Origin of the sequence: Fictibacillus sp. Mic-4, from assembly GCF_049843615.1 — a bacterium.
Classification (GTDB): Bacteria; Bacillota; Bacilli; order Bacillales; family Fictibacillaceae; genus Fictibacillus_A; species Fictibacillus_A gelatini.
In genome coordinates this window covers 1-57,671 of record NZ_JBBHZM010000019.1, presented here as the reverse complement: position 1 = coordinate 57,671, position 57,671 = coordinate 1, and the positions used below count along the sequence as shown (strand labels likewise).

The window sequence follows — 57,671 nt, the reverse complement described above, 5'->3', positions numbered from 1 at the left end:
GTTCCCTTTTTTTACACTTGTAATGTCCAATAAGCTGACAGAGCAGGAAGTGAATGAAGTCCTCACTCTGTGTGATGAACTGCAGAAAAAATATGAACAACAAAAAGAGGAGGGGCTGGTGAATTTCGTTCCTCTCCTCATTCATTTTGCAGGTATGCTAACCCCAAAATTAAAACCGAAGGAAACCATTCAAGCAATAAAAGGGCAAGGATTATATCCCAACTTAATGGAAAAGCTTTATGAAATCGCTTCTCGTTATGAATGAGCTTCTGCTAATTCTTTTTCAAATGGTTTAGCCGCTGGCCGCTGTTCAACGGTTTGTAATTCAATTTTTTCTTCTAATTTATTGAAAATCGTCATAAAGTCACTGCCATAAATTTGTTGAATCATGTACATTAATTTTGGGAAATCTGGAAATGTGCCAAATAACTCTTTAATAGGCAGCGATGCACTGTACACGCCAAATTGGGCAGGATTGAATGTTCCAAGTGTATGTAGAAGCAACTCTTCCCCTTTTTTTGTTAAACAAATATATGTATTCCGTTTGTCATTTTCTTTCTTAGAAAATGTAAGCAGCCCCCGTTCCTCTAATTTCTTTGAAAAATTAAATGCGGTCGAAACATGCATGACACCGAATTTTGCAATATCAGAAATCGATGCGCCTTCAAGATGATGGGCAATCCATAGTATATGATGCTCATTAATATTGAGCCCGTAGTCTTTAATCCAATTTTGCCAGTCCTTTTCCACGCTTTTCCACAACGCTTTACTAATTTGGGCCATCTTATGACTAAAAATCATAGCCTCTTTCATATGAAGCAACTGTTCTTTTTCCATTTCTACTACCCCCTATTTAAGAAACTTATACCGCTAAAGCATAAGCGCTGGTTGTATTGTGGTTATTTCTGATTCTGTCCGAGCCGGTTTAGCGGTTTTTTAACTTTTTCATACATGGATCCATTAAAAGAACGGTCATTTAAAAATTGTAAAAAAATATATACCTATACCTTATTATGCCAGTATTTTTTAAAAGAAGAAAGAAAAATTTCCTAAAAATTAATAAAAAAATAGGAAAAAAGTAATAACGTCATTGCCTGGTATGGGTCTTTTGGCATGTTTTTGAAAATAGAAAGAAATCCTCCCGTGTGAGAGGATTTCCCGGCTTCGATTGTTATTTTTTAGCTGTTTCAAGTACCGCTTTGCTTTCTTCTAATGTTTCCTGTATCTCTTTCACATTTTCCCGGATATTTTCCATGTTCGGTTCAATGTCATTTTTCCATTCTTCAATATCCTTTTTTAAATCGGCTGATACTTCTTTCAGTGCATCCTTTCCTTCTTTTGAAATGCGCACGATTTTTTCCTTTAACAGGATGCTTTCTTGTTTTACTTTTGAAAGGGAATTTTTAAATTTCAGTGCACTATCTTTAATATCGCCCCGCAATGCTTTTCCTGATTTAGGAGTGGATAGTAAAGTCGCCGCTCCAGTTACGATCGTTCCAAGCGCAAACCCATATAATAATGATTTCCCTTTTGACATTCTATTTACCTCCTCATTTTGTTGTACATTACTATTTCTTGGTGGTTCACTTTATATCCTACCGAGAATTTCCCCGAATCGCATTTTTTTTAGCGATGAAATTCGGCATGAATGGACAAGCTTGCGCATAAAATGGTACAGGGAGGGGATTTACATGTTATGGTTGATGATCATTTTATTAGCGGTAGGCATTTATTTGGTTTCTAGCATGATTTATTCGCTAATAGGGGTTAAAGATTACTCGTTTCGAAATTCCTCTATTTTACGTTTAAGGCAAAGAGCATTTATGTTGGGTATTATAGGATTGTTGAGTCTTGTCGGAGTATTGATTTTATTTGTCATATTTTGAGGAAGCGGATTCGTTGAGAATCGGCTTTTTTCGTGTTAAAAAGGGAATAGAAGAAGTATACTAATTTAGGAGAAGGTGAGTTAAAAACATGGACCAAAAGAAAATTAGTAATTACTTCAGTAAAATGAAATCAAAAGCATCAAATATTATTACAAATTATGAAAAATCGGGTGAGTTGATTACTGATGCCGAGAAGAAAACTGAAAAAACGGGGCAAGCTTCCGCGCTGAAAAATTTTACGGAGCAAATTAAAGCACTAATCCGCCTCGTTAAGCATTACCGGGAAGGAACGTATCGGGATGTATCGAAGAAATCGATGATTCTTGTTGTTGCCGCATTGCTCTATTTTATAAGTCCAATCGATGCGGTACCGGATTTTTTAATTGGGATTGGCCTGGTCGATGATGCAGCGGTTTTAGGTTATTTATTGAAAACGATCAATGATGAGGTTGAACAATTTACAAAGTGGGAAGAAGAGCAGGAAAAAACGATAAAGACTGAGCCGTGAAGCCAGGCTCAGTCTTTATCGTTTTCATACGTTTATTTTTGTTGTTGCACGGAATTTAATGGATGCGCCTTTGGCAATGTTTTTTGGAATCCTTTTGTTATAGGGAACAAAAGAACCGTAACGGCACTGTTAAGTACAGTTGCCGGGAGAACGACAGTTGCAAACAAAGCCAAAAATGAACTGGAGCCCGGCAAGCCGACCGTCAATAAAGCGGTAAGCAAGAAAACAGAGCCACTTACCATCGTCCCAATCGCTGCCAACAGCGACACCGAAAGGGCATTGATTTTGTATTTAGAAACGAGTAAAAACAAACTTAAAAAGATGATCGCCGTAACGGGCTTATCAACCATATTGGCAACCTGGCCTCCAGGAAAAGAAGTTGTTATGGCGGCAATAGCACCTGTTGCGATAGACGCGGTCAGTACGTTTGTGATGTTTGGAAACAGAATAATGGATAAAAACATCATCACTAGCAGCATATCCGGCCTCATTCCTAAAAAGAATGCGGGCATGACCGTATGCAGCACAAAGCCTAAAGCCAATAAAACGCCAGTTAAAGCCAAAAATTTTGTTTTCATTTCTCATCTCTCCTCATCTAGGCTAATCTAAGCTTCCTCCAACAGTGCTTCTTTATGCCTGCTGCGAAAAAGTTGTTTCCAGTATAACAGAAATTCCTCCATACGTCATTTGATTTTTTCCTCAATCAAATGGGCAATTTTGTTAAAGTCGTCGGGTTTGTATGTATGAGTTTTCCATACCGCCCCAAACCCGTCACCGCTTCCGTAGCGGGGGATAAGATGCATATGAAAATGAAAGACCGTTTGTCCGGCAGCTTCCCCATTATTATTTAAAAGGTTCATTCCAATAGGGTCAAAGGCTGCTTTAATGCCGTTTGCGATTTTTGGAACGACGGAAAAAATCTTTTCTGCCGTTTCAGATGGCAGCTCATAAAGATCTTTGCAATGGTTTTTTGGAATGACGAGAATATGGCCTTTTGTCACCTGTCCAATGTCCAAAAATGCAAAAACATTTTCATCTTCATACACTTTTGCTGACGGGATTTCCCCTTTAACAATTTTACAAAAAATGCAGTTTTCATCATGATTCATAACAATCACCCCGCTAGTTTTTTATATTTATTTTACCAAATAAAGAGGGAGGGTTCTATTAAATAGAACCCTCCCTCTCAATAGAGGTTAGAGAAGAAAGGAGAAATCATACAATCAATCGATTCGTAGAACGAATGAATCGGCCTCACTCGCACGAACCCGTTAGTTGTACGAATTCTCTTTGAAGAAGGGGGGATGCCTTCTTCATGTATTAGCATCTCCACGTTTATATGATTTTTATACAGAAGAAATTAGAAAACTCGCCACACAGCGAGTTTTCTAATACTTTTGTATCAGTGGATGATAATCTGATATGATTATGGAAAGATAATGGAATTAGAAGAAAGCATTCGTAAAGAAGGGATACAAAATGAAAAAAATTCTTGAAGTGAACGGATTGACGGGCGGCTATGTACCGAATAAGCCAGTGTTACATGATATCACTTTTAATGTTCACGAGAGGGAGATTGTCGGCTTAATCGGGTTAAATGGAGCGGGCAAAAGTACGACAATTAAACATATATTAGGGTTAATGGAACCTGCAAAAGGGACGACAAAAATAGAAGGGCTTAACTTTAAGGAAAATCCGGAAGATTATCGAAGTAAATTAACATACATACCGGAGACGCCTGTGCTCTATGATGAGTTGACGTTATGGGAGCACCTTGAGCTTGCGGCAATGGCTTACGGACTGGATGAAGAAACATTTAAAGCAAGAGTTCATCCGCTTTTAAAAGAATTCCATATGGAAAATAAAACAAAATGGTTCCCGGGTCATTTTTCAAAAGGGATGCGTCAAAAAGTCATGATTTTATGCGCGTTTTTAATAGAGCCTGAGCTGTATATCGTCGATGAACCGTTTGTCGGCCTTGATCCGCTCGGAATCCATTCCCTTTTGGAGTGGATGGTCCGCTTTAAAAACAACGGTGCGGGCATTCTCATGTCAACCCACATTTTATCAACAGCGGAGCGGTATTGCGACCGGTTTTTGATTTTGCATGACGGCCGGGTCGTTTTAGAAGGAACGCTGGGTGAACTACAGGAGAAGACGGGCCTCGCGCGGGCGACGCTTGATGATATTTACATTCATGCGACAAGGGGACCTGTAGCATGATGGATTTAACAAAACTTTGGACGGAACGAAGAAATGATTATTTTACGGTGGCTATTCGCTATTTTCGCCTGATTGCCAACAGCGGTTTCATGCTTTCCGTTTATATTTTGTTTGTTGCTGGAAGTTATTACTATGCCCGCATTTTACGGCAACTTCCGGATCAATTTCCGGCGCTCTGGCTTTTTGTCATCGTTTTTGCTTATATGTTGACGAGAAGCCCTGTCAGAACGCTTTTAAAACGCGGGGATCTTGTTTTCCTGCTTCCGGTGGAGTCCCAAATGAGGACGTATTTTAAACATGCATTTATGTACAGCTACTGGATGCAAGCCTTCTTCGTCACGCTCGTCTTTTTAGCATTGGGGCCATTATTTTCCCGATTTATTTCTAATGACTTTTTTTCCATGCTGGTTACTTTAATTTTGCTTTTGGTCGCAAAAGCGTGGAACTTAGTTTGCTCCTGGGAAGAGCAGAGGCTCCCATTTAGAGCGACGAGAAGAAGTTATGCGGGAATCCGGTTAGCCGTCAATCTTGTTTTTTTATTTTTATTGTTTGACATGGCGCCTTACATTTTCTTAGCGGCTCTTTTGGCAATCATGTATGTTTTGAAAAATTTCGTGTTCGGCTTTATCAAAAAAGAACATGCGTACAAGTGGGAACATCTTCTGGAAAAAGAGAATGAGATGATGATGCGCCTGTACAGGATAGCTAATTTGTTTACAGATGTACCGCAGTTAAGCCACCGGGTCAACCCACGGCGCTATTTATCGTGGATCGCAAACGTTCCATATGGACAACAACATGTTTATTCAACAATTTATCGAAAAACGTTCATTCGCTCTAACGACTATTTAGGCATTTTTATCCGTCTTATTTTTGTAGGATGGCTGTTTCTTTACATGATCCCAAATGGCTGGTGGCATATCGCGATTATTTTGCTCTTTTTACATGCAACGGGCGTACAGCTGCTTTCGTTATATCCTCACCATAAGGGAAATGTTCTATTTGAGCTATATCCGGTTAAAGAAGAGTGGAAGTTCTCCGCTTTCCGGAAATGGATGCAGCTATTATTGTCTATTCAGGCATTGCTTTACATTGTCTTCGTGCTCGTGAAAAGCGGGAATTGGATGATTGCCTTGCTATCGGCTGCCGCTTCCGTGCTTTTTGTCTGGATCTTCACTACAAACTATATGAAAAAACAGCTGGCTCGTGTTTTTTAACCCTTTCTTTTCGGAAAGGGTTCTGTTTAGACGAAACCTTTAACCTAAATGATCGTATGATATCATCAGGGGTGATGTTATGGAGAGCTATAGCGAAATCGTCCAGAAGGAATTAAGCGAGTGGCAGAAAGAAGTAACGAGAAAGCCTTCTCTTTGGAATAAATCGACGAAAACGATTCAAACGAAAGTGAACGATTTAATCCCGGATAAAGTCCATAACGTAATTACAAAAAGTATAAAAAATATGGTTCATGCGGTGCTTGTCGGTTCCGAATATACGAAGAAGCGGTTTCCGCTTAAAGAAGCGACTTTAGAAGAGCGGGATAAAAAGGTTGATGAAAAGATTCAATTTTATAAAAAAACAGCTTTGATTGAAGGAGCGGGGACAGGTGCCGGAGGAATACTTCTCGGGCTGGCTGATTTTCCACTCCTTCTTAGCATAAAACTAAAGTTTTTATTTGACGTAGCAAGCCTTTATGGTTTTGACGTAAAGGATTATCGGGAACGGTTGTTTATTTTGCACGTCTTCCAACTTGCCTATTCAAGCCCGTTTAAACGGAAAGAAGTCTATGAAAAAGTTGCTAATTGGAATGAAACGGTGAATGAATTTCCGACTCAAACAAAATATTTAGAAAAAATTGAGTGGAAAGAGCTACAACAAGATTACAGAGATCATATTGATTTAGCGAAAATGTTGCAATTAGTTCCGGGGATCGGCGCGGTTGTTGGAGCCTATGTCAATTATCAATTTCTTGAGGATTTAGGAAAGACGGCAAAAAACTGCTTTCGGTTAAGAGTCTTACAAAACGAAACACCGTGAGATGAAACTCACGGTGTCGTATTATCTATATGATGGGGAGAAGGGCCAGGCTTTATAGGTTAGGATCGCTCAATAGCCGGTCAAGCTCTTCCATATGATTCGTTTCATCAGCGATGATATCTTCAAGTTTTACGACAAGTTCTGTCATGTTTAATTTACCGGCAAGTGCTTTCCGTTCTTCGTAGCGGCGAATCGTTTCATATTCGGATTTGCGCGCTTCCTCTAACATTTCACGTACGGTTGATACTTGCTTTACTTCTGCAGGAGTTGTCGTCGGAATACCTCCTAATGTTTTAATTTTTTCAGCAAGATAAAGCGCATGGCCTTGCTCATCGCTAATTTCCGATTCGAAAAAGTCCTTTAACAGCGGTCGGTATAAGCCAGAAACGGTTGCCGCATTATTCGTATACATAATCGATGCCGCATACTCGTTAGCCAAATCTTCGTTAAGTCCTTCGATTAATAGTTGAACATCTTTTTCCATGATTAAATGACCTCCTAAATAATATCATCTGCTATTTATATACCCTCATATTGTGGGCATTAAACACGAAAATGGAAATGTTTATAAGTGGAGCGGTTAATCGCGTATAAACTTGCTATTCCATAAAAAATATAGTTCAATACATTAAAAAAGCTGCTTCATTCGGGCGGCTTATTTAATGCTAGAAAGTAAGAGGTGGACGAATGATTCGAAACGCAGTTAAAAAATCCTCCTTTCCGCTTCTCCCTTCTATTCTCGTACTGTCAGGCTTTTTGCTGGCGGCCATTTGTATTGTCGTGTTCGCCGGTTTATCAGAAGAACTATTAGAAAACGAAACATTTGCTTTTGACCATGCGATTATCAAGGAAGTCCGGTCTTTCCACTCTCCCGCATTGGACAAGTTGATGATCGCGGTGACGGAGCTCGGTTCAACGATAACGATCAGCATTCTTCTATTGATCGGAATGGCATGGCTCTGGTTTAAACGGAAAAACAGCTGGGGAATGCTCTTTTTTTTCATCGTCGTTGCCGGTGGAGGGTTGCTCAATCTTTTATTAAAAAATACGTTTCAGCGGGCACGCCCGACCGTGAATCAAATGGTAGAGGTTACCGGGTTTAGCTTTCCGAGCGGGCATGCGATGGGCAACTTCATTTTTTATGGCTATCTCGGGTATTTAATTGTCCGGAGCAAGCGAAAAGCGCTCTCTAAAATGGTCTGGACGGTTGTATTTGCCGCGATTGTCTTGTTAATTGGAGTAAGCCGAATTTATCTCGGCGTGCACTATCCTTCTGATATACTTGCGGGATTCACGGCAGGTGCGGTATGGCTTTTATTATGTATTGCGGCGCTTGAACTCGTTTATTTCTATCAAAGAAAAAGAAAAACAGGCTCACCAGCAAAATAAAGAGATTTCCCTTTTAAAATAGGGAAATCTCTTTATCTCTATTAATGAACAGGTTTAACGGAACGTTTAACAAGTTCCACATCGCTTTTTTTCACAAAGGCTATGCGATGGTTGAAGAAAATTTGATAGTATTCGTCATGGCCGGAAACGACCTTGTTGCCTTCAAGGTCATTATAACGTTTAGCGTAATAATAATCCGATTGAACGGGATTTGTGGCGACATATACTTGCCCCGCCTTCATCGTGTACTGCAATGGAACTACTTTTCCGCCAGCTTCAGCGGGAATTCCGGTTCCATCATAAGCGGTTGATTCCGGATAAGCGGCGCCATATACGGGGATAGCATCCAGACCTTTTTTCGGCGTTATCAGTATTCCTTCGCCCCGAACGGTATTTTTTTCTTTAGGGTTATAAAACCATACTTTTTTTCCGCCATAATAGATTGCGGTCCAGTCTCCTTTCTGGTCGGCTCGATAAAACCTTTGGCCGGTTGACGCCTTGTCCCCCCAGTCATTAATGGCCGTAGTCCCTGGTTCCCCATCTTTATGGAGAGCGGGGTCACTTACTAATGGAGCGTCAAAACTCGGGGCGCTATATAAATAGACAAAATTAGCGGATTGAGTTTCTAATTGCTTCTCGCCATATGTTAATGGCGGTTTGTTTTTGCGATAGTCGGGGGCGATCATAACAATTGGGCTATCTTTAAGGCCATCTTGGTGAATGGGAGCGCCGAGTTTTTTGAAGAAATGTTCCCAATTCCAGTAGGCAGCCGGATCCCAATGCATGCGAGTCTGGGAGGCCGGGGTTAATCCCGGAACATTGTCATGACCAAGGATGTGAGCCCGGTCTAAAGGAATATTGTATATTGCCGCTAAATATTTTACGAGTTTTGCCGATGCATGGTACATTGGTTCACTGTACCATGTGGCACCTTCCACCGCGTACCCTTCATGTTCGATCCCGATAGAATGTGAGTTTACGTACCAGTTGCCTGCTTGCCATGCAACATGCTCGGGCTTGACCATCTCAGTAACCTGTCCATCAGATGAACGGATCACATAGTGGGCGCTAACATATGATTTTGACTGAAATATATTGATGGCTGAAGCGTAGCTTCCTTCCACATCATGAATGATGATGTAGCGGATATCGAGCCCATCATTCGGGCGCCTGGCAAGGTCGTAATTGCCGTAATCTGCCGGGCTGCTTGAAAATCGTTCATAGGCCGCAGGAATGAATTGGCAATCAAGTCTTTTTGGACAGTCAATACCTGTTGGTTTAGTAGGTTTTAAATGAAGCGAGCGGGCTGTGTCTTTCTTTGCTTTAACTTTTTCTGGTTGAAGAACGATATGCTGCCCGTTTGAGAGAGTTTCATGAGCACCTTCCCGAATCGTGGCGAATACTTGATCAGCAAAATCTTCTGCTACTGTCTTTTCATGAGAACCGCTATATTTGGCGACCGCCCCATACCAATCAGCAGGGTTATTGGAAGTATGGCCGATTGTATCGCGCGCATACTTCGCAAGTAATGCAGCGCCGCCTCGAATGTTTTGTTCAATGTCATTTTTTAATGCTTCAGGTTTCGCACCGAGCAATTTCGCCGCCTCGTCCAATCGATCCATGCCCGGATCAGCTATAGGAGGGGATTTTGTTCCTTTCACTTCATCACCCTTCGCATTTATTTCAGGCTTAACTTCTGTCAAGTGCATAACTCCATATCCACCGGACGTACTTGGATGGCCGTGGTGATCGATCCAGCGAGTTTCATTGTATGAGACGGACATTAAGATGCTTAACGGGACGCCAAATTCTTTTGCCGCTTTTGAAAAGAATTGCTGAAGGTCATTTTGGTTGGAAGGATTAGATGAGGATGTGCCAGCTGAAGCATAGCCTGAAGGGATTCCAGAAAATAAGACAAGTAGGATCATCAGGAATAGCCATGCACGATGACGGTAAATCAAGAACATAGATAAAACCTCCTCACGTAAATGGAATTGAATTGAAACAATATACACTTGTGTGAGATGGAAGAACTTGTCGAAAGAGAATGGATAGTTTCGAAATTGTTTCAATGTCTTTTTTTCTATTCACGATGCGTTAGAAGGATTCCTGCCTATATTTTTCAAATAAGCCCAACATCCTATAAATTGTAAATTTATGTTGGTTTTCTATGTCTTTATCCGGTTTTTGTATAAAGGAAACGGAGTGGTTCTAATTGTTGACCACTCCGAACGAATATATCTCCAGAGGATTAAATGAGGAACATCGCCAAAATGGTTGTAGCGACAAGGCCGATGATGACCGGAATGAGGTTTCGTCTTGCAAGTTCAAATGGGCTAACGCCACAAATGGCGGCGGCGGGTATAAGTGCCCATGGAACGAGCGTCCCTCCGCCAACCCAAATGGCCGCAATTTGCCCGAGTGCAGTCAATGTGGCAATGCCGTGGCCGATTGATGCCGCAAAGAGATGGGCGATGGAACCGGCGAGTGAAATGCCGGAAAACCCCGAGCCATCAAGTCCAGTAATCGCACCGACCGCAGTCAGCGTGACAGAACCAATTTCTGCATTTAATGGAACGACAGAGGCAAGGGCGACACCGAGATCATTGACAATGCCAAGAGAGTGCTCTGGCAGGAAATCTCCGAGAATTTCTTTAAATCCTGAGTCGCCTAGATAGAAAAATGCGGCGATTGGAATAACCGGTCCAAAGATTTTAAATCCAAATTGAAATCCGTCAATGAAATAGGATGTCGTTTCTTCTAAGCCCTTATTTTTGTACGTAATAAGGGCGATAATGATTAAAATAACGATCGATGTTCCGCCAATTAAAGCAGTCGCATCTCCGCCCTGCAAGTTAAATAAGGTCATAGCCACTAAATCGGCCGCAAAAAGAATCGGAATCATTAATGCGAAAAATTTTTTCTGTCCGGTAGATAAGGTGGGAGCTTCCTTTTTCTCTTCTTGTTCCGGGACAATATCTAGCGGGGCATCAATGGTTCCTTTTTTCATATCTCTGCGAAGAAATAAGTAAGCGGCAATAGTTGTAATGATCCCCATTGTGAAAACTAAAGGAACGCTTGCGGAAAGAACATCGCTTACAGGAATGCCCGCAGCTTCAGAGGTTAGTTTTGGAGCGCCTTGAATGACGAAATCACTGGAGAGAGCAATGCCGTGGCCGAATAAATTCATGGCGACGGCAACGCCAATGGCAGGGAGGCCGACTCGTGCAGCGACAGGAAGAAGAACGGCACCCATTAGAGCAACGGCAGGAGATGGCCAGAAAAACCAGGAGATTGTCATCATTAATATCCCAATGACCCAAAAGCCGAGAAAAGGGTTGCGAATCAATTTGGCGAAAGGGCGGATCATGACATCGTTGATCCCTGTAATCGTCAAAATATGGCTCATGGCAACAATGATGGAAATAACAAGAATAGTGCCAAGAAGCTCTTTAATCGCATAAATAAAACTATTGAAAATCCCGATCGTAGCTGAACTTACCGAATGAGTGGCAACAAGACCGAGAAGGAAAATGCCGATGATACATACAAGTGACGTATCCCTTCTAAAGAGCATAAAACCGATGATAAGCCCGATAAACAACAGATAAATCCAGTGCAGGGCAGTTAAATCTACAGCCACATTCAAACCCTCCTCGTATTAGAGTAGTTTCATCCTCTACTATATGAAGGTTGCTATTGGCTGGTCACTTACCCATATCCTCTAGTCTCCCCCCGGGCCTTACTCATTTTTTTTCCGGGAAATGCAAATGATAAACAAAAGGAATTAAAGTTAAATCATTCCATAAAGATGTTGCATATCAATCAAGTGCTACTGCAAGGAGGATCGTGATGGTAAAAAAGGCGATCGGAATGGTTTGTTTCATTTGCGGCGTTTTACTATTAGGATTTGTTGGTTATTTAGGCATCATCATGGCCGGCGATGATGTGATTGATGATAAAGCGCTTGTCCTGAATTCCGCAACGAAACTGGTTGATGAAAATGGAAACATCATTACAAGAGTATATGCGGAAAACCGTGAACCGGTTTCGATTGACGATGTTCCAGATCACGTGAAAAATGCGTTTGTCGCTGTGGAAGATTCGCGCTTTTATAAGCACCATGGCCTAGATACACATGCGATTTTCCGTGCTGTATACAAGGATATACTCTCAGGCGGCAAAGTCGAAGGGGCAAGTACAATTACCCAGCAGCTGGCGAAAAATGTTTTTTTAACGAATGAAAAATCATGGCTTCGAAAAACGAAAGAAGCGATCATCTCCCTTAATTTAGAGCGCAGGTACTCTAAGGACAAGATTCTTGAAATGTATTTAAATCAAATTTACTTCGGACACGGGGCATACGGAATTGAAGCGGCATCAAGGCTTTACTTTAATAAAAAAGTAAGTGATTTAACCCTCGATGAAGGAGCATTATTGGCCGGATTATTAAAGGCTCCGGGAGTGTATTCACCGCTCGAGCATCCTGACCGAAGCAAGAAAAGGAGGAACCTTGTCCTGGATTTAATGGAAGAGCAACATTTCATTCGCCCGGAAGAAGCAGTTCGCGCCCAGGGGAAAACCGTTGCGTTAACCATCCATAAAGAAGAGCGGAATCCGGCCTATTTGACATACGTGGATATGGTATTAACAGAAGCAAAGGAAAAATATCATCTTTCCCGAGAAGAATTAAGGAGGGGCGGATATAAAATTGTCGTTCCATTAAACGTTAAAGCGCAAAATGCAGCTTATAAAACGTTTCAAAAACGATATTACTTTAAAGGCACAGGGAAGGAGCCGCCAGAAGGCGCTTTCGTTCTAATGGATTCAAAAACGGGGGGAATTATAGCAGCTACTGGTGGACGCAACTATTTGACGGAAGGCTTAAATCGAGTATATGTTCCGCGCCAGCCGGGTTCTGCCTTTAAGCCGCTTGCAGTGTATGGCCCTGCCCTCGAGAAGAAAAAATTTTGGCCTTATTCATTATTGAAGGATGAGCCGTTAAATTATGATGGCTACGTGCCGGAAAATACGAATCATGAGTACCGAGGGAAGATTTCAATGTATGAAGCGATCCAGCATTCAACAAACGCCCCTTCTGTCTGGCTCTTAAATAAGATTGGCATACATTATTCAAAAGAATATTTAAATAAACTTGGGATGCCAGTTACTGATCGCGGATTAGGAATCGCGCTCGGGGGGCTAACGAAAGGGGTTTCTCCGCTGCAGATGGTCAAGGCTTACCGGGCATTCTCGCAAAAAGGAAAGATCGTAGAACCCTATGTCATTTCAAAGATTTACGATCATGACGGACAGCTGATCGGACAGGCTGAGCCAATAGAAAAGAAAGTGTTCAGCAAGCAGACCGCGTGGAATATGACACGTATGCTGGAAGCGGCTGTGGAAAAAGGGACGGGGAAATATGGGAAGATTCATACCGCATTGGCAGGGAAAACAGGAACGACAAATATCGACGGTCAAGAGGACGGGAACCGGGATGCCTGGTTTGTCGGATATACTCCAGACATCGTTGGTGCCGTCTGGATTGGCTATGACCGGACAACGAAAGAAAGCTATTTAAATAGTGGCAGCCGTTATCCAACAGAATTGTTTAAGGCGATTATTAACCAGATTCCGTCCGAAAACCATTTAACCTTCCATAAACCAAAAGGGATAAAAGATCTCGAGCCCCCGATTAAAATGATTGATGTCAAAAATGTAGAGGGTCATGTAGGCTTTGGTCCGCTTGGAATGCCGACGGTGAAACTCACCTGGACACCTTCAAAAGATAAAAGGCTCAAATATAAAATCTATGCCGTTCAGAATGGAGCGAGTGAATTCATCGCGACAGTGAGAGGAAAGGGTGAGTATACAACATCGAGCAGATTTCTTTTTTCCCTTCCTGAATTTTATGTTGTTCCTTACAATCCGCTTACTAAAGAAAGGGGCAAACCTTCAAACATTGCGGCGGTCGATATATTTCGGTAAATTAAGCTCAAGGGTTTTCCCTTGAGCTTGTACTCTTTAAAGTCATTACGGGGAGCTTTAACAAATGAATAAATTCCTGAACGTTTCCTTACAAACAAAAATATTAGGCTTAATCATCACATTGCTCTTATTTGTTATTATTCTTCTAACCGGAATATTTGCCTACTTTGAGTCGACCGAGACGAAAGATGAAACGAAAAAACTTGCGCTGCAAACGGCAAAAACGGTATCGCTCATGCCTGCTGTTAAAGAAGAACTTCAATCGAACCCTTCTTCCACAGAAATCCAGACGATCGCCGAACAAATTCGCGAACAGGCCGGAGCGGCATCCGTAATTGTGACAAATCGTGACGGAATTTGCTACTCCTACCCTGATTCCGACCAAATCGGAAAAACAATTCAACACAAAGATGACTTCAAGGCGCTAGTTTTTGGAGGAAATTATGTAACAGAATCAACCGGGGAAATGGGCCCGGCCATTAGAGGAAAAGCCCCGATCATCGTAGACTTTGGTAATTATAAAAAAGTAATGGGTGTTGTTACTGTTGAATTTTTAAAGAAAGATCTTCACAACAATATCGCAAATAAAATTACAAAAATTATTCTTTTTTCCTCGTTTGTTTTAGGTTTAGGCATAATTGGGGGAGTTTATTTAGCCAAAAGCATTCGAAAAGATACGCTGGGACTCGAACCGTACGAAATTGCAGCATTGTTTCGAGAGAGAAGCGCCATTTTGTTATCCATCAGAGAAGGAATCATTTCGATTGATCAAAAAGGCTTGATTACGATGATGAACACTTCAGCAAAAGAAATGCTCGGATTAGAGAAAGATGCCATCAACCAGCCGATTGAAACTGTTTTCCCGCAGTCTACGATGAAGAAAGTGTTAGAAACTGGGGTAATTGAAAAAAATATAGAGATGGAGCTGAAGGATAAAATCGTGATCGTTAACAGTATGCCCATTATCGAAAATGGCCGGATTGTCGGTGTAGTCGCAAGCTTCAGGGATAAAACAGAATTGAAAAAAATGATTGATACCTTGTCCGAAGTAAGGAAGTACTCAGAAGATTTGCGTGCACAAACCCATGAGTTTACAAATAAACTTTACGTTCTCCTGGGCCTTCTTGAATTAGGCCATTATGACGAGGCGATTGAAATGATCAAAACGGAATCTACTATTCACCAAAATCAAAATCGCATCCTATTTGAACAAATTCATGATGCGAAAGTACAGGCGATTCTTTTAGGGAAATTGGGGAAAGCTTCTGAGAAGAAAATCAATTTTACGCTCGACCCTAATAGTTCCATCGAACCGCTGCCTCCGCATATCGGTGTCTCACAGCTTGTTACAATCATAGGCAACCTCATTGATAACGCCTTTGAAGCGGTGGCCAAGCAGGGAAAAAAAGAAGTATTATTTTTTATAACAGATGTCGGAAATGACATTGTCATCGAAGTGGTTGACAATGGACCTGGAATATCAGACGAACAAATCGAAACGATTTTTAAAAAAGGATTTTCAATGAAAGGCCCTAACCGCGGTTATGGATTGTCAAATGTGAAAGAAGCGATTGATGAGCTGGAAGGCACAATTGAAGTGAGCAATCAAAAGGATCATGGCGCCATTTTTACCGTTTTTATACCGAAAAAGATAGGCGAACAACATTAGGGGGGAAAAGTATGTTACGAGTGGCGATTGCTGAAGATGATTTTCGTGTCGCGCAAATTCATGAACAGTATCTTCTAAAAATAAAAGATGTTGAAGTCGTTGGAAAGGCGTTGAATGCAAGCGAAACGATACAACTGCTCGATGCTCATCAAGTAGATTTGCTGCTCCTGGATATTTATATGCCAGATGAACTTGGAACGAATATATTGCCGGAAATTAGAGAGCGGTTCCCGAACGTCGATATTATTATGATTACCGCGGCAACTGAGAAAACGCTTTTAAAAAAAGCGATCCAATATGGGATTTCAAATTATTTAATTAAACCGATAACGATGGATAAGTTTACCGAAACCATCCAACATTACAAAAGAAAAAAAGCATTATTGGAAGACGAAACGCCAATCAACCAGACGTTACTTGACCAATATTTCGGAACGATTAAATTTGCCCCTTCCGACCATAAAGATTTGCCAAAAGGAATTGATTCGTTAACGCTTCAAAAAGTAATCGAAATTATGAAGAAACGAGGAAATGGCATTAGCGCAGAAGAAATGGGGGAACAAATGGGGGCTTCACGGACTACGGCCAGAAGATATTTAGAATATTTAGTTTCGATTGATGAAGCCAGGGCGAAAATCGAATATGGTATCGTTGGGCGCCCCGAACGACAATATTCTTTAAAGCCATCTCGCTAAAGTATCGAGATGGCTTTTTTTCGTGAACAAAATGAACAAAATTACGTTAAAACACTAAATAAAGCTTATTTTGAAAACGGTTACAACAAAAACATGATTCTATATAATTTTGATTAAATATTCGAACTAGTCCTTCAGAACAGAAGTTTCAGCATTTAAATGCAACATCAATGGTAGGGAGCGATAATCATGCTTACATTATTAGGTTTTTTAATGATAGCCGTCTTTATGTTTTTCATTATGACAAAGCGAATGTCAGCTTTAATTGCTTTAGTCGTTATCCCCGTCATCTTTGCTTTAATTGGCGGGTTTGGGCTAAAGATTGGCCCAATGATGCTCGAAGGGATTAAAAGTGTTGCACCGACTGGCGTCATGCTTATGTTTGCGATTTTGTATTTCGGCATTATGATCGATACCGGATTATTCGATCCGCTCATCGGATGGATTTTGAAGCTTGTAAAAGGCGACCCGTTAAAGATTGTCATCGGAACGGCGATACTTGCTATGCTCGTAGCGCTAGATGGAGATGGTACGACGACATACATGATTACCGTCTCTGCCATGCTTCCACTTTATAAACGGCTTGGCATGCGGCCGATTGTTTTAACATGTGTTGCCATGCTGGCTTTAGGGATTATGGATATGACGCCGTGGGGCGGGCCAATGGCACGCGCGGTTAGCGCATTGCATCTGGAAACAGCGGATGTGTTTGTTCCGCTTATTCCTGTTATGGCTGCCGGCGCGCTTTGGATTTTGTTTACGGCTTATGTTCTTGGGAAAAAAGAACGTAAACGTTTGGGCATCGTCCAAATTGAAACAAGTTCTCTCGATCGTCTGGCCGTTCGCGAACAAGCAGCAGCCGTCGAAACGGGCATTCAGCGGCCAAAGCTATTATGGTTTAACCTTCTATTAACCGTTGTGCTACTAGTTGCTCTTATTATGGAGATATTGCCAATTCCAGTTCTTTTCATGATCGGTTTTGCCATCGCGATCATGGTCAATTATCCTAAATTAGAAGAACAAAAAGAACGAATTTCTTCTCATGCGGGCAATGTGCTGGCGGTTGTATCGCTCGTTTTCGCTTCAGGAATCTTTACGGGTATATTAACGGGCACGAAAATGGTCGACCAAATGGCGTCTTCATTAATTTCGATTATTCCGCATTCGTTAGGATCGCATTTTGCGCTCATTACCGCGATTACGAGCTTACCGTTTACGTATTTTATGGCAAATGATCCTTATTATTTCGGGGTCCTTCCGATTATTGCCAAAACAGCAGCGGCATATGGAGTCAGTCCGGTTGAAATCGCCCGCGCGTCCGTATTGGGGATGCCGTTACATGTTATGAGCCCGTTAATGGCAGCAGCCTATTTATTAGTAGGAATGGCCGGGGTTGAATTTGGCGACCAACAAAAAATGGTTTTTAAATGGGCGCTTGGATTATCGCTGGTCATGATTATTGTAGCCCTCTTAACCGGAGTAATTTCTGTATAATAGGAAATAGTATTGAAAAAATCATCTCGGCTTAAGTTGGGATGATTTTTTTCGCTGGACGATTGAGGTGCATAGTTTATGAAAAACATGTTTCAGCTTACAGTATTCATCCCGTGTTTTTTCCTATCTGGATGCCTTTTTCAAAACGCTGAAAAGGATCATCCCATCTCCACTCAAAACCCGATCGAAATCGTCGCACCTGCTCCTGAAGGAGGAGGCTGGGACAAAACCGCGAGGGCTATGCAAAAAGTGTTAAACGGCAACGGAATCATCACTCAGCCAATCAAGGTTGTTAATAAGCTCGGAGGCGGAGGAGAAGTCGGGTGGAAATATTTAAAAAAACATGATGGGCGTGCTCTTGGCATAAATTCAAGTCTGCTAATTACCAATCATTTGTTAGGCCAAAGCAAGCTTACATTTTCGGATTTTACGCCAATCGCGATTTTGGCTACAGAATGGCAAACTGTAGCCGTAGCTAAAAACTCCAATTTAAAGAATGCGGAAGAATTAATGAAAAAACTAAAAAAACGGCCTAATTCGATAAAAATCGGAGTTGCTCCCGGTTTAGGTAATGACGATCAATTAGCTTTCGTCCAGGCAGCAAAGGTGTATCATGTGGATCCTGCAAAACTTAATTTTCGCATTTATGAAAGTGTTGGAGACGTTACCCATGCATTATTAACGAAAAAAATTGATGTCGCGACAATGGCTGTTTCAGAAGCTTCAAGGCCATATCATGACGGAAAAATCAATATTTTAGCCGTGACATCGAGCAAACGGCTAAAAGGGTTAAAAAACGTTCCCACCTGGAAAGAACAGGGGGTAAATATCGTATTCCCTCACTGGCGTGGCGTCATGGGGCCACCGAATATGTCGGAAAAAGAAATTGCGTATTGGAATCAAAAAATCAGAATAATGGTAAACACAAAAGAATGGAAAGCGATTTTAAAAAACAATGACTGGAATGACTTTTATAAAGATAGTGAAGAAGCCAGAGTTTTTTTAGAGGAGCAAAATAATCAATACGAGACGCTCATGAAGAGCGCGGATTAAAAACAGTGGATAGGCTGGGCCTTTATCCACTATTTTTTTTATGCAAATCAAGAAGATGTGTTAGGCAGGTCACATTAAACTCGTCAATTTCATGACATTTAAGTCAATTGGCTATACTTTTAATATGAATTCTTTTACAATACATTATGGAAATAAGTGTTCGATAAATCGAGGTTAAAATAGAGGTTTTTGTTCTCACTCCCACCTCCCATTCTCACCTCAGTAAGCAAGGAAGGTTGTGTTTCATTTGGGATATAATGACGAGTTTTTGAAAGCGTGTCGGAAAGAGAAAAATAGTTTTGTCCCGGTCTGGTACATGAGACAAGCGGGGCGTTCGCAGCCTGAATACCGCAAATTGAAAGAAAAATATTCACTCTTTGACATTACGCATCGTCCTGAACTTTGCGCGCAAGTGACAAAACTACCTGTTGATCAACATGGAGTCGATGCAGCGATTTTATATAAAGACATCATGTCCCCTGTCCACGGAATCGGTGTAGATGTTGAAATTAAAGCGGGAAAAGGCCCGGTCATTGAGAAACCGATCCGGACAAAAGAAGATGTTGAAAAATTAGGAGTTATTCAGCCAGAAAAGGACGTTCCGTATGTGCTCGAGACGATTAAGCTGCTTCGTGAGCAATTAGACGTGCCGCTTATTACATTTGCAGGGGCGCCATTTACACTCGCAAGCTATATGATCGAAGGCGGACCATCGAGAGACTATAATTTTACGAAAGCATTCATGTATGCAGATCCTGATGCATGGTTTCTTTTAATGGACAAATTAGGAGATATGACGATTTCTTATGCGAAAGCACAAATTGCATCCGGCGCGCAGGCGTTTCAAATTTTTGATTCGTGGGTTGGCGCATTGAACCAGGCAGATTATCGGAAGTATATTAAACCGGTCATGCATCGGATTTTCTCAGAATTGCGCAAAACAGGCATTCCATTAATTTTATATGGAACGGGCGCGAGACATCTTATTATGGAATGGAACGATTTGCCGCTTGATGTGATTGGCCTCGATTGGAGAATTTCTCCGAAAGAAGCGCGGAACATGGGCGTTACAAAGGCGCTGCAAGGCAATCTTGACCCTGCTATTCTTCTAGCCCCATGGAATGTTATTGAACAGCGGGCGAAGGAAATACTAGATGAAGGAATGGAAGAGCCGGGCTTTATTTTTAATGTAGGAAAAGGAATTTTCCCGGAAGTCCAAGTCGAAACATTGCAGCGGCTGACGGCCTTCATTCATGATTATTCTGCTAAACGGATGGGGTGAAAGATGATGGCAAAGCGAACAATCGGACTGCTCGTCATGGCTTATGGAACGCCAAGAAGCCTTGATGAGGTGGAAAAATATTATACCCACATTCGCCACGGGAGGAAACCGTCAGAAGAGCAGTTGAAAGATTTAACAGAGCGTTATGAAAAAATCGGCGGGATTTCACCACTGGCAAAAACGACAGAAGCACAAGCTCACAAACTCGAACAAAAACTAAATGAAATGTATGAAGATATCGAGTTTAAAAGCTATTTAGGTTTAAAGCACATTGACCCATTTATTGAAGATGCGGTACAGCAAATGAAAAAAGATGGAATTCGTGAAGCAATTAGCCTTGTCCTGGCGCCGCATTATTCAACATTCAGTGTAAAATCATATAATTCAAGAGCGGTGGAAGAGTCGGGATCAATCGGCGGCCCGAAAATTACAACGATTGACAGCTGGTATGAAGAGCAGAAGTTTATCGACTATTGGGTAAAACAAATCACTCACTTGATGAAAACGATTCCGTCAAGTGAAGAGGAGAAAACGGTCGTTATTTTCTCGGCACATAGTCTTCCAGAACGTATTTTACAAATGGGCGATCCTTACCCGGAGCAGTTGCAAGAAACGGCAAGACTCATTGCGGAAAAAGCCAATATTAAACATTATGCCATCGGCTGGCAAAGCGCGGGGAACACGCCGGAGCCATGGATCGGTCCAGACGTACAAGATTTAACGCGAGACTTGCATAAAGAGCACGGCTATACATCCTACATTTATTGTCCAGTCGGCTTTGTGGCGGAACATTTAGAAGTGTTATATGACAATGATTATGAATGTAAGGTTGTCACGGATGAACTTGGAGCGAACTACTACCGACCGCCGATGCCAAATGCCCAGGATGAATTTATTGATTGCCTTGCAGAGGTTGTAAGCAAAGCGTTAAAGTAATCAGAGCTAGAAAAGGAACATAGAAAGAATGTGAGTGGTATGGCAAGGAAGAAGGAAGTTTTAATAATTGGCGGAGGAATTACGGGGCTGGCTGCCGCCTATTATTTAAAAAAAGAGATAGAGGAAAACGGGTTGCCGTTATCATTTACGCTAATTGAAGGAAGCGAGCGACTTGGCGGGAAGATCGAGACCATTTGCCGCGACGGCTTCGTGATTGAGCGGGGGCCAGACTCCTATTTAAAACGCAAGACGGAAATGACACGGCTTATTGAAAGCGTTGGCCTTAAAGATAAACTGGTATCGAACAATACTGGACAATCCTATGTCCTTGCACGAAACAAATTAAACCCGATTCCTGAAGGCGCGGTGATGGGGATACCGACAAAGCTTACTCCTTTTATTACGACAGGGCTTTTTTCCTTAAAGGGCAAGATGCGAGCATCGCTTGATTTTGTTTTGCCTAAAAGGGAAGATGTGGAAAATGACATCTCAATTGGTCACTTTTTTCGAAGGCGCCTTGGCGGCGAGGTGCTGGAAAACTTAATTGAGCCGCTTCTCTCAGGGATTTACGCCGGGGACATTGACAGGCTCAGCTTACAGTCAACCTTTCCGCAGTTCCATGAAGTAGAGAAACGTTCAAAAAGTCTTATTCTCGGAATGAAGAGAACGTTGCCGACAAATCCGAAGCAACCGGGAGCAAGCAGAAAACCTGGCCAATTTTACACATTAACAACCGGGCTTGAGTCATTGATTGACAAGCTTGAAGAAGCAATTGGCAATGAACGCATTTTGAAAGGGAATAAAGTTACTTCGTTTTCCCGCGAACCCGGTGGCCGGTATCAAGTCGAATTGAAAGACGGAACAAAGAAAATCGGAGATGTTGTATTATTTACCACGCCGTACATGGTAACGCGCAAACTGCTGCCTGAAGATCTCGATATCAAAGATTTTCATGTGACCCCACCGACATCGGTTGCAACGGTTGCCATGGCTTTTGATCAGTCAGCATTAAAAAATGACATAAATGGAACAGGTTTTGTCATCTCGAGAAGAGAAGATTATACGATTACCGCTTGTACTTGGACACACCGAAAATGGCCGCATACGACGCCAAAAGGAAAAGTGTTGCTCCGCTGTTATGTCGGGAGGGCATCGGATCAGGAAATCGTCTTTCGATCAGATGAAGAAATAATGGAAGCCGTTAGTCGGGATTTGCAAAAAATCATGGGAATTACCGCTACACCTGATTTTTACTATGTCTCACGGTGGAAAAAAGCGATGCCGCAATACGAAGTAAATCATCAACAGAAACTAAAAAAATTAATGGAAAAATTAGAGCAGCATTTACCGGGCGTTTATCTCGCCGGAGCCTCTTACGACGGGATCGGCCTTCCGGATTGCATCGTCTCGGCAGAAAAAGCTGTCGGGCAAATTCTTGGAATTTAAGCGATATATCCAATGGGATGTATCGCTTGATTCATGTTGTGATAAAAAAATGCAATATTATGTTGTAAAAAGCTGAAAATGGGTAGTAAAATTATTCAGAATGGTTTACTTGTTGTTCTAAATGGGTAAATCATTACATAAATAGATGAAAAAGGAGGGGTAACTATGTATGATTCGTATTCAACTACGGGGGATGATTTCACTTTATTTGCATTATTAGCTTCTTTCTTCCTGATTTTTCTGGTCATCGGAATCATTATGTACATCTTTTTGGGAATTGGCCTTATGAGAATGGCCAAAAGGGAAGGAATTGAAAACGAATGGTTAGCATGGGTACCAATTGCCCAAATGTATATTTTGGGAAAAATTGTTTCCCATAAACTCGGGCCGAATGGCGGATTTATTTTGCTTGGCGTCAGCATTGGAGCTTTCGTGCTTAGTTTTATACCAATTCTAGGGGCGATCATTGGTTTTGCAATTGGAATTTTCATGTTTTTCGTATATCATTGGACGTACGACAAGTATTCGGATAAAGCCGTTCTCATGACTGTATTTACTGTATTAACGTGCGGGGGTTTAGCGCCTATTTTTATTTTTGCGATTCGCAATAATCATAAAATGAATACAGTTGCTGCATAATAATAAGCGAAAGTCAGGAAAATACCTGACTTTTTTTATTATCATATTGAAACTGAAAGGGTAAAGTGGTATGTTTAAAAATGACCAAATTCAAAATTCGGTCATTGAAAGGAACAGCGACAATGATTGATCGAAGGCAAAACATTATTGAAGCAGCTTCAAAATCGTTCACTTTATTTGGCTATAAAGCAACGACAATGGAACAGGTCGCCAAAATTGCCAACGTTGGAAAAGGAACGATCTATACTTTTTTTGAAACAAAGGAAGAATTGTTTAAAGAAATTGTCAAAGATTTGATTAAACAAATTCGTGAAGTGGCTGTAGCCGCTATTCATGAGGATCGGCCGTTCCACGAAAATCTCCATTCCGCTTTGTACGGAATTCTTGATTTCCGTAAGAACCACCAGCTCGCCATTAAAATTACGCAAGAAGTAAAAGAAATGAACACCCCGGCTGTTCGGGAAGCATCGCAAATGCTGGAATCAGCGGTGCTTAAATTTGTAAAAAAAGAATTGGAAAAGGCCATTGAAAAAGGCGAAATAAAACCGTGCAATACCGAAATTACAGCCTTTTTAATGATCAGGATGTATGTCTCTCTTGTATTTGATTGGGAGAGGGAACATCAACCGCTTTCGAAGGAAGAAATTGCCCACGTGCTGGAAAATGTATTAATTAACGGATTGCGCAATCATTAAATGCTTGAAGTATTCATAAGAACATGGTATGTTCTAGAATGACCAAAAAACTGATTCAGTCATATAGATCTTTTCCGGGGAAGAAAGGTCTATTTTTTCATGATAGGTTGACCAAATGACTAATCTGGTCATTTGTTAGAAGGAAAAAAAGGAAGGTGATTGGAGTCATGTTACTTCATCAGTTAAAAGAGGTTGTTCGGAATAAAAAGCTTTTGATCTCAATTAGTGCTATTTTATTTATTCCGATTCTCTACAGTGGCGTTTATTTATGGGCATTCTGGGATCCATATAAACAAGTTGACCATTTAAAAATCGCGGTCGTTAATGAAGATCACGGAACAGAGTTTAAAGGGAAAAACCTTCATATCGGGAAAGACCTTGTAAAGGAATTAAAAAAGGATCCTAAATTTGATTGGGTGTTTACGAGTAAAAAAGAAGCAGATAAAGGAATAGAGAATAATAAATATTATGCGGAAATTGTTTTACCAGATGACTTTTCGAAAAAAGCGACGACAGTTTTAGACGAACATCCGAAAAAGCTTGAGATAAACTATCGAACCAATTCCAGCTATAACTATTTATCAACGCAAATCAGCGAAAAAGGAATCGGAAAAATACGTGAAAGCCTTTCTCATACGATTACTGAAAAATATTATGCCGTATTAATGGATACATTCGGAGACAACTTAAAGAAAGCGAAAAACGGAGCAACAAAACTTGCCGATGGAGCGGATAAAGCGGCAAATGGAGCAAATGACTTGAAAAACGGCGCAGGGAAACTTGCAGATGGTGCCTCCAATTTACACAAGGGACTTACAAAAGCAGAGAAAGGATCTTCCGACCTGACGAACGGCCTTGAACAATCTTACAATGGAACGCAAAGCTTATATAATGGCTTAAAAGCAAAGACGCCGGAAATTAACAAGTTGTCAGGCGGTGCAACTGAACTGGAGCAAGGAGCGAAAAACCTCGCAGGAGGACTTGGACAATTAACGGACGCCGACAAACAACTGGTAGACGGCCAGCAGAAGCTAAAAGACGGCAACGATGGACTATACGCCGGCATCCAAAAATCAGCAAATGGCATTTATACATTGCAATCGAAAAGCCCTGAATTAGTAGAAGGATCGGCAAAGTTAGATAAAGGCGCTAACGAGATTGCAAGACAGCTCAATGAATTTTCGCCAAAAGTCGATGAAGCATCTAAAGGCGTAGAGGAACTGCAAAAAGTATTGGGGGACTTTGCGAATGACCCGAATACTCCCCCGGAATTGAAAGAAAAATTGAAGTTGTTAAATGGGAAAATTGGAGGGGTAGGTAGTGATCTGCAAAAGTTCAAAGAATTAAACAAAGGGGTTAATGATCTGGCAAGAGGCGCGACAATGCTTCATAACGGTGAAGTTCAATTTAATAAAGGGCTTAACCAGGTAGCCGGTGGCCAGAAAGCATTGCTAGACGGTGCGAAAAAATTAAACGATGGCCAACAAGAAGAGCTGAAGAACATGAAAAAGTTTCACGGGAAGTTAAGTGAAGCCAGCAATGGAGCAAACCAATTAGCTGGAGGTATCGGACAACTAGCAAATGGAACCGGACAAATCGGAAAGAGCTGGTCTGACCTTGTCAACAACGTGTCGAAGCTTAACAACGGACAAAGCCAGCTTCTCGATGGAAGCAAACAATTATCAAAAGGCATTTCAGCGGCCAATGCAGGTTCCGGCGATTTAGCGAGTGGGGCGGCTAAATTAGAAAAAGGAACGATTGACCTTAATTCCGGCCTCGATGAGCTAAAAGACGGAAATCATAACCTTAAAGAGAAGTTAGGAAAAGCCTCGGCGGAAACAAACAAAGCAAAAGATAATAAAGATGAACAGAAAATGTTTTCCGATCCTGTGAAGACGAAAGATATGAGCACAAACAAAGACATGAAATACGGAACCGGATTTGCCCCGTATTTTATATCAATCGGTTTATTTGTCGGAGCATTAACTTTGACGATTATTTTCCCAATGACAGAACCTGCAAGAGAGCCAAAAAATGCATTCGGCTGGTTTATAAGCAAGTATGGATTTATGGCGATCGCCGGCATCATTCAGTCATTGATTGCGGATTGCATACTAATGTATGGATTAGGACTTCATGTTGAAAGTGTTCCGAGATTTATTCTATTTACCATTATTACGAGCTTAACCTTTATGGCGATCATCCAATTTCTTGTCACAACGATGGGGAATCCAGGAAGATTTATCGGTATCGTCCTATTGATTTTGCAATTAACCTCAAGTGCAGGAACGTATCCGCTTGAACTAGTGCCATCCGTCTTGCAAAAACTGCATAGCTTCTTGCCGATGAGCTACTCGATTGCGGGATTCAGGGCGGTCATTTCAGCAGGGGATTATAGTCTCATGTGGCAAAATGTTATTTCTTTATTGGCCTTTATGGTTCCAGCATTGTTATTGACTTATATCTTCTATGTAGTTAAGATGAAGAAATATCGCATAGATAAACAAGAAAACATCGCTGAAAGCATGTAAGTAAAGGCACTCTCTTTGTAAAGGGAGTGCCTTTTCTAATGATTCTTAAATGATATGGATACCGGAATCGGCTGTTCGCCGATTCTAAACCATCCAACCTGGTTCTTATAGAACTTTACTGAGGAATAATTTCGTACGTTCGTGCTGTGGATTGCCAAAAAGTTCAGAAGGCTTGTTTTCTTCTACAATATAGCCGCCATCCATAAAGAAAACACGGTCTCCAACTTCTCTGGCGAATCCCATTTCGTGTGTGACGACGACCATCGTCATTCCTTCCTTCGCCAATTGCTTCATGACTTCAAGCACTTCTCCGACCATTTCCGGATCAAGGGCGGAAGTGGGCTCATCGAACAATAAAATTTTCGGGTCCATTGCCAGTGCCCGGGCGATGGCGACACGCTGCTTTTGTCCGCCGGAAAGCTGTCCGGGGTAGCTGTCGGCTTTATCGCGAAGCCCAACTTTCGCAAGAAGATTAAGCCCTTTTTCTTTTGCAGCAACTTTGTCCATTTTTTTTACTTTGATCGGGGCAAGAGTGACATTTTCCAACACTGTTTTATGAGGAAACAAGTTAAACTGCTGGAAGACCATCCCGACATCTTCCCGCACTTTATTAATATTCACTTTCGAATCGGTAAGGTCGAAGCCGTTGACGACAACTTTCCCGCCTGTAATGTCTTCCAATTTATTTAAACAGCGGAGGAATGTGCTTTTCCCTGAGCCTGACGGGCCGATCACACAAACTACTTCCTGTTCTTTAATGACGGCATTGATGTCTTTTAACACTTCAAGATCGCCGAATGACTTTTTTAAATTGCGAACTTCAATCATACGTTATGGAAAACTCCCTTCTTTATTGAAGTGGATGGTTATTCTATTAATTATACCCTTCCTCTAAATAGAAAGCGACAACTTAACCTGGCTAAATCGTGGAATGGCCGTCAAGAATAGAGAATGGGTCTTATACTAGTCAATGGGAGTGAATGAAATGAAGCTTACGGTTCTTGGCTTTTGGGGAGGCTATCCGGCAGCAGGTAGCGCGACTTCCGGTTATCTTCTGCAAAAAGAAGGATTTAACTTGCTGATCGATTGTGGAAGCGGCGTGCTGGCACAATTGCAGCATTTCATTAAGGTGGAAGAATTGAATGCCGTCATCCTTTCTCATTACCATCATGATCATGTCGCTGATATTGGAGTGCTCCAGTACGGAAGACTCATTCAATCATACTTGCAAAAAGGCTTGCCGCCGCTTCCGATTTATGGGCATCGGCAGGATGAAAAAGGATTTGCGTCCTTAACATATAAAAATCTGACGACGGGAATGGAGTATAACCCTCTCATGCCGCTTGAAATCGGCCCATTCACGATTTCATTTTTAGAAACGAAGCATCCGGCCGTTTGTTACGCCATGCGGGTGACTGATGGTGAAAAAATGGTTGTGTATACAGCGGATTCCTCCTTTCAAGAAGTATTCATCCCATTTAGTAAGAATGCGGACTTGCTCATTTGTGAATGTAATTTGTATAAACATCAGGATGGAAGCGCACAGGGGCATATGAATTCTCATGATGCCGCAAAAATAGCCAATGGAGCGGATGTGCAACAGCTGCTTTTAACCCATCTTCCGCATTTTGGCGAGTGCGAACAGCTTGCGAGAGAAGCAAAAGAATTGTATAACGGAATTATAGAGCTTGCTCGCACCGGCTGGACATGGGAGAGCTAAACTAACGGTTAAAGGAGAAAAAGGCATGCTTTTTATTGATAATCAAAACATTACCGACCCGCGAACAAACCTTGCCATCGAAGAATACGCTCTTAAACATCTGGACATCAATCAAACGTATTTGTTGTTTTACATTAATGAACCTTCCATTATTATTGGCAAAAATCAAAATACCGTTGAAGAGATTAATGCCGAATATGTAAAAGAAAACAATATCCATGTTGTCCGCCGTTTATCGGGAGGCGGGGCCGTATATCATGACAAAGGCAATTTAAATTTTAGCTTTATTACAAAGGATGACGGGAATTCGTTTCATGATTTTAAAAAATTTACCGATCCTGTAGTAAAAGCATTGAAAAAGCTTGGGGTCAACGCGGAACTGAGCGGCAGGAATGATATTTTAGTGGACGGAAAGAAAATCTCGGGAAATGCCCAGTTTTCAACAAAAGGACGAATGTTCAGCCACGGAACCCTCATGTTTGACTCGGAAATCGACCATGTTGTATCAGCGCTAAATGTCAAAATGGACAAGATCCAGTCAAAAGGAATTAAATCCATTAGAAGCCGTGTCACCAATATTCGCGAACACCTGCCAAAGGACATATCGATGGAAGAATTCAAGCAAACCCTTTTACAATATCTTTTCGAAGGTTTTGTTGAAATTCCACAATATGTATTAACGGATGACGATTGGGGAAAAATTAACGAAATTTCGGAAAACAGGTACCGCAATTGGGAGTGGAATTACGGGAAGTCACCAAAGTTCAATGTCGAACTATCCAATCGTTTTGCCGCAGGTTCAATCGATATTCGTTTGCAAATTGAAAAAGGAATTATACAAGAATGTAAGATTTATGGAGACTTTTTTGGCGTCGGTGATGTAAGTGATATTGAAGAGCGTCTCGTCGGTACGCGCTATGACCGGACTGAATTGGAACAAGCATTAAGCGACATTGATTTAAAATTTTATTTTGGCAATGTGTCACGTCAGGAACTGTTGGACTTGCTTTATTAAAAAGTAAGTCCAAACACTTTTATAAAGGAAATGGAAGGATAGTTATAGAAATATACAATTACTATTCTCATCTTTCTTTAGGAGATTATTATGAATGGTTTTTTTCATTTAGGATTATCTATTATACTTTTGTTTATTATCGGAATGGTCATTTTCTACGGACGTAAAGAAGAGGTATTCCTGAAAAAGAAACAATTATTTCGAAGGATCTGGTATTTGTTTTTAATCATTGCATTCATTTGTTATTTTATGGTCAACGGCCTGGATTTGAAATCGTGGCGAGACATGTTGATCATTGTTTCCATGTTTATTTTTGTTGATATCGCCATTTTTCTAACACCATCCATTTCTAAAATTTGGGGTGCGGAATTGATTTTAGATGAGGTTGTGAAGACAAGTAAGGAACTTGAGGAAAAAGTAACTTCAACGAACGCTAAGATCGATTTATTTTCCGATATTTTAGGAAGGATCAATACAGACGATTTAAAGAGCATTGCATGGAAGACGGAAGATGACTACATCGATGATTTGCAATCCTTTTTGCAAGTCTATTCCAATCAGTGCTTTCAGGAAGTGTATGTGATCAACTACCAAAATAAAGTAGAGGTAGTTCAAAGCACAAGAATACTTGGCTTCCATTTGGAGAACGCTCATCTCGAAAGTTTAGAAGAGACCGGAATTATTCAATTAGATGACCAAATTGCCATTATGCTGATAAAAATCGTATATCCGGTCATTATTATCGCTAAAGCACAGCAGAAATCGATTCAAGATGTAGACTTTGTCAATTTGATTAATATGGCAACCATTCACAGCTGGCATAAAGCATGTTAAAATAGAAGCATAAGGATGTGATCAAGGATGAGTGTAAATGCGCAGAAGATCCCTGATGACCGGAAGAAAAAGGTATCCCTGTTAAGCGAGAATCCGAATCGCGTAAAAATTCCAATAGACTTAGCAACGAAACATATTATTGAAAAAAATAAAAATGCCCTGCAAAAGCTAAAGAATTTTATTTAAATTCGTGTTCAAAAAGGAGGACAAACAGGGCCAAGAAGTTCAAGGAAGCGTAGACTCCGAGTACCGGAGCGACGAGCAATGCAACCAGATTCACTGCGAGTTGCACCGAGGAAGCAAACTTCGGAGCAATGCTAGTAGACACAGGTGCATATATTCTTTAATACGTGAGGAACGAAGGAGCAAGCTGACGCGGAAATTCGCAGGCAATGTTTCCCGGACTTTTTGAACATCTTCTAAAGACATGGTGACCCATGTCTTTTTTTTGTGTGCATTGTGGTGAAACAGCATATACTAAAAATAACTAATTACCGATTAAGGGGCATAATGAATGAAGGAAAAAAGGAAAGTTCAGCTGCTTCAAGAAGCTCCATTCCCCCGGCCTAAAGTCGATTTTGATAAGGGGGAATTAATGAAAATGTGTAAGAAGATACAAAAATTGATCCGAAAACTATCCTGAAAAAATAAATGAAAAGGGATCACTTCAAAAAAGAAGAGACCCTTTTTCATTTTTTTATGAACTTCAACAATTGACAGAAAAATAGATAAACGATACACTTGAACTAGAAGTATTACAAAATAGTGTGTAAACGGATTAAAAACGTTATATTGTTTAAAACGAATTGTAAGGGCTTACATTTTGGGTGAGAGGTGAAGAAAGTGATTTTTAATCCGGAAATGGAATGTATGGATGCGGATAAGAAGGAAGAATTGCAGCTTGAGCGACTGAAACAAACGGTCCGAAATGTTTACGAGCGAGTTCCTTTTTATCGCCAAAAATTCGATGAATCGGGAATTAAACCTGAAGACATAACTTCTCTTAAAGATCTTGAAAGGCTCCCGTTTACAAAGAAACAAGATCTACGCGATCATTATCCGTTTGGCCTGTTTGCCGCAAGCAAAAAAGAAATCGTTCGCATTCATGCGTCTTCGGGGACAAGCGGAAAACCGACCGTCGTTGGTTATACGGCAAAAGACATTGACAATTGGGCTGAAATGGTCGCCCGCTCGATTGCGATCGCTGGAGGTGAGCCAGGGAATGTGTTGCATAATGCGTACGGGTATGGCCTTTTTACAGGTGGACTCGGCCTTCATTACGGTTCAGAAAAGCTAGGGATGGCGACCGTTCCTGTCTCTGGGGGAAACACGGAACGGCAAATTCTCTTGATTGAAGATTTTAAGCCGCAAGTCATTTGCGGAACGCCTTCTTATATTTTAACCCTTGCTGAAAAGATGGAGGAAATGGGCAAGAATCCGAGGGAAACATCTCTTCAATACGGAATTTTCGGAGCTGAATCGTGGTCGGAGGAAATGCGGGCGACGTTAGAAGAGAAATTGGGCATTAAAGCGCAGGATATTTACGGGCTTAGTGAAGTCATGGGGCCAGGAGTAGCGATGGAATGCCATGAAGCTCAAGATGGACTGCACGTAATGGACGATCATTTCATTGTCGAAGTGATTAACCCTGATACACTGGAGCCAGTTCCCGACGGTGTAGAAGGCGAACTTGTTTTCACAAGTTTAACGAAAGAAGCATTTCCGGTCATTCGCTATCGAACCGGAGATATTGCTTCTATTAAAAAAGAGCCGTGCATCTGCGGGCGGACCTCTGTCAGAATGTCGAGAATCAAGGGCAGGATTGACGACATGCTTATTATCCGGGGCGTTAACGTGTTCCCATCACAAGTGGAAAACTGTTTACTGCAAGTAAAGGATATTGTTCCTCATTATCAGCTTCACCTCATTCAAAAAGGGCTAAAAGAAAAAGTGGAGCTTCATGTGGAAGTGACCGAAGAATTTTTCGGAAACGTTTGCCAGGACATGGAGCATGAACTTGTTCACGAGCTTAAGGAAAAAGTTAAGCATAAAGTGAAAAACAACTGCCTTGTTACATTAAATGTTGTTGTCCTGCCGCCAAAGTCCATTCCGCGTTCTGAAGGAAAAGCCGTACGGGTGGTCAAGCATTTAATTGAAGAGTTAAGCATATAATAGATTGCCAAAATATATAACGTTATTTTATAATGACGGTAATAAAACGTCATACAATTGGAGGGGAGTATAGTGCAAGCAGGTGTACAGTTTGATCAGTTGACGGAAGAGGAAAAGCACCAGCACTTTATGGATCGAATCAATAGGGGAGAAAAGATCGAAGCGGATGATTGGATGCCGGAGGATTACCGGATGTCGTTAATTCGATTAATTGCCATGCATGGTATTTCTGAAATTATGGGAGCGCTTCCAGAGAAAGAATGGGTGCCAAAAGCCCCTTCGCTTCACCGGAAGTTAGCGATCATGGCAAAAGTGCAGGATGAAATGGGACACGGCCAATTGCTTCTTCGCGTAGCCGAAGACTTAATGGCGCCGCTAGGGAAAAACCGTGAAGATATTATGCAAGATTTATTTGCGAAAAGGTTGAAGTTTCATAATGTCTTTCATATGGAAGCTCCGACGTGGGGAGATGCGGGAATGATTGCCTGGCTCGTTGATGGGGCAGCGATCATTTCACAAAGCATGATGCTCGATTCTTCATATGGCCCATATGCAAGAGCGTTGAAACGGATTTGTGCCGAGGAAGTATTCCACGCCCAGCACGGGGAAAGCATCATTCTCGCTCTGGCTGAAGGAACACCCGAACAGCGGAAACTTTTGCAAGATGCGCTTAACCGCTGGTGGCCATCGCTCATTATGTTCTTCGGTCCGAAATCAGCGAAAGAAACAGGCAACTCTCATGCCGATAAAAACATCATGTATAAAATTCGTACGAAAACAAACGAGGAATTGCGTCAGGAGTTTTTTACAAAATATGTGCCAAGAATCTGGGCATTAGGATTAACGATCCCTGATGAAACCATTCACTTTGATGAAGAACAGCAGTTGTGGATTTATAAAGATGTTGATTGGAACGAATTTAAGCAAATTGTCTCGGGCAACGGGCCGCGTTCAGCGAATCGCCTCGATTTACGGAAACGTTCTTATGATAATAACGCCTGGGTCAGAGAAGCGCTTGCTGCTAAAAAAGCAATCTAGTTTTGGGAGAGGAGGGGGACCCCTATGAGTGAAGAGAAAAATGACTTTTACAACATTTATGAAGTGTTCAGCAAGAAAACAGATAAATCTCCATTTCAGCATCAATTTAGCCTGCTGGCACCCAATGAAGATATGGCATTAATTATGGCGAAAGAAAATTTTTTCAGGCGTGAAGCTGTCAGCGATATCTGGGTAGTTAAACGGGATCATATCCGCGGGCTATCGCAAAGCGAAAAAGAGATGCTGAAACGGTTGGATAAAGATTACCGGGAAACAAAAGGATACGGTTATTTAAAGAAAAAGTGGCGCGAGTACAATCAGGAACAATTTACGGAAAAACACATCATGGGTGGAAGGGGAGACAGCTGATGAACAAAGAAACGATGAAACCCGAAGAGCGCCAGGCACTTGTTGAGCTATTATACCAGCTGGCTGATGATGATTTCATTCTTAGCTTTAGAGGATCGGAATGGCTTGGTCTTGCGCCGCACATTGAAGAAGATGTAGCCTTTTCTTCGATTAACCAGGACATGATGGGGCATGCTTCGATGTATTTCCGCCTGCTTGAGGAGCTGGGGGAAGGCGACAGTGACAGCATCGCCCATTTAAGAAAGCCAGAACAGTTCCGCAATGCGATTATTCTTGAAGAAGTGAACGGTCCTGGAACGTATTTGGAGAAGCCGGATTACGATTGGGCGTTTGCTGTTGTGCGTAATTACTTTTATGCGGTAGCCAAGCAAATCCGCCTTGAGTCGCTCCGGATTTGTTCCTATGAACCGCTTCGGGAGGCGGCAAAAAAGATTTTGATGGAACAATATTATCATCTAATGCATTGGGAGCTATGGTTTAAGCAGCTTGTTACAAGCACGGATGAAGCGAAAAAACGGATGACAGATGCCATCCAAAAGGTATGGAAAGACTTCGGTGGCGTATTGACCCTTGGCCCGTACTACGCTGATATCGTGAAAGCCAATTTAATCGAAGACGAAGCGCTTTTAAAGAAACGGTGGATGAATAAGATGGAAGCTGTTTTTAAAGAAGTCGGGCTGGACTTCCCGGGTGCTCCCCGAATGGAGAGAGGAAATGGGAGAAAGGGAGAACATACTTCAGATCTAGAAGGAGCTTTATCCACATTGTCTGAAGTGTATAGGGCGAATCCGGCTGCCGGCTGGTGAGTTGACGATCGTATCTAGATGGAAAGGAGACAACAAAGATGGCAACAATGACTCTTCAAGAGAAGATCCTGTTCAAGCTTCAGGATGTGAAGGATCCTGAAATTGCCTCCATTAGTATAGTAGATCTAGGAATGGTGCACGAAGTGAAGGTGGATGGCAGCCGGGTAACGGTCAGCGTGTTGCCTACTTTTGTTGGTTGTCCTGCTCTTCACATCATCGAAAGGGATATTGAAAACGCGATCATATCTATTGATGAAGTCGAGGACGTGAAAGTTGATTTTGTCTACACGCCGCAATGGACATCGGATCGCATTTCGCCTGAAGGAAGAGAACGGTTGAAGGAGTTTGGAATTGCTCCGCCGCCGCTTGACCATGTCATGGGAGAGCCATGGAGCATTGAATGCCCGTATTGCGGATCGCCATATGTGACGATGGAAAACATCTTTGGCCCAACCGCCTGCCGGTGCATTTTATATTGCAAGTCTTGTAAAAATCCGTTTGAAGCGATGAAGCCTGTCCTTAATTTGGATTAAAGACAAAAGAATTTGTTTTTGAATAGATTATTCATTTGAAAGGATGATAGATATGGTAAAACTAATCGCGCTTTATAAAACACCTGAAAACACAGAGGAATTTGATAAGCACTATTACGGGGAGCATACAGAAATTACGAAAAAGATTCCAGGGCTTCGCAAAATGAAAGTGACGAAAATCGTCGGTTCGCCCATGGGCAAAAGCGAATACTACCTTTATTGCGAAATGTACTATGATGATCATGAGTCATTGAAGGCGGGTCTAAAATCGGCCGAAGGAAAGGCATCCGGAAAAGACTTAATGTCATTTGCCGGCGATCTTGTCACATTGATGATCGGTGAGGAAATCGATGAGTAATTTTACTACGATTGTGACAAAAGTGGAGGATGGCATTGGACTAGTCGAGCTGAACCGCCCGAAAGTGCTGAATGCGATCAATCGTCAAATGGTAACTGAACTTTTGGCGGCTTTTGAGCAATTTGAAGGTGATGATAACGTAAAAGCGATTGTCCTTACTGGAAATGAACGCGCTTTTGCCGCTGGAGCGGATATCGATGAAATGAAGGATGATGATGCGATTACGCTTGAATTGCTCAATCAATTCAAAGAATGGGACCGGCTCGCGCTTATCAAAAAGCCGATCATTGGTGCGGTAAGCGGATATTGTTTTGGCGGCGGATTTGAACTCGCCCTTTGCTGTGATCTTTTATTTGCTTCAGAAAAAGCGCAATTCGGCTTTCCGGAAATTAAGCTTGGCGTAATGCCGGGCGCAGGTGGAACGGTCAAACTGACAAAGCTGATGGGGCAGAAAAAGGCGCTTGAATGGCTCTGGCTGGGAGAGCCAATGACGGCAAAAGAAGCGCTGCATTACGGTGTGATTAACCGAATCGTTGCCCCGGAACTCGTTGTCAGTGAAGCGGTGAAATTCGCGAAAACCCTTGCCCAAAAAGCGCCTTTGTCTCTTCGTTTGATTAAAGAAACGGTCTACAAAGCCGTTGACTATTCGGTCTATGAAGGCATGCAGTATGAACGGAAAAACTTTTACTTGCTTTTCTCATCTGAAGACCAAAAAGAAGGCATGAGAGCATTTGTTGAAAAACGTCGTGCAAAGTTTAAAGGAAAATAGAGCGGGAGGGTTCACATGTTCGAAACGATCACATATGAAACAAGAAGAAATGTCGCCTGGATTACATTAAACCGGCCGGATAAATTGAATGCCTTTACGAGCCAAATGCACAAAGAGCTGCTGTCGGCATTAAAAACAGCGAATAAAGAAGAGGAAGTCCGTGCTGTCGTGATTACAGGAGCAGGACGTGCCTTTTGTTCCGGGCAGGACTTAGGGAATGCCGAATCGTTAGATTATGGAGACGTTCTCCGTAACGGCTACAACCCGGTTATTCAGGCCATTGTTTCAATGGAAAAACCGATCATTGCAGCAGTAAATGGGGTGGCCGCAGGTGCCGGAGCCAGTCTTGCGTTTGCCTGTGATTTCAGGCTTGTCTCTGAAAAAGCGAGTTTTATTGAAGCATTTATTCATGTCGGCCTCGTTCCAGATTCAGGTAATCTCTACTTTTTGCCGCGTCTTGTCGGGCACGCGAAAGCGATGGAGCTTGCCGTATTAGGAGAAAAAATACCAGCCGAAGAAGCCAATCGTCTCGGGCTTGTTACGAGATTGGTAAAAGAAGAGTCATGGGTTGAAGAAGTTGAAACATTTGCTGAAAAGCTCAGCTCGATGCCGACTAAAGCGATCGGCTTGATCAAGCGGTACTTGAATAAAAGCTGGGATGCCGATCTTAATGAAGTGCTTGAGTATGAAGCGCTCGCCCAGACGGCGGCCGGAAATACCGCTGACCATAAAGAAGGGGTCGCAGCATTTATGGAAAAACGAAAGCCTGTTTTTATAGGAAAATAAATTTACAGAATGAAATTGTCTAATAGACGAATCAATGAGCTGTTTAGACGAAAAAACGTAAAATCAAGTACTCTCGTAGAGCCAGAACGGAGAAGGAGTGGGAGAAAATGACGACAACACGAGAAGAGCAGGCAGTAAAATCGATGAAACGCGATTTTTACGAAATGGTGATTAACGGGGAAAGTGTAAAAGGGGCGAACGGAGAACATTTTATCACTTATAATCCGGCAACGGGCGAGGCGCTTGCGAAAGTGGCAAAAGCGACAAAAGAAGACGTTGATCGTGCGGTTCGTGCGGCAAGACAAGCCTTTGATCATGGAAAATGGAAGCGCTCCCCTGTAGGAAAACGGGCTCGTACCCTCAATAAAATCGCGAGTATTATGCGCTCTCGCTTCAATGAATTAGTAGAGTTAGAGGTTTTGAACAGCGGAAAATCACTTACTGCAGCACAAGGACAAGTGATGCAGGCAATTGAGGACTTCGAATTTTATGCAGGAGCGATTGTCGGACACCGCGGTTCTGTTAACAATGTACCAGGACCGTTTATGAACTATACGTTAAAAGAGCCACTTGGCGTGTGCGCACAAATTATTCCATGGAATTATCCGATGATGATGGCAGCATGGAAAATTGCGCCGGCTATTGCTGCAGGTTGTTCCATCGTGTTAAAGCCGGCCAGCCTGACGCCATTAACCGCCATTGTGCTTACGGAAATCTGCCATGAAGCGGGAGTTCCAGAAGGCGTCGTCAACATCGTTACGGGGGATGGCGCGACAGTTGGCGCTTATCTTGCCGAACACGAAGGCGTTGACAAAGTAGCATTTACCGGAGAAACAGGAACAGGGAAAGACATTATGGCGAAAGCTTCGAAAACGTTAAAACGAGTGACGCTTGAACTTGGCGGTAAATCGCCAAATCTCGTCTTTGAAGACGCGGATATCGATGCGGCCGTGGATGGATCACTATTCGGCATTTTCTACAATACCGGGCAATCATGTGAGGCACGGTCACGCCTTTACATCCAGGAAAGCATATACGAACAATTTATGGAAAAATTTGTTACGAAAGCAAAACAATTGACGCTTGGAGATCCATTAAGCAAGGAAACGCATGTTGGTGCGATCATTAGTGAAAAGCAGCTTGAAGTGATTGACAGCTACGTTCAATCCGCAAAAGAAGAAGGGGCAACGATCGTGCTTGGAGGCGGCCGCGCGAAAGTGGACGGCTTCGAAGGCGGTCACTGGTATTTGCCAACGATTATAGCCAATGTCACGGAAAATATGAAAGTCGTGAAGGAAGAAATCTTCGGACCGGTTGTTGTCGTATCGAAATTCAAAGACGAGAAGGAAGCGATTCAACTTGCAAATAACACCGACTATGGATTAGCGGCTGCCATTTGGACGAAGGATCACGCTCGCGCGACCCGTGTAGCTGGGATGATTCAAGCAGGAACGATTATGATTAATTCTCCATTCTCAGCGTTTCCTGGAACACCGTTTGGCGGATATAAACAATCTGGATTTGGGCGCGAGTTGTGCATTGAAACACTTGACCTTTATACAGAAACAAAGAGCGTGCTTTCTTATACGGGATCGCGTCCATTAAATCCATTCGGCCTTTGATAGGATGTTTAAAAAGTCCGGGAAACATTGCCGTCGAATTTCTTCGTTGGCTTGCTTTTGTGCTACTCACGTATTCACTGTATACGCTCCGTTGCGCAAAGCTTCGCCGCCTCGAACTTCTCGGCTCTGTTTGTCCTCCTTTTTAAACGTCGATTAAGTGTAAATGAAATAATGCGAGCTTTTTCTTGGAGAAAGCTCGCTTTTCCATACTTTACTTGCGGAGGGATACCAGTGATTCAATCAGTTGTTGTTATTGGTTCAGGCGTCATGGGACGCGGGATTGCATATGTTGCGGCTGTTGGCGGTTTTCAAGTCCAGCTTGTTGATGTGAAAGAAGAAGCGCTCCAAAATGCACAAAAAGAAATCGAAGGAATTTTTGCAAAAGCCATTCAGAGACAAAAACTAACGGAGACGGAAGCTCTTGACGCAAAAGGAAAGCTTACCTATTCCAACCAATTAGCCGTTTCAGTCAGCGGGGCGGATCTAGTAATAGAAGCCGTTCCGGAAAATATTGAGATTAAAAAGTCCGTTTTTGAAGAGATCGATCAAGCGGCACCAGACCACTGTTATTTTGCGACAAATACGTCGACGATGAGTCCGACGGAAATCGGCTCATTTACAAATCGTCCAGAAAAAGTGATTGCGATGCATTTCTTTAACCCGGTCCATCGCATGCCGCTTGTTGAAATCATCCGCGGACATGAGACAAGCGACGAAACGGTAGAAGTGGCAAAAGAAGTGGCGGCGAAAATGGGGAAAGAAACCGTCATTATTAATGAATTTCCGGGATTTGTAACAAGCCGCATTTCCGCCATGATCGGAAATGAAGCGTTTTACATGCTTCAAGAAGGAGTAGGCACGCCAGAAGATATTGATAAGGCGATTAAGCTTGGTTTGAACTTTCCGATGGGGCCGTTTGAGCTTGGTGATTTGGTCGGACTCGATACTCGCCTGAACAACTTAAACTATCTCCACCAAACACTTGGAGAAAAGTATCGCCCATGCCCGCTACTCGTCAAATACGTCAAATCCGGCAGGCTTGGCAGGAAAACAGGCCGCGGTGTCTATGATTACACGAAAGAGAAGGGCGGAGTCACAAAATGAGGGAAGTCGTCATTGTTGATGCGGTCAGAACGCCGATCGGACGATATAAAGGGGCTTTAAAACATGTGCGACCGGACGATTTAGGCGCGGTCGTTATTATGGCATTGGTCGAGCGCAATCCGAACGTTTCTCCACATGAAATTGAGGAAGTCGTATTAGGAAATGCAAACGGAGCGGGAGAAGATAACCGCAATGTTGCGCGTATGTCCACCCTTTTAGCCGGCCTTCCGGTTGAAGTCGCCGCGACAACGATCAACCGTTTATGCGGTTCAGGGCTTGATGCGGTAATTTACGCCGCCCGGGCGATTATGGCGGGAGAAGGCGATGTTTTTATTGCCGGCGGAACGGAAAGTATGACGCGCGCCCCGTTCGTAATGGCAAAACCAAATGCCGAGTTTCCGCGCGGAGACATGAAAATGTTCGACACGACGATCGGCTGGCGTTTTATCAATCCAGCCCTGGAAGAGAAATACGGCACTGACTCGATGCCGCAAACAGCCGAAAATGTCGCTAAACGTTTCAACGTAACGAGGGAAGCCCAGGATCAGTTCGCTTACGAGAGCCAGATGCGAGCGAAAAAAGCAATCGAAGAAAACCGGTTTAAGGAGGAACTAGTTCCTGTCACCTATAAAGATAAAAAAGGAAATGAGATTGTGGTCGCTGAAGATGAACATCCAAGGCCAGATACAACGCTTGAGAAGCTTGCCCAGTTAAAACCGCTGTTTGCCGGGGGAACGATTACGGCTGGAAACGCATCAGGAGTAAATGACGGAGCATCGGCTCTTTTATTAATGAGTGCGGATAAGGCAAAAGAACTGGGCATCAAGCCGCTGGCGAAATATGTGGCATCCGGTGTTGCAGGCTTAGAGCCGGCGATTATGGGGCTTGGCCCGATTGAAGCGAGCCGCAAAGCGTTAAAACGCGCCGGGCTAAACGCAAGTGATCTCGGGCTTGTTGAGCTTAACGAGGCATTTGCTTCACAATCACTTGAATGCATCAGACAGCTAGAGCTTGATCCCGAAAAAGTGAATGTCAACGGCGGAGCGATCGCATTTGGTCATCCACTCGGCGCAAGCGGTGCGCGCATTTTGACGACGCTTGTCCATGAAATGAAAAAACGCGAAGTCAAATACGGGTTAGCGACGATGTGCATCGGCGTTGGCCAGGGAATTGCCGCTATTATCGAAAAGATTGACTAAGGGAGGAAGACAATGTCGACCATATTATATGAAGTAAAAGACTATATCGCTTACGTAACCATTTACCGTCCGGAAGTCTTGAATTGCTTTAATTACGCCACGCTGCAAAAACTCGGAGAAACGGTGGAGGCGATTCATAACGATCCCGGGGTGCGCGTTGTCATTTTTACAGGAGCGGGCGAGAAAGCGTTCAGCGCCGGGGCGGACTTGAAAGAACGCCGGACGCTCTCGGACGCTGAAGTGAAACGGAATGTCCGCAAAATCCGCGACGTGTTTTCAGCCATTGAAGCATTACCTCAGCCGACAATTGCAGCGATGAACGGCCACGCTTTTGGTGGAGGTTTTGAGCTTGCCCTTGCGTGCGATTTCCGCGTTTGCGTTCAGGAAGCGACAATGGGTCTTACGGAAGTCAGCTGGGCCATTATTCCGGGAGCAGGCGGTACGCAACGGCTTCCAAGATTAATCGGCCAGGCGAAAGCGATGGAGCTCATTTTGACGGCGAAAAAGCTATCCGCCGAGGAAGCGCTAGGCTATGGCATTTTAAACAAAGTGGTAGAAAGGAAGCAATTGATCCCAACCTGTGAAGAATATGCCGCCCTCATTATGAAAAACGGACCGGTCGCTGTTCAGCAGGCAAAATACGCGATCAAGCATGGGATGGAAGTCGATTTGCAAACTGGACTTGCGATCGAAGCGAAAGCATATGAAGTGACCATTCCGACAAAAGACCGGATCGAAGCGCTCAACGCGTTTAGCGAAAAGCGGCCACCGCAATTTAAGGGAGAATGAGCCGGCTTGTTTTAGATCACTCTATTTGGTAGGATTATTCTTTAGATACGTAAAAAATGAGGGTACATCATGCAAAACAGTTTAAATACACGATCAATGATTTTCACCCTTTACGGGGATTATATACGGCATTATGGCAATGAAATATGGATTGGGAGCCTCATACGTTTATTGGAACAGTTCGGGCATAACGAACAGGCGGTTCGCGCAGCCATCTCGCGGATGAATAAGCAAGGCTGGATTGCTTCCCGCAAGGAAGGAAATAAAAGTTTTTATTATTTGACGCCGCGGGGAATTCGCCGTATGGATGAAGCGGCTAACCGAATTTTTAAATTGCAGCCGGATGTTTGGGATGGGAAATGGTATATGTTTACGTATACGATTCCTGAAGAAAAACGAAGCATCCGTGACGAGCTCCGAAAAGAACTTTTATGGAGCGGTTTTGGTTTGCTTGCGAACAGCTTTTGGATTTCACCAAACAACTTGAAAGAGCAAATGAAAGAATTAGTCGCAAAATATGAGATTGAAGAATACGTCCATTTCTTTACAGCATCCTACGAAGGCCCTCACGAAAATGCAAAATTAGTTCAGGAATGCTGGGATTTGCGCGACATTAATGCGCGATATGATGAGTTTATTAAAACGTATTCGCAAAAATATGTTATCGATAAAAACAAAATCGATAAAGGCGAAATGACGGACGGCGAATGCTTTGTTGAACGGACGAAGCTTGTTCATGAATACCGGAAGTTTCTTTTCGTCGATCCAGGGCTTCCTGAAGAATTATTGCCGGCAGACTGGCTCGGCAGCCACGCGGCGTCACTATTTAGCGATTACTATAAAGCACTGGCGCTTCCTGCGAGCCGTTTCTTTGAACGCATTTATAAAGAAGGAAATGAATTGCATAAAAAAGACAAGGAATACGATGTGTTCAATCATCCGCTAATGCAAGAGCAAAAATAGAAAGCACTTTCAGTTAAGAAAGTGCTTTTTTCAAAGTTATTTTTTTAGTTCTGCCATCATTTGACGGCTCTTGTTGTAATACGTTTCGATCGTCAATTGAAGCAACTCGAAGTCTTTGTCAGTCAGCTCGCGGACGACTTTTCCCGGTGAGCCCATTACCATTGTCCGTGGAGGGATTTTTTTGCCCGGCGGTAATAATGTATTGGCTCCGATGAAAGCTTGTTCACCGATTTCAACGCCGTCTAAAATGGTCGATCCCATTCCAACGAGGGCACCTTTTTTGATCGTGCAGCCATGAAGAATAACGTTATGCCCGATCGATACTTCATCTTCAAGAACGAGCGGAAATCCTTCATATAGGTGCAATGTGCAATTATCCTGGACATTGCAACGTTCCCCGATCATGATCGGACCTTCGTCACCGCGCAGAACGCTGTTAAACCAGATACTTGAACCCTGGCCAATGGTTACATCACCAATAATATGTACACCCGGGGCAACAAAGACGCTTTGATCCACTTGAGGGGATTTGCCGTTAAAAGGGTAAAGCATAGAACAACCTCCTTAATTTAGCGAATCTTATAAAAAGTATAGCACAATTTAACGAAAAGAAAGGGGCGAAAGCGATGAATCGATTATGTGAACTCCTGAATATTCAATATCCAATCATTCAGGGGGGGATGGGAAATGTGAGCAATGCCCCTTTAACCGCGGCTATTTCTGAAGCGGGGGCAATGGGCACGATCGGCGCAGGAACGATGGACCTTGAAGACATTGAACGGTTAATGATAGAGACAAAAGAAAGAACTTCGCAGCCGTTTGCCGTCAATGTCCCGCTTTCGGTTGCTTCAAATGTAAAAGAGATATTCCAATTGATCATCAAGCATGGCATTAAAGTTGTCTCTTTATCTGCAGGCAATCCGGCTCCATTTATTCCGAAACTAAAGGAACATGGGATTACGGTCATGTGTGTTGTCGCTTCAGTCTATCACGCGAAAAAAGCGGAAGAAGCTGGCTGTGATATTCTTGTGGCGGAAGGGTATGAGGCGGCAGGTCTGAACTCGCCATATGAGACAACGACGATGACGCTCATCCCGCAGGTTGCGGATGCAGTATCTATTCCGCTTGTTGCAGCCGGAGGAATAGCTGATGGGCGGGGACTGGCGGCAGCGCTCGCTCTCGGGGCAAGCGGCGTACAGATGGGCACACGTTTTATCGCGACAAAGGAAGCACCGTTTCATGTGACATATAAAAACAAGCTGATCGAAGCAAACGATACGAGTACGGTCATCATCGGCCGGACTGTCGGCACGATTCGGCGCGTTTATAAAACGCCCTATGCTGAAAAAGTGTTAGAGCTTGAAAAAGAAGGAATCTCATCGGAGAAATATTTGACGCTCACATCAGAAGAGCAACATATATTAGGGGCGATGAAAGGGGACCTGGAAAAAGGGTTTATTAACAGTGGCCAAATTGCAGGTGCGATTCAAGACATCCCTACCGTAAGTATGCTGCTAGAATCGATGATGGATGAAGCGAGAAACGTGCTCCCGATCGTCAATCAATATTTAAAGTAATGTTAAAAATAACGGTCCATAGTTGGACCGTTATTTTTTCTGGAATCCTTATTATTATTTAGATTCAAAGACCGCTTGATAAAGTCGATCTTACTGTTATATTGAACACGCTTTTCACCTTACGAAAGATGAAGTGAACATCCATTTCATCTCGGGCATCCTTAAAAGCTGTTCCGAAAAGATGCCATTTAAATTGCATCAAACGCTAAATTTTTGAAACTCAAAACGACGAAAGCCCTGCCTCTCTTTCATCCTTACGGCCCCGTAGCCGCGCCAGTGTGAATTGTGCTGCAAAAAACATTCAACGATTACCTTTTTCATTACCATCTTTATTTCTAGAGAGTTATTGGATTCATGGGTGAGTAAAAGAAGTGATATAAAAGAAGAAATTTTTCTTTATGAAAAAAGGATATTAAATAGAAGTTATTCGTGCTCAATAAAATACAACTAATTAACAATACCATATAAAATGTTAAATGTCAAAGCAAGATGTTATATTCCGACTTGTAAGTTTGATAATTGGTAATCATTCTCAGATGATCATTTATTCATTGTAACCTTTTTGTTACCATATTACAGATTTATAGATTTATAATAACATTTGTAACGAAATTGTAATATTAAGGTGAGGGACAATCATGAAAAAGGTAATGTTCGTTATCATAACAACGGCGCTACTATGCACAATTATTTTTGGAGAAAAAGTGGAAGCAGCTGCTTCTAACCAATTTCTCGTTATAAATACAATAAAAAATCAACTTGCGTACTATAAAGATGGAAGAATCGTCAAGACATTTAAAGTCGCGACAGGTAAAACTTTAACTCCGACTCCAACGGGCAAATTTTTTATTGTCAATAAAATAAAAAACCGTCCGTACTACAGCGGGAACATTAAGGGAGGAGATCCTCGCAACCCGCTTGGAGACCGCTGGCTAGGGTTAAATGTGAACGGTACATGGGGAACGACGTATGCGATCCATGGAAACAATAACGAAAAATCAATCGGGCTTCATGTGTCAGCAGGCTGCATTCGAATGCATAACAAGGAAATCAGGTGGCTGTATGACCGTTTATCGGTATATACTCAGGTTTTGATTGTTAAATCGAACGCTTCATTTAATACTATGGCGAAGTCGAACGGTTTTTATGCAATAAATTAAGAGTGTTGGTTTTAAACCAACACTCTTTTTGTATATCTCATATTTCTGCATGTTAACATAGTTTCAAATGTTCAGCCTAATTATTGACGGTTTATTCTACAAAATGATATCATTACGTTAGGAAAACGTTATATAAATTATAGTCAGAACAAGCATTTAGATTACGCTGACAAAGAGGTGAAAGAATTGAAGCCAGGAATGAATATTGGAAACAAAGCGACAATTACAGCCGTTGTTACACCTGAAATGTTTGCACAGTTTGAAGGGAACCTTGTTCACCCTGCTTATTCAACAGTGTCCATGGTTTATCATATGGAATGGGCGGCGCGCCAGATCATTTTGCCGTATTTAGAAGATCATGAAGAAGGAATTGGAGGCGGCGTAACGGCCCGTCATCTTGCACCAACGCCGGAAGGAATGAAATTGGAGATTACTGCAACCTTACGGGAAATTAAAGGAAAAGCGGTCATATGCGATGTTGAAGTACGAAATGAACGAACAGTGGTTGGAGAAGGGGAAGTTACACAATTTATTTTGCCGAAAGAAGCAATTAGAGAGAAACTTAAAAAAATGCAAGTGTAGTCTGCCATTAAATGAAAGCGCTTTCACTTTAAAGCGAAAAAGCATAAACGCAACAAAGATGATAGTGCCCCTTCAGCAAGAAAGTTCTTATTTTCAAGAAGAAATTTTCACCTGTAACAAAGATAAGAAGCTGGAAGCAAAAAACAGGATCAAACTTCTTCAGTAGTGGTGCTATTTTCATGGCATTTGGACAATAAACAGTTAATTTCCGACAATAAATAAATACTATCGGACAATTAATGGCCTCAGTCGGACAATAAATTTAGTATTTTTTTATTTATTATCCAAAAGCAGGATTTTATTGTCTAAACCGGATGATTTATTGTCCAGATAAGAGCACTTATTGTCCGAGAACGAAATCATTTTAAATGATGTAACATTCTTGATTGTTTTTCCTCATTTCACAGATCTAACGAGGTGTTCTTAAAATAAGAATGTCCTATTACTGAAATCCAAACTTTTTTTCTAGAAGGGGCAATTGAGGCTAAGTCAATTAGCCAGGGAGCAAGCGAATGCAGCAGGAGGAGAAACCATGTTTGAAAAGATTTCACAGCACGAATCCGTATTATTTTGCAACGATCCATCAACTGGATTGAAGGCCATCATTGCCATCCACGATACAACATTAGGGCCGGCTTTAGGCGGGTGCCGGATGAGGCCTTATCCATCGACGGATGAAGCGATTGAAGATGCTCTGCGATTATCAAAGGGAATGACCTATAAATGTGCCGGTGCTGATGTTGATTTTGGCGGCGGAAAAGCGGTCATTATTGGAGACCCGCTAACCGACAAAAGTCCTGAGCTGTTTCGGGCGTTTGGACAGTTTGTCGATTCGTTGAACGGCCGTTTTTATACAGGAACAGACATGGGCACGACGCCGGAAGACTTTGTCCATTCACAAAAGGAAACGCCATGTATTGTAGGGATCCCTGAAGAATTTGGCGGCAGCGGGGATTCTTCCGTTCCGACAGCGCAGGGAGTCATTTACAGCCTTCGTGCAACAATGCAGGCAATGGAAGGAACGGACGATTTATCCGGAAAATCATATAGCATTCAAGGCCTGGGGAAAGTCGGATTTAAAGTAGCGGAAAAACTGCTTGAAGATGGCGCACATCTCTATGTTACAGATATTAATGGGAAAGCGCTTCAACAGATCATTGAGAAGGCTGAATTTCTCCCTGGCACGCTTGAAGTCGTAGAAGGAGAAGAAATTTATGGGGTGAATGCGGATGTTTTTATCCCGTGTGCACTTGGAGGAATTATCAACGATTATACGATTGACCAATTAAAAGTGAAGGCAGTTGTCGGCAGTGCGAACAACCAGCTTCTTGAAGATAGACATGGAGTCTACCTCGGGCAAAAAGGCATTTTGTATGCGCCGGATTATATTGTCAACGCTGGCGGTCTCATTCAAGTGGCAGATGAATTATACGGGCCGAATAAAGCGCGCGTTTTAAATAAAACAAAAGCCATTTATGATTCGTTACTAAAAATTTTTCAAACAAGTAAAGAACAAAACATTTCAACTGTGGAAGCGGCCAATCGCTTCTGTGAAATGAAAATCGAGCAAAGAAAAACGAGAAATAGCTTCTTTTCACATTCTAAACGTCCAAAATGGCAGGTCAAACATTAAAAGAGAAATTCAATCGTTAAAGGGAGGGTCTTTAATGGAAGAGAGATTTCCGATGCTTCAGATCGTAAATGGAAACGGAGAAGTTGTTGATGAAGCTTACCGAAGCGAGTTGACAGAAGAGTTAACGAAAGAACTGTATACGAAAATGCTGCGCATCCGATTGTTTGACAGAAAAGGTGTCAATCTTCAGCGGCAAGGACGAATTGGGACGTATGTGCCGTTTGAAGGGCAGGAGGCTTCGCAGGTAGGCAGTGCAATGGCGATGGGAGAAGGCGATTGGATGTTCCCTACTTACCGTGACCATGGGGCAACATTAACCTTCGGACATTCGCTCAAAACGATGTTCCTTTACTGGAAAGGGCGCCATGAAGGCTGCCTGCCGCCGGAAGGGAAGAAGATTTTTCCGCCGGCCGTTCCGATTGCTTCTCAATTGCTTCACGCGACAGGTGCAGCATGGGCGGAAAAGATGAAAGGGACGGATCGGGCCTCCATCGTTTATTTTGGCGACGGTGCAACTTCAGAAGGAGACTTCCACGAAGGATTGAACTTTGCCAGCATCTTTAATGTTCCGGTTATCTTTTTCAATCAAAATAATGGGTTTGCCATTTCTGTTCCCATGCATAAGCAAATGAAAGCAAAAACGATCGCCCAAAAAGCGCTCGGCTATGATATCGAAGGGATCCGCATTGACGGGAATGATGCATTTGCCGTTTACCTTCATACAAAAAAAGCGGTTGAGCGGGCTCGTAACGGAGGCGGTCCTACATTAATCGAGGCGGTGACATGGCGCTATGGTGCCCATACAACGAGCGATGATCCTTCCAAATACCGAGATCAAAGCGAAACAGAAATTCGCCGGAAAACAACGGATCCCGTTCTTCGCCTCGAGCGCTTTATGAAAAACGAAAACATGTGGGACGAAAAATGGGCGAAGCAGCTAGAGGAAGAGCTTACGGCTGAAATTGAGGAAGCGGTAAACGAAATGGAAAACGAGCCGGATGCAAATATCAATGACATGTTTGATTACGTATTCGAATCGAATCCATGGCCAATTGAGGAACAAAAAGAAGCATTTATGGCGGGGAGAGGTGAATAAAAATGACGACAGCTATCGGTACAAAGAAAATGACGCTTGTGCAAGCGGTAACAGACGGACTTCGGACGATGATGAAGGAACATGACGATGTCATTGTTTTAGGTGAAGATGTTGGAAAGAACGGCGGTGTATTCAGGGCGACGGATGGATTATATGATGAGTTCGGCGAAGCACGTGTCATCGATACGCCTCTTGCAGAATCCGGAATTATCGGAACATCTATTGGCCTTGCGATCAATGGCTTTCGTCCGGTCGCTGAAATTCAATTTTTCGGCTTTATCTACCCGGCGTTTAATCAAATCATGACACATGCGACTCGCATTCGTTCAAGAACGCTCGGCGCTTTTACCGTTCCAATGGTTATCCGGGCTCCATATGGCGCTGGTGTTCGTGCACCGGAAATTCATTCTGATTCCGTTGAAGCCTTGTTCACTCAGATGCCAGGGATCAAAGTCGTCGTTCCATCCAATCCGTATGATGCAAAAGGCTTGTTAATCGCGAGCATCGAAGATCCCGATCCGGTGTTGTTCCTGGAGCCGATGAGACATTACCGCAGTTCGAAAATGGATGTCCCTGAAGGAAAATACACTGTGGAAATCGGAAAAGGCGCACGGCGAAAAGAAGGAGAAGATGTTACCGTCATCGCCTATGGAGCAATGATGGATGTCGCCGTAAAAGCTGCTGAAAAGGCCGAAAAACAGGGCATTTCTGTTGACCTTATCGACCTTCGCACCCTTTATCCGCTTGATAAAGATTTAATTGCTGAAAGTGTGCAAAAAACGGGCCGAGTTGTCATTGTCCATGAAGCTCCTTCAACCGGTGGGCTCGGTGATACGATCATCTCGTTAATTAATGACACATCGTTCCTATATATGAGGGCGCCGATTGAGCGGGTGACCGGCTTCGATACACCAGTTCCAATGTTTTCGCTTGAAAACGATTATTTACCGAATGAAAAGCGGGTGTTCGATGCGATTCAGAAAGTCATTCGATTCTAATACGTGAACGTAAACGATCTATTCGAATCTCAAGGGCGACCATAACAAGAGCGCGATCGCCCGGGTTTTCTTAGAGGATAAAATCGATTTTGGAGGTGTGTCCATGGTTGAAGTAAAGCTGCATGATATTGGAGAAGGAATGCATGAAGGGGAAATTATACAATTTCTCGTAAATGTTGGAGATACGGTGAAAATTGATCAACCGCTCGTAGAAGTTCAAACTGATAAAGTTTCCGCAGAACTTCCGTCGCCTGTTTCCGGAAAAGTAGCGGAAATTAAGGTGAAAGAAGGAGAAGTTGTTGAAGTCGGTACAGTTTTAATGCTGCTTGAAGGAAATTCTTCAGGTGGAGTAGATCAACCGAAAGAAATAAACAACGGGAACAAAGAGGCAAAAACGGAAGCGCAACCTGCTCCTAGGGCCTCCGCCTCAAGATCAAGTGTTGCCATCTTATCGAAACGGATACTCGCGGCTCCCTATACAAGAAAAATTGCCCGCGAGCATGGGATCGATATCGAACAAATAAAAGGTACCGGCCCTGGCGGCAGAGTAACGGATGAAGACGTTTATCGTTTCATTCATAATGACGTTCAGCAAAAAGAAGAGCCATCTGTAATAAAACCGAAAGAAGAAACAGTGGTTGCCCGCGAATCTATTCCATTTAGAGGACGAAGGAAGCAAATCGCGAAAAAGATGGCCCAATCGTTGTACACGATTCCACATGTCACCCATTTTGAAGAAGTAGATGTGACAAACGTCATGGAATTAAAGAAACAACTAAAAAGCCTCGATCCGGACAATAAAAAGGGATTAAACGTTTCGGTCGCTGCCTTTTTTGTAAAGGCGCTTCAACTGGCATTAAAAGATTTCCCGATTTTTAACGCAAAACTTGATGAAGAAAACGAAATGATCCATCTTGAAAAAGAGGTCAACATCGGAATTGCGACAGATGCAGAAGAGGGTCTTATCGTTCCTGTGATCAAACAAATTGAAAAGAAAAATGTAAAAGAGATCGCCAGGGAAATGAAAGAGAAAATTAAAAAAGCACAAGAAAACAAGCTAACGAGAGAAGAATTAACCGGGGGAACGTTTACGATTTCAAACGTTGGCCCGCTCGGCAGCATGGGAGCGACACCGATTATTAATCACCCGGAAGTCGCGTTAATGGCGTTCCATAAAACAAAGAAAATGCCTGTGGTCATCGATGATGAAATTGTTATTCGCCAAATGATGAATGTATCAATGTCGTTTGACCATCGTGTAGCAGACGGTGGAGCGGCCGTACAGTTCACCAATCGTTTTAAAGAGCTAATCGAAAATCCGAGTGTTATGGTATTGGAGCTGATCTAAATGGTAGTCGGAGAATTTGCACAGAAACGTCAGCTGATCATTATTGGCGGAGGGCCGGGCGGCTATAATGCAGCCATTCGCGCCGCCCAGCTTGGAATGGAAGTCACTTTAATAGAAAAGGAAAAACTCGGAGGAGTTTGCTTAAACAAAGGCTGTATTCCATCAAAGGTGTTGACATATGCAGCCAGCCAGTATAAAGGTGTTCATCAATTGAACGGAATGGGGATAGAGACAGGGGCTGCTGTCTTTCATCCAGAAAAATTTAGAGAATATCAAACGACAATTGTGTCGAACTTGCAAAAAGGGGTAGAGGCTCTTTGCAAGGCGAATAAAATCGAAATCGTTGCGGGCACTGCATCCTTTATGTCGGAAAACCGCATCGGTGTCGATTCTGGCCACCATTTTGAAATGTATGAATATGAACATGCGATGATTGCGACCGGGGCACACCCGGTGTTACCTGAAGGAATCGAAAAAGCGGGCGACCGCATTTTATCCGGTTATGATCTCGTGAATTTAGATGTTGTGCCAGAGCACTTTATTGTGTACGGTTCGGATTATATTGCGCTTGAGACGGCAACCGCTTACCGGAATCTAGGAAGCAATGTGACGTTAATCATGAAAGAAGAAACATTCGCCTTTGATTCTACGATTACAAAAGAACTTCTGCGTGTATTAAAGAAAGCGAAAATCAAAGTCTTAAAAAGCAGCAAACTAATTGAAACTGTTTCTGATGATGAGAAAGTGGCCGTTACCGTACAATCCGAAAGTGGAGAGAAAGCAACAATTGAAGGATCGCATCTATTCATTTCATTTGAGTATAAATCGAACACGAAAGATCTTGGGTTAGAAATGGTGAATATTGACCTTGATGAAAAGGGCTCGATTCTCGTTAATGATGTAAGTCAGACGAATGTGGAAAATATTTATGCGGTTGGAGATTGTACAATTGGGCCGAAGCTTGCGAGCCGGGCCATTAAACAAGGAAAAACAGCGGCGGAGCATATTGCGGGAATAAAGAGCAGCTACAATTTATCGTTTGTGCCGATGATCGTCCATACAACTCCTCCGATTGCGACCGTCGGGTTAACCGAAGAAGAAGCGAAAGAACAGGGCTATAACGTGAAGACGGGGCAGTTTGCGATAAGCGGAAACGGCTATGCCGCCATTCTCGGGCAAAAAGAAGGTGTGGCAAAAATGATTGTCGACAAAGAAAGCGATCTCTTATTAGGCGTTCATATGATGGGCGCAGGAGCCGGTGAAATGATTCACGCCGGCACGCTTGCCCTTGAAATGGTCGCAAGGGAAGAAGATGTTTCGTACCCCATCTTTGCCCATCCTTCTCTGAATGAAAGCTGGCTGGAGGCAATCGAAAATGTCACCGGAAAGGCGATCCACATCGCCCCGCCAAAGAAGAAAGAGACAAGCAATGTTTAAATAGCATTGAGAAAAGAGGGCTGGCCCGGGGCCGCCCTCAATTTATGGAGAAATCGAGCTTCTAAACATAATTCAACAAATTTTAAAGAAAATTCAACCAGAGCTGGTCATAATTCGGCCGAATTTAGAACTAATTCCGCCGATTGAAGACATAATTCCGTCGAATGAAAACACAATTCCGCCGATTTAAGACATAATTCCGCCAATGGGGAGATTTTGTATGAATAAACGACCTGTTTTATCTATTCCAAAAACAGCTTTGGAAAAAGTGCTTGATGCAATATCCATATTAGTGATAATCGCGACTTTTTGCTATTTGCTTTATGTATGGAATGACCTCCCTGAACAAATTCCGAGACATTTTGATTTTGCGGGAAGACCAGACGGCTGGGGAACAAAAAGAACGATTTGGATTATGCCTATTGTCGCATCCGTGGTCTTCGTTTTTATCTTTACACTATGCAAGTTTCCACACGTTTTCAATTATCCTGTAGAGATTACCGAAGAAAATGCTCCTCGCCTTTATTTACTGTCACGAAAAATGTTGTGCACGATTAATTTTGAGATAGTCCTTTTTCTCTCTATGATTTTATGGGAAATCATAAGGGTTGGATTCGGAAAAGAAAGTTTTGGAATATGGTTTTTACCGACCTTTTTCATTATTGTGTTTGGGACGATAGGTATAACTATTTACCGTATTGTTCGCTTACGTTAAAATGCCAGAACCTTTGAAGGGTTCCGGCATTATGTTTACGTGCCTTTAAAATGCTCGTTAAGCCATTTTATCATGTATTCCGCCATCCCGATCGTAATGACATGCGTGACTCCGGGAAAGGATTGAAACTCAACGTTAGAAGCTTCCTTACCGTAAATAGAGATGGCTTGTTCGTAATAGATTCTTTGTTCATCTATCGGGATAATTGGATCATTTGCCCCGTGCAGTAACAAGATTGGTCGTTTCTTTTCGTGATCGATACGATGAATCGGATCAAATTCTCTTATTTTCTTTCGTTCATCTCCGTTAAGTTTTGGCCTTCCATCACGCTTTCTAAAAATAATTTCGGATTCTTCCCAGGCGCAAGAACCGATGAGGTTAATTAATCCTTCAACTTTATAAGATTGGGCAAAAATGCCAGCCGCAATGCACCCTCCCATGGAACTTCCTGCAACAACTAGTTTATGATCCTTGGATAAACAAGACAAATTATCAATCAGTTTTTTTGACTCCTTCACCGTTTTAATAATCACTTCCCAAAAATAAGCTTGCATCGTTTTTGGATCAAAGAAGTTGATAAATGGCCGTTCTCTTTCCCCGTGATATACGCAATCAGGAATGATCACTTCATATCCATAAAAGGTTAAAAGCTTGCCGAGAAATTGTTGATTTTCCTTGCACGACCCCCAGCCGTGATAAAGAAGAATAGCTGTGTTTTTTTCCTGAGCTGGTTCTGGTTTTAAACTCAGGCAAGGAATATTATTGATTGAAATTCGTTGTTCAATAATCATTTGAAGTTGCTCCAAGTCTATTTTTTTCCATAATACATAATCATCGTGACAAAGCAGGTAGAATCGCTAGTATTTTCATAGATATGCTCATAATCGCCGCTGAAGCGGATGGACTGGCCTTTACATAGCGTGTAAGTATTTTCATTCATGATGACGTTTAAACTTCCTTCTTCTACGATTAAATATTCTTCCACTCCGCCCGGGTGGGGGGAAGAGACGTAATGGCAGCCCGGCTTGAGTTCAACGGAATAAATTTCAAGCGGCTTTCCTCCTTCCATTGGATATAATGTACGGACAATATATTTCCCGTTATTTTCTTTAAGTGAATCGACATCGTCACGATCCACAATTTTTATTACCGGCTCATCATTTTCCAAAAACGTTGTAAACGGTACGCCGAATCCGTTGGCAATTTTCCAAAGCGTACTGACGGTCGGATTAGACTCCCCTCGTTCAATCTGGCTGAGCATCGGTTTACTCACCTCAGTCATGGTGGCCGTCTCTTCTAAACTCCATTTTCTTTCCTTTCGAAGCTGTTTTAATTTCTTTCCAATTACTTGATTTAAATTCATTGAAAAAACTCCTTGAGAATCGAAATATAATAACATACAATATGTATAATATAACATACGAATGATTTTGAAAAATCAAAAAAGGGGTGTTTGATCTATGCTGCCGTTATCTGCTGAAATCAAGGGCAATTTGTCGTTTCGTACAGGGGTGCAGGCTGGAATCTCGCTTGCTATTGGCTACATGCCGATTGCATTTGCTTATGGATTGCTTTCGAAAACGACAGGCTTAACGTTCTGGGAAACTGTGGCGATGAGCGCATTTGTTTTTGCTGGTGCTTCGCAATATACAGCCTTATCAATGATCGCTGCCGGAGCGAATCTACTTGAAATCGTTTTAACAACCTTTTTTATGAATATTCGCCATTTGTTAATGAGTACCTCCATTAATGAAAAAGTAGAGCCGGATAAATGGTGGAAAAAAGCGTTGTACGGGTTCATGATTACGGATGAATCGTTTTCCGTTGCCGCTACTAGAGAAGAAAAAATGCTCAGTACGCCATTTATGTTTGGTTTGGGAGTCATTGGATATGGAAGCTGGGTCGTTAATTCGGCGCTCGGCTATTTAATTGGAGCAGGATTGCCGCAAACGCTTCAAACAGGCATGGCAGTCGCTCTTTATGCGATGTTTATCGGCTTGCTCGTGCCGGCAGCCAAAAAATCAAGAAAAGTCATTTTACTTGCAGGTACGGCAGCGATTTTAAACAGCCTTTTTTCATTGTACGAACCGTTAAACGCAGGATGGAGAATCATTTTATCGACTTTAATTTCGGCGGTCTTGATTGAATTTATTTCAAAGGGGGAATAAAGAATGACAGAAGAGATTTATTGGATGATCGCCGGAATGGCTATCGTTACTTATACACCACGAATGCTGCCGCTCGTTTTATTGAATGCGAGCCGGATTCACCCGCGGCTGCAAGGGATTTTGAAAAATGTCCCGTATGCGATATTGGGAGCATTGATTTTTCCAGGAGTTATAACGATTGACCCGAATCATCTGTCATTCGGCATCATTGGCGCACTAGTTGCCTTCATTGCTGCTTATTTGAATTGGAATGTCATTCTGGTCGTCCTTAGCTCTATTTTAGCTTTAAGCCTGTATTCATTTATTGAAAAATAAAATGAAATTCAAACTATGAAAGCCGCTCAACATCTAATTTTGAGCGGCTTTTTTGGCGATAAATAATGATCCGTCTTCTTGAAGCTGTGCAAAATACACTTCATCAATGGAGGAGATACCGGCTTTATCAAGCTGCTTTGTTAACCAGTTTTCCGTTAACCCGTATTCTTTCAAATTTCGTTTCATCACGATGCCTTCTACGATCACCTGTGACGGCAAATATTTCGGTTCGATTTTCGAAATGTTCATATCTTCCCGGCACAAACTTTCTTTTTCCCTTTTCTTCTTAATGCTTAATTCGCCGTTCGGCTCCATGATTGCGTAATCGACTTCCATAATGGAAAATACGTCTTTAATTCTCAGCATCATTGATAAGTCGTCCATTCCGAGGCTTAATTTTTTCAAAGCTTCTTGAATGATTTCCCCTTTTTTAATAAGGATCGTCGGCTCGCTTTTAAGAACAACCTTCGCCTTTGAAGGTTTACGGGTGGCAAACTCAATAATGAAAATTAAAAGGCCCCAGACAAACATCGTTATGATCCCATCAAGGATTTTAATGTCCCTATGGATAATCATATCTCCAATAATGCCACCTGTCGCGATTCCAGTCACGTAGTTAAAATAAGTAAGTTCCCCGAGCTGCTTCTTCCCCAGCACACGAGTTAGAACGAGTAAAACTGAAAATCCGATTATTGTCCGTATGACCATAATCCAATGATCGTTCATAATCCACCTCGACAAATTCTCTACCAACAGTAGTTTCGCCATAGAAAACAGAAATCAAACCAAGAAAAAGGCAGAGCATTATGACTCTGCCTTCAGCGTTTGCCCCATTGGAACCGGGTGTTCATCACTTTTCGTAAAATAAAATAACAGATCGTACCTGTCAGTATGGCACGAATATAGTAAGAAAAAATATTAGACTGATCGGAAAAATTATCTTGAGCAAAGAAAGAGCCACCGAACATGCTAAAGCAAATAATGACTCCGATCATAAAAAAAGGTTTAAGGCGGTCAAACACAAGAATTTTTCCGTTATTCTCACAGTGTGCATGCTTATATAAGAGAACTCCTATAATAAGGCTAACTATTATATAAAGAATGGGTATAACAAGTAGCATGAGAGAAGGCGTTCCCATTTGAAAACGTTCTTTCGTAGCAGAATATTCTTCAAAGAAAAATAGCAGCTTGGGTAATGTTATTGCGTTAAAGAAATCTCGTATTTTATCAGAATACAAATAAAAGGACTGATTACCTTGTGACCAATGTACTTGAATAAAGGACATCATTAGTTCAAATAAACCATAAGGTAAATAAAGGAAAATGATGTTTAGGGAGATCTGGGAAAAAATGCTTCCGCAAATGGTTCCTACAAATAGTGAAAAAGTGTAAACAGCAATAAAGGTCAATAAGGAAAATAAGTAAAACCAAAGCCATGTATCTACGTCTTCAAATCGATCAAGGATGCTCGTTTTTATGACAAGGACAACAAGTGCTGAACTAATTGTAGTTGCTCCAAAAATATGTGTTACCCCTATAAACCACTTTGACAAGAATAGTGTGGTTCGTTGAAACGGGAGAGAGAACGAAAAATCCATCGTAGATGAAGAGCGCTCTAAGCCAATTAAAACAGATGCTAAGCCTATCAAAATGAACATTTCGAAAATCGTCCATTGCAAATTAGGATAATATTCATAATGAAAATCAGGAAACTTTTTTATTAAATAAGCCGTTTTTTGCGCTTTTTGATAGTAGGTAAAAGGCAAAAAGTACAACGGAACTAGCCATAATGCCCAAATAAGAAACTTCGAATGCTTATAATTCAGTTTCCACAACGCTTTATGAAACATTATGCTCACCTCCAAGTGTTGTGACGAAAACGTCTTCTAATGTCATCGGCAGCTCTTCAAGCAAGATTGGATTTTCCATTTTAAAGCGTTCCATTGTTTCATCGACATTTCCTTTAATTAAGAGAGTGGTCACCCGTCCGGTTTTGTTTAAGATTACGATATTTGAAAGATCCTCGAGTTTTTCAGGTAAGGAATGTTTATAAACGACCTGGATTTTTTTAAAGGAATTTTTCGCTTCATCCAT

Annotated in this window: 58 protein-coding genes and 1 pseudogene (1 of these 59 running past the window's edge); 45 read left to right on the top strand and 14 right to left on the bottom strand. The window is 42.3% G+C overall.

The window, feature by feature from the left end:
• Positions 1-265, top strand: partial view of a DUF1878 family protein gene (locus tag WD019_RS13210; RefSeq protein WP_245595206.1) — the 3' portion only. Its footprint begins 83 nt before the window's first position; the window shows 265 of its 348 coding nt (coding positions 84-348); its start codon lies beyond the left edge, outside the window; the stop codon is at positions 263-265.
• On the opposite strand, the gene WD019_RS13205 is transcribed toward WD019_RS13210, so the two are convergent.
• Both WD019_RS13205 and WD019_RS13200 read right to left on the bottom strand, forming a co-directional pair.
• Positions 256-837: an HTH-type transcriptional regulator Hpr gene (locus WD019_RS13205; protein ID WP_026677146.1), complete on the bottom strand. Its 582-nt coding sequence runs from the start codon at positions 835-837 to the stop codon at positions 256-258. The genes WD019_RS13210 and WD019_RS13205 overlap by 10 nt on opposite strands.
• A gap of 334 nt (positions 838-1,171) precedes the next feature.
• Positions 1,172-1,537, bottom strand: coding sequence for a YtxH domain-containing protein (locus WD019_RS13200; protein ID WP_026677145.1), 366 nt, complete (start codon positions 1,535-1,537; stop codon positions 1,172-1,174).
• A 437-nt stretch (positions 1,538-1,974) separates the two neighbouring features.
• On the opposite strand from WD019_RS13200, the gene WD019_RS13195 reads away from it, so the two are divergent.
• Positions 1,975-2,394, top strand: a complete 420-nt coding sequence (locus WD019_RS13195; RefSeq protein ID WP_026677143.1) for a YkvA family protein — start codon at positions 1,975-1,977, stop codon at positions 2,392-2,394.
• A gap of 32 nt (positions 2,395-2,426) precedes the next feature.
• Here WD019_RS13195 and WD019_RS13190 read toward each other — a convergent pair whose 3' ends face one another.
• Together WD019_RS13190 and WD019_RS13185 are read right to left on the bottom strand one after the other, a co-directional pair.
• Positions 2,427-2,972: a tryptophan transporter gene (locus WD019_RS13190; RefSeq protein ID WP_026677142.1), complete on the bottom strand. Its 546-nt coding sequence runs from the start codon at positions 2,970-2,972 to the stop codon at positions 2,427-2,429.
• Positions 2,973-3,077: 105 nt separating this feature from the next.
• Positions 3,078-3,503 carry an HIT family protein gene (locus WD019_RS13185; protein WP_425711784.1) on the bottom strand — a complete coding sequence of 142 codons (426 nt, stop codon included), beginning with the start codon at positions 3,501-3,503 and terminating at the stop codon, positions 3,078-3,080.
• Between the two features lie 370 nt (positions 3,504-3,873).
• On the opposite strand from WD019_RS13185, the gene WD019_RS13180 reads away from it, so the two are divergent.
• The 3 genes from WD019_RS13180 to WD019_RS13170 all read left to right on the top strand — a co-directional run bounded on the left by WD019_RS13180 (position 3,874) and on the right by WD019_RS13170 (position 6,654).
• The gene (locus WD019_RS13180) at positions 3,874-4,617 is read left to right on the top strand and encodes an ABC transporter ATP-binding protein (protein WP_026677140.1); all 744 of its coding nucleotides are present in this window, start codon (positions 3,874-3,876) and stop codon (positions 4,615-4,617) included.
• Entirely contained in the window at positions 4,614-5,834 is a 1,221-nt protein-coding gene (locus tag WD019_RS13175; protein WP_026677139.1) for an ABC transporter permease, read from the top strand. Before WD019_RS13180 ends, WD019_RS13175 begins: the two co-directional genes overlap by 4 nt.
• A gap of 79 nt (positions 5,835-5,913) precedes the next feature.
• On the top strand, positions 5,914-6,654 hold the full coding sequence (locus WD019_RS13170) for an EcsC family protein (RefSeq protein WP_425711783.1): 741 nt from the start codon (positions 5,914-5,916) through the stop codon (positions 6,652-6,654).
• Positions 6,655-6,706: 52 nt separating this feature from the next.
• On the opposite strand, the gene WD019_RS13165 is transcribed toward WD019_RS13170, so the two are convergent.
• A complete protein-coding gene (locus WD019_RS13165; RefSeq protein ID WP_026677137.1) occupies positions 6,707-7,138 on the bottom strand; it encodes a ferritin-like domain-containing protein in 432 nt (143 codons plus the stop codon).
• Positions 7,139-7,341: 203 nt separating this feature from the next.
• Here WD019_RS13165 and WD019_RS13160 point away from each other — a divergent pair, with 203 nt between their 5' ends.
• A complete protein-coding gene (locus WD019_RS13160; protein ID WP_425711782.1) occupies positions 7,342-8,043 on the top strand; it encodes a phosphatase PAP2 family protein in 702 nt (233 codons plus the stop codon).
• A gap of 41 nt (positions 8,044-8,084) precedes the next feature.
• Here WD019_RS13160 and WD019_RS13155 read toward each other — a convergent pair whose 3' ends face one another.
• Together WD019_RS13155 and WD019_RS13150 are read right to left on the bottom strand one after the other, a co-directional pair.
• Positions 8,085-10,010, bottom strand: coding sequence for an N-acetylmuramoyl-L-alanine amidase (locus WD019_RS13155; protein WP_425711781.1), 1,926 nt, complete (start codon positions 10,008-10,010; stop codon positions 8,085-8,087).
• Positions 10,011-10,294: 284 nt separating this feature from the next.
• Positions 10,295-11,686 carry a hypothetical protein gene (locus WD019_RS13150; RefSeq protein WP_425711780.1) on the bottom strand — a complete coding sequence of 464 codons (1,392 nt, stop codon included), beginning with the start codon at positions 11,684-11,686 and terminating at the stop codon, positions 10,295-10,297.
• 209 nt (positions 11,687-11,895) lie between these two features.
• Between WD019_RS13150 and WD019_RS13145 the strand changes: the two genes are divergently transcribed.
• From WD019_RS13145 to WD019_RS13095, 11 genes are all read left to right on the top strand, one after another.
• Positions 11,896-14,031, top strand: coding sequence for a transglycosylase domain-containing protein (locus WD019_RS13145; protein ID WP_425711779.1), 2,136 nt, complete (start codon positions 11,896-11,898; stop codon positions 14,029-14,031).
• 64 nt (positions 14,032-14,095) lie between these two features.
• Complete coding sequence (locus WD019_RS13140; RefSeq protein ID WP_026677133.1) at positions 14,096-15,700, top strand: ATP-binding protein; 1,605 nt, start codon at positions 14,096-14,098, stop codon at positions 15,698-15,700.
• A gap of 11 nt (positions 15,701-15,711) precedes the next feature.
• Positions 15,712-16,395: a response regulator gene (locus tag WD019_RS13135; RefSeq protein ID WP_026677132.1), complete on the top strand. Its 684-nt coding sequence runs from the start codon at positions 15,712-15,714 to the stop codon at positions 16,393-16,395.
• 189 nt (positions 16,396-16,584) lie between these two features.
• Positions 16,585-17,889, top strand: coding sequence for a CitMHS family transporter (locus WD019_RS13130; protein ID WP_425711778.1), 1,305 nt, complete (start codon positions 16,585-16,587; stop codon positions 17,887-17,889).
• 78 nt (positions 17,890-17,967) lie between these two features.
• The gene (locus WD019_RS13125) at positions 17,968-18,942 is read left to right on the top strand and encodes a tripartite tricarboxylate transporter substrate binding protein (RefSeq protein ID WP_026677130.1); all 975 of its coding nucleotides are present in this window, start codon (positions 17,968-17,970) and stop codon (positions 18,940-18,942) included.
• A gap of 247 nt (positions 18,943-19,189) precedes the next feature.
• Positions 19,190-20,224 (top strand): uroporphyrinogen decarboxylase, encoded by a 1,035-nt coding sequence (hemE, locus tag WD019_RS13120; RefSeq protein ID WP_026677129.1) that lies wholly within the window; start codon positions 19,190-19,192, stop codon positions 20,222-20,224.
• A gap of 6 nt (positions 20,225-20,230) precedes the next feature.
• On the top strand, positions 20,231-21,160 hold the full coding sequence (hemH, locus tag WD019_RS13115) for a ferrochelatase (protein WP_425711790.1): 930 nt from the start codon (positions 20,231-20,233) through the stop codon (positions 21,158-21,160).
• A gap of 39 nt (positions 21,161-21,199) precedes the next feature.
• The gene (gene hemY, locus WD019_RS13110; RefSeq protein ID WP_425711777.1) at positions 21,200-22,606 is read left to right on the top strand and encodes a protoporphyrinogen oxidase; all 1,407 of its coding nucleotides are present in this window, start codon (positions 21,200-21,202) and stop codon (positions 22,604-22,606) included.
• 165 nt (positions 22,607-22,771) lie between these two features.
• Positions 22,772-23,245, top strand: a complete 474-nt coding sequence (locus tag WD019_RS13105) for a hypothetical protein (protein WP_026677126.1) — start codon at positions 22,772-22,774, stop codon at positions 23,243-23,245.
• 122 nt (positions 23,246-23,367) lie between these two features.
• Entirely contained in the window at positions 23,368-23,940 is a 573-nt protein-coding gene (locus WD019_RS13100; protein ID WP_035350415.1) for a TetR/AcrR family transcriptional regulator, read from the top strand.
• Positions 23,941-24,107: 167 nt separating this feature from the next.
• Entirely contained in the window at positions 24,108-26,471 is a 2,364-nt protein-coding gene (locus WD019_RS13095) for a YhgE/Pip family protein (protein ID WP_425711776.1), read from the top strand.
• A gap of 105 nt (positions 26,472-26,576) precedes the next feature.
• On the opposite strand, the gene WD019_RS13090 is transcribed toward WD019_RS13095, so the two are convergent.
• Positions 26,577-27,299 (bottom strand): amino acid ABC transporter ATP-binding protein, encoded by a 723-nt coding sequence (locus WD019_RS13090; RefSeq protein ID WP_425711775.1) that lies wholly within the window; start codon positions 27,297-27,299, stop codon positions 26,577-26,579.
• 157 nt (positions 27,300-27,456) lie between these two features.
• On the opposite strand from WD019_RS13090, the gene WD019_RS13085 reads away from it, so the two are divergent.
• From WD019_RS13085 to paaX, 17 genes are all read left to right on the top strand, one after another.
• Complete coding sequence (locus WD019_RS13085) at positions 27,457-28,191, top strand: MBL fold metallo-hydrolase (protein WP_425711774.1); 735 nt, start codon at positions 27,457-27,459, stop codon at positions 28,189-28,191.
• A gap of 25 nt (positions 28,192-28,216) precedes the next feature.
• Complete coding sequence (locus WD019_RS13080) at positions 28,217-29,206, top strand: lipoate--protein ligase (RefSeq protein ID WP_425711773.1); 990 nt, start codon at positions 28,217-28,219, stop codon at positions 29,204-29,206.
• 90 nt (positions 29,207-29,296) lie between these two features.
• Entirely contained in the window at positions 29,297-30,040 is a 744-nt protein-coding gene (locus WD019_RS13075; protein WP_425711772.1) for a type II toxin-antitoxin system SpoIISA family toxin, read from the top strand.
• Positions 30,041-30,067: 27 nt separating this feature from the next.
• Positions 30,068-30,226, top strand: a complete 159-nt coding sequence (locus tag WD019_RS13070; protein WP_154657926.1) for a hypothetical protein — start codon at positions 30,068-30,070, stop codon at positions 30,224-30,226.
• A 675-nt stretch (positions 30,227-30,901) separates the two neighbouring features.
• Positions 30,902-32,212, top strand: a complete 1,311-nt coding sequence (locus WD019_RS13065) for a phenylacetate--CoA ligase family protein (protein ID WP_425711789.1) — start codon at positions 30,902-30,904, stop codon at positions 32,210-32,212.
• 129 nt (positions 32,213-32,341) lie between these two features.
• The gene (gene paaA, locus WD019_RS13060) at positions 32,342-33,250 is read left to right on the top strand and encodes a 1,2-phenylacetyl-CoA epoxidase subunit PaaA (RefSeq protein ID WP_051291394.1); all 909 of its coding nucleotides are present in this window, start codon (positions 32,342-32,344) and stop codon (positions 33,248-33,250) included.
• Between the two features lie 24 nt (positions 33,251-33,274).
• Complete coding sequence (gene paaB / locus WD019_RS13055; RefSeq protein WP_026677118.1) at positions 33,275-33,619, top strand: 1,2-phenylacetyl-CoA epoxidase subunit PaaB; 345 nt, start codon at positions 33,275-33,277, stop codon at positions 33,617-33,619.
• On the top strand, positions 33,619-34,425 hold the full coding sequence (paaC, locus tag WD019_RS13050) for a 1,2-phenylacetyl-CoA epoxidase subunit PaaC (RefSeq protein ID WP_026677117.1): 807 nt from the start codon (positions 33,619-33,621) through the stop codon (positions 34,423-34,425). The genes paaB and paaC overlap by 1 nt, the downstream gene beginning before the upstream one ends.
• Positions 34,426-34,463: 38 nt before the next feature.
• Entirely contained in the window at positions 34,464-34,958 is a 495-nt protein-coding gene (paaD, locus tag WD019_RS13045; protein ID WP_026677116.1) for a 1,2-phenylacetyl-CoA epoxidase subunit PaaD, read from the top strand.
• A 52-nt stretch (positions 34,959-35,010) separates the two neighbouring features.
• Positions 35,011-35,316, top strand: a complete 306-nt coding sequence (locus WD019_RS13040; protein ID WP_026677115.1) for an EthD family reductase — start codon at positions 35,011-35,013, stop codon at positions 35,314-35,316.
• Positions 35,309-36,085, top strand: a complete 777-nt coding sequence (locus WD019_RS13035) for an enoyl-CoA hydratase/isomerase family protein (protein ID WP_026677114.1) — start codon at positions 35,309-35,311, stop codon at positions 36,083-36,085. The genes WD019_RS13040 and WD019_RS13035 overlap by 8 nt, the downstream gene beginning before the upstream one ends.
• A gap of 15 nt (positions 36,086-36,100) precedes the next feature.
• Positions 36,101-36,871: an enoyl-CoA hydratase-related protein gene (locus tag WD019_RS13030; protein ID WP_425711771.1), complete on the top strand. Its 771-nt coding sequence runs from the start codon at positions 36,101-36,103 to the stop codon at positions 36,869-36,871.
• 107 nt (positions 36,872-36,978) lie between these two features.
• Positions 36,979-38,493 (top strand): aldehyde dehydrogenase family protein, encoded by a 1,515-nt coding sequence (locus WD019_RS13025; protein WP_425711770.1) that lies wholly within the window; start codon positions 36,979-36,981, stop codon positions 38,491-38,493.
• 171 nt (positions 38,494-38,664) lie between these two features.
• A complete protein-coding gene (locus WD019_RS13020; RefSeq protein ID WP_425711769.1) occupies positions 38,665-39,597 on the top strand; it encodes a 3-hydroxyacyl-CoA dehydrogenase in 933 nt (310 codons plus the stop codon).
• Positions 39,594-40,796, top strand: a complete 1,203-nt coding sequence (locus WD019_RS13015; RefSeq protein ID WP_425711768.1) for a thiolase family protein — start codon at positions 39,594-39,596, stop codon at positions 40,794-40,796. The genes WD019_RS13020 and WD019_RS13015 overlap by 4 nt, the downstream gene beginning before the upstream one ends.
• Positions 40,797-40,808: 12 nt before the next feature.
• Entirely contained in the window at positions 40,809-41,585 is a 777-nt protein-coding gene (locus WD019_RS13010; RefSeq protein WP_425711767.1) for an enoyl-CoA hydratase-related protein, read from the top strand.
• Between the two features lie 69 nt (positions 41,586-41,654).
• On the top strand, positions 41,655-42,548 hold the full coding sequence (paaX, locus tag WD019_RS13005; RefSeq protein WP_425711766.1) for a phenylacetic acid degradation operon negative regulatory protein PaaX: 894 nt from the start codon (positions 41,655-41,657) through the stop codon (positions 42,546-42,548).
• Positions 42,549-42,584: 36 nt separating this feature from the next.
• On the opposite strand, the gene WD019_RS13000 is transcribed toward paaX, so the two are convergent.
• Complete coding sequence (locus WD019_RS13000; RefSeq protein ID WP_425711765.1) at positions 42,585-43,100, bottom strand: gamma carbonic anhydrase family protein; 516 nt, start codon at positions 43,098-43,100, stop codon at positions 42,585-42,587.
• A 74-nt stretch (positions 43,101-43,174) separates the two neighbouring features.
• On the opposite strand from WD019_RS13000, the gene WD019_RS12995 reads away from it, so the two are divergent.
• The 9 genes from WD019_RS12995 (at position 43,175) to WD019_RS12955 (ending at position 53,094) form a co-directional block, all read left to right on the top strand.
• Complete coding sequence (locus WD019_RS12995; protein ID WP_026677106.1) at positions 43,175-44,125, top strand: NAD(P)H-dependent flavin oxidoreductase; 951 nt, start codon at positions 43,175-43,177, stop codon at positions 44,123-44,125.
• Positions 44,126-44,763: 638 nt separating this feature from the next.
• Entirely contained in the window at positions 44,764-45,285 is a 522-nt protein-coding gene (locus WD019_RS12990) for a L,D-transpeptidase (RefSeq protein ID WP_425711764.1), read from the top strand.
• A gap of 186 nt (positions 45,286-45,471) precedes the next feature.
• Complete coding sequence (locus WD019_RS12985) at positions 45,472-45,867, top strand: thioesterase family protein (protein ID WP_026677105.1); 396 nt, start codon at positions 45,472-45,474, stop codon at positions 45,865-45,867.
• Positions 45,868-46,399: 532 nt separating this feature from the next.
• Positions 46,400-47,500, top strand: coding sequence for a Leu/Phe/Val dehydrogenase (locus tag WD019_RS12980; RefSeq protein WP_425711763.1), 1,101 nt, complete (start codon positions 46,400-46,402; stop codon positions 47,498-47,500).
• A 34-nt stretch (positions 47,501-47,534) separates the two neighbouring features.
• Positions 47,535-48,596, top strand: a complete 1,062-nt coding sequence (gene pdhA, locus WD019_RS12975; protein ID WP_425711762.1) for a pyruvate dehydrogenase (acetyl-transferring) E1 component subunit alpha — start codon at positions 47,535-47,537, stop codon at positions 48,594-48,596.
• A 2-nt stretch (positions 48,597-48,598) separates the two neighbouring features.
• Complete coding sequence (locus WD019_RS12970; RefSeq protein ID WP_026677102.1) at positions 48,599-49,594, top strand: alpha-ketoacid dehydrogenase subunit beta; 996 nt, start codon at positions 48,599-48,601, stop codon at positions 49,592-49,594.
• A 103-nt stretch (positions 49,595-49,697) separates the two neighbouring features.
• Positions 49,698-50,942: a dihydrolipoamide acetyltransferase family protein gene (locus WD019_RS12965; RefSeq protein ID WP_026677101.1), complete on the top strand. Its 1,245-nt coding sequence runs from the start codon at positions 49,698-49,700 to the stop codon at positions 50,940-50,942.
• Complete coding sequence (gene lpdA, locus WD019_RS12960) at positions 50,943-52,379, top strand: dihydrolipoyl dehydrogenase (RefSeq protein WP_425711761.1); 1,437 nt, start codon at positions 50,943-50,945, stop codon at positions 52,377-52,379. It begins immediately after the preceding gene.
• A 220-nt stretch (positions 52,380-52,599) separates the two neighbouring features.
• Positions 52,600-53,094, top strand: a complete 495-nt coding sequence (locus WD019_RS12955; RefSeq protein ID WP_425711760.1) for a DUF1648 domain-containing protein — start codon at positions 52,600-52,602, stop codon at positions 53,092-53,094.
• Positions 53,095-53,129: 35 nt separating this feature from the next.
• Here the strand turns inward: WD019_RS12955 and WD019_RS12950 are convergent, their stop codons facing one another.
• On the bottom strand, positions 53,130-53,885 hold the full coding sequence (locus WD019_RS12950; protein WP_026677099.1) for a dienelactone hydrolase family protein: 756 nt from the start codon (positions 53,883-53,885) through the stop codon (positions 53,130-53,132).
• A gap of 17 nt (positions 53,886-53,902) precedes the next feature.
• The gene (locus tag WD019_RS12945) at positions 53,903-54,457 is read right to left on the bottom strand and encodes a helix-turn-helix domain-containing protein (protein ID WP_425711759.1); all 555 of its coding nucleotides are present in this window, start codon (positions 54,455-54,457) and stop codon (positions 53,903-53,905) included.
• Positions 54,458-54,554: 97 nt separating this feature from the next.
• Here WD019_RS12945 and WD019_RS12940 point away from each other — a divergent pair, with 97 nt between their 5' ends.
• Positions 54,555-55,262, top strand: a complete 708-nt coding sequence (locus WD019_RS12940) for an AzlC family ABC transporter permease (RefSeq protein ID WP_035350390.1) — start codon at positions 54,555-54,557, stop codon at positions 55,260-55,262.
• 3 nt (positions 55,263-55,265) lie between these two features.
• Positions 55,266-55,577 (top strand): AzlD domain-containing protein, encoded by a 312-nt coding sequence (locus tag WD019_RS12935; protein ID WP_026677096.1) that lies wholly within the window; start codon positions 55,266-55,268, stop codon positions 55,575-55,577.
• A gap of 33 nt (positions 55,578-55,610) precedes the next feature.
• On the opposite strand, the gene WD019_RS12930 is transcribed toward WD019_RS12935, so the two are convergent.
• From WD019_RS12930 to WD019_RS12920, 3 genes and pseudogenes are all read right to left on the bottom strand, one after another.
• Positions 55,611-56,303: a YetF domain-containing protein gene (locus tag WD019_RS12930; protein ID WP_026677095.1), complete on the bottom strand. Its 693-nt coding sequence runs from the start codon at positions 56,301-56,303 to the stop codon at positions 55,611-55,613.
• A gap of 92 nt (positions 56,304-56,395) precedes the next feature.
• The gene (locus WD019_RS12925) at positions 56,396-57,427 is read right to left on the bottom strand and encodes a hypothetical protein (RefSeq protein WP_425711758.1); all 1,032 of its coding nucleotides are present in this window, start codon (positions 57,425-57,427) and stop codon (positions 56,396-56,398) included.
• Positions 57,417-57,671 (bottom strand): annotated as a pseudogene (locus WD019_RS12920) (ABC transporter ATP-binding protein); the annotation flags it as partial. The pseudogene WD019_RS12920 and the gene WD019_RS12925, both read right to left, overlap by 11 nt.

Bases quoted from the DNA above. Each gene is read 5' to 3' on its own strand.
- WD019_RS13205 (WP_026677146.1), bottom strand. From the start codon at position 837: ATGGAAAAAGAACAGTTGCTTCATATGAAAGAGGCTATGATTTTTAGT.
- WD019_RS13200 (WP_026677145.1), bottom strand. From the start codon at position 1,537: ATGTCAAAAGGGAAATCATTATTATATGGGTTTGCGCTTGGAACGATC.
- WD019_RS13195 (WP_026677143.1), top strand. From the start codon at position 1,975: ATGGACCAAAAGAAAATTAGTAATTACTTCAGTAAAATGAAATCAAAA.
- WD019_RS13190 (WP_026677142.1), bottom strand. From the start codon at position 2,972: ATGAAAACAAAATTTTTGGCTTTAACTGGCGTTTTATTGGCTTTAGGC.
- WD019_RS13185 (WP_425711784.1), bottom strand. From the start codon at position 3,503: ATGAATCATGATGAAAACTGCATTTTTTGTAAAATTGTTAAAGGGGAA.
- WD019_RS13180 (WP_026677140.1), top strand. From the start codon at position 3,874: ATGAAAAAAATTCTTGAAGTGAACGGATTGACGGGCGGCTATGTACCG.
- WD019_RS13175 (WP_026677139.1), top strand. From the start codon at position 4,614: ATGATGGATTTAACAAAACTTTGGACGGAACGAAGAAATGATTATTTT.
- WD019_RS13170 (WP_425711783.1), top strand. From the start codon at position 5,914: ATGGAGAGCTATAGCGAAATCGTCCAGAAGGAATTAAGCGAGTGGCAG.
- WD019_RS13165 (WP_026677137.1), bottom strand. From the start codon at position 7,138: ATGGAAAAAGATGTTCAACTATTAATCGAAGGACTTAACGAAGATTTG.
- WD019_RS13160 (WP_425711782.1), top strand. From the start codon at position 7,342: ATGATTCGAAACGCAGTTAAAAAATCCTCCTTTCCGCTTCTCCCTTCT.
- WD019_RS13155 (WP_425711781.1), bottom strand. From the start codon at position 10,010: ATGTTCTTGATTTACCGTCATCGTGCATGGCTATTCCTGATGATCCTA.
- WD019_RS13145 (WP_425711779.1), top strand. From the start codon at position 11,896: ATGGTAAAAAAGGCGATCGGAATGGTTTGTTTCATTTGCGGCGTTTTA.
- WD019_RS13140 (WP_026677133.1), top strand. From the start codon at position 14,096: ATGAATAAATTCCTGAACGTTTCCTTACAAACAAAAATATTAGGCTTA.
- WD019_RS13135 (WP_026677132.1), top strand. From the start codon at position 15,712: ATGTTACGAGTGGCGATTGCTGAAGATGATTTTCGTGTCGCGCAAATT.
- WD019_RS13130 (WP_425711778.1), top strand. From the start codon at position 16,585: ATGCTTACATTATTAGGTTTTTTAATGATAGCCGTCTTTATGTTTTTC.
- WD019_RS13125 (WP_026677130.1), top strand. From the start codon at position 17,968: ATGAAAAACATGTTTCAGCTTACAGTATTCATCCCGTGTTTTTTCCTA.
- hemH (WP_425711790.1), top strand. From the start codon at position 20,231: ATGGCAAAGCGAACAATCGGACTGCTCGTCATGGCTTATGGAACGCCA.
- hemY (WP_425711777.1), top strand. From the start codon at position 21,200: ATGGCAAGGAAGAAGGAAGTTTTAATAATTGGCGGAGGAATTACGGGG.
- WD019_RS13105 (WP_026677126.1), top strand. From the start codon at position 22,772: ATGTATGATTCGTATTCAACTACGGGGGATGATTTCACTTTATTTGCA.
- WD019_RS13100 (WP_035350415.1), top strand. From the start codon at position 23,368: ATGATTGATCGAAGGCAAAACATTATTGAAGCAGCTTCAAAATCGTTC.
- WD019_RS13095 (WP_425711776.1), top strand. From the start codon at position 24,108: ATGTTACTTCATCAGTTAAAAGAGGTTGTTCGGAATAAAAAGCTTTTG.
- WD019_RS13090 (WP_425711775.1), bottom strand. From the start codon at position 27,299: ATGATTGAAGTTCGCAATTTAAAAAAGTCATTCGGCGATCTTGAAGTG.
- WD019_RS13085 (WP_425711774.1), top strand. From the start codon at position 27,457: ATGAAGCTTACGGTTCTTGGCTTTTGGGGAGGCTATCCGGCAGCAGGT.
- WD019_RS13080 (WP_425711773.1), top strand. From the start codon at position 28,217: ATGCTTTTTATTGATAATCAAAACATTACCGACCCGCGAACAAACCTT.
- WD019_RS13075 (WP_425711772.1), top strand. From the start codon at position 29,297: ATGAATGGTTTTTTTCATTTAGGATTATCTATTATACTTTTGTTTATT.
- WD019_RS13070 (WP_154657926.1), top strand. From the start codon at position 30,068: ATGAGTGTAAATGCGCAGAAGATCCCTGATGACCGGAAGAAAAAGGTA.
- WD019_RS13065 (WP_425711789.1), top strand. From the start codon at position 30,902: ATGGAATGTATGGATGCGGATAAGAAGGAAGAATTGCAGCTTGAGCGA.
- paaA (WP_051291394.1), top strand. From the start codon at position 32,342: ATGGATCGAATCAATAGGGGAGAAAAGATCGAAGCGGATGATTGGATG.
- paaB (WP_026677118.1), top strand. From the start codon at position 33,275: ATGAGTGAAGAGAAAAATGACTTTTACAACATTTATGAAGTGTTCAGC.
- paaC (WP_026677117.1), top strand. From the start codon at position 33,619: ATGAACAAAGAAACGATGAAACCCGAAGAGCGCCAGGCACTTGTTGAG.
- paaD (WP_026677116.1), top strand. From the start codon at position 34,464: ATGGCAACAATGACTCTTCAAGAGAAGATCCTGTTCAAGCTTCAGGAT.
- WD019_RS13040 (WP_026677115.1), top strand. From the start codon at position 35,011: ATGGTAAAACTAATCGCGCTTTATAAAACACCTGAAAACACAGAGGAA.
- WD019_RS13035 (WP_026677114.1), top strand. From the start codon at position 35,309: ATGAGTAATTTTACTACGATTGTGACAAAAGTGGAGGATGGCATTGGA.
- WD019_RS13030 (WP_425711771.1), top strand. From the start codon at position 36,101: ATGTTCGAAACGATCACATATGAAACAAGAAGAAATGTCGCCTGGATT.
- WD019_RS13025 (WP_425711770.1), top strand. From the start codon at position 36,979: ATGACGACAACACGAGAAGAGCAGGCAGTAAAATCGATGAAACGCGAT.
- WD019_RS13020 (WP_425711769.1), top strand. From the start codon at position 38,665: ATGCGAGCTTTTTCTTGGAGAAAGCTCGCTTTTCCATACTTTACTTGC.
- WD019_RS13015 (WP_425711768.1), top strand. From the start codon at position 39,594: ATGAGGGAAGTCGTCATTGTTGATGCGGTCAGAACGCCGATCGGACGA.
- WD019_RS13010 (WP_425711767.1), top strand. From the start codon at position 40,809: ATGTCGACCATATTATATGAAGTAAAAGACTATATCGCTTACGTAACC.
- paaX (WP_425711766.1), top strand. From the start codon at position 41,655: ATGCAAAACAGTTTAAATACACGATCAATGATTTTCACCCTTTACGGG.
- WD019_RS13000 (WP_425711765.1), bottom strand. From the start codon at position 43,100: ATGCTTTACCCTTTTAACGGCAAATCCCCTCAAGTGGATCAAAGCGTC.
- WD019_RS12995 (WP_026677106.1), top strand. From the start codon at position 43,175: ATGAATCGATTATGTGAACTCCTGAATATTCAATATCCAATCATTCAG.
- WD019_RS12990 (WP_425711764.1), top strand. From the start codon at position 44,764: ATGAAAAAGGTAATGTTCGTTATCATAACAACGGCGCTACTATGCACA.
- WD019_RS12980 (WP_425711763.1), top strand. From the start codon at position 46,400: ATGTTTGAAAAGATTTCACAGCACGAATCCGTATTATTTTGCAACGAT.
- pdhA (WP_425711762.1), top strand. From the start codon at position 47,535: ATGGAAGAGAGATTTCCGATGCTTCAGATCGTAAATGGAAACGGAGAA.
- WD019_RS12970 (WP_026677102.1), top strand. From the start codon at position 48,599: ATGACGACAGCTATCGGTACAAAGAAAATGACGCTTGTGCAAGCGGTA.
- WD019_RS12965 (WP_026677101.1), top strand. From the start codon at position 49,698: ATGGTTGAAGTAAAGCTGCATGATATTGGAGAAGGAATGCATGAAGGG.
- lpdA (WP_425711761.1), top strand. From the start codon at position 50,943: ATGGTAGTCGGAGAATTTGCACAGAAACGTCAGCTGATCATTATTGGC.
- WD019_RS12955 (WP_425711760.1), top strand. From the start codon at position 52,600: ATGAATAAACGACCTGTTTTATCTATTCCAAAAACAGCTTTGGAAAAA.
- WD019_RS12950 (WP_026677099.1), bottom strand. From the start codon at position 53,885: ATGATTATTGAACAACGAATTTCAATCAATAATATTCCTTGCCTGAGT.
- WD019_RS12945 (WP_425711759.1), bottom strand. From the start codon at position 54,457: ATGAATTTAAATCAAGTAATTGGAAAGAAATTAAAACAGCTTCGAAAG.
- WD019_RS12940 (WP_035350390.1), top strand. From the start codon at position 54,555: ATGCTGCCGTTATCTGCTGAAATCAAGGGCAATTTGTCGTTTCGTACA.
- WD019_RS12935 (WP_026677096.1), top strand. From the start codon at position 55,266: ATGACAGAAGAGATTTATTGGATGATCGCCGGAATGGCTATCGTTACT.
- WD019_RS12930 (WP_026677095.1), bottom strand. From the start codon at position 56,303: ATGAACGATCATTGGATTATGGTCATACGGACAATAATCGGATTTTCA.
- WD019_RS12925 (WP_425711758.1), bottom strand. From the start codon at position 57,427: ATGTTTCATAAAGCGTTGTGGAAACTGAATTATAAGCATTCGAAGTTT.